Raw genomic sequence first — 57,671 nt, 5'->3', positions numbered from 1 at the left:
GCCGCCGATGGATGACGACACGCTGCTGGAATGGGCAAAGGCCATGACCAAGCGCGAAGGCGACAAGGTCACACGCTCGGGCATCATGATGACGGGTTCCGGCGTTCAGCCGACCGTCACCTGGGGCATCGTCGCGGAACAGATGGGTTTTCAGCGCGCCAGCGACGATCTGAAGACCGCTTGCGTGAACCCCGAGGCCGGCAAGGCGGCGATGCAATGGGTGCTCGACCTTTTCGACAAGCACAAGGTTTCGACCCGCGACGTCACCGACCGCTACAAGGCGTTCGGCACGGGGCAGGGCTCGATATTCTGGACAGGTCCCTGGACGCTCAACGGCTACGTCGCGCAGAAGCTGCCGTTCAAGACAGTGCTGTTTCCCAAGATCGGCACCAAGCACGTCACTTATTTCGAGATGGGAGGTCTGGAATTCTACAAACAGGCGGACCCGACGCGCCACGAAGCAACGATGGCGGCTGTCAAATGGCTGTCGGACAACAGCTTCCTGTGGACGACGGTTGGTCGTGGCGCTTCTCCGCGCAAATCCATCCTCGAGCGGCCAGATTACAAGACCGCCGGCAATCCGTGGGATATTCGCGGCGCTTTCGTCGACGGAATGAGCATCGCAACCGTCGGCGAGATCCCGGTGGTGAATGGTCCAAACTTCACGATCTATTCGGGCGGAAATTTCCTCGCCAAGACGCTCGAGGGAGTATGGTCGGGACAGACGACGATCGACGCGGCGATGCAGCAGATCCAGACGCAGTGGCAGGCTGATCTCGACGAAGGGTGATCCTGCCGGCTTCCTCCGGCAATAGGAAGTCAGTCCGTCGCGACCTCCACCGCGACGGACCGCCGGACAATTTTGACCACGGACAGATCGCGATGACGATGGCTGCTAACATGGACGCGAGCGGCGCGCTTGGCGCTGAGCGTTACGAGACGGACCGGGCGGGATACCTGCTTGTCGCCTTCTTCGCGATTCCCTTTTTCCTGTTCAATATCCTTCCCGTGTTGTTCGGCGTCTACGTCTCCTTCACACGCTGGAGTATCGTTGGTTCGCCGAAATGGGTGGGGCTTGAGAACTTCTCCAAGGCGTTCAGTGACCAGTGGGTCGCGGTCGCCTTCAGGAACGTCTTCCTCTACGGCCTCGTCATCGTTCCCTGCGTGACGGGGCTCGGCTTGCTGTTCGCGCTTTTCGTGAACAAGCGCTATCCGCTATCGGGCCTGGCGCGCACGCTCTTTTTCGCCCCCACGGTCGTGTCCGCGACGGTAATCGGGCTTGTATGGGTCTGGATGCTCGACACCCAGTATGGGCTCGTCAACTACTACCTGTCCTTTCTCGGTTTCGACGACATCCCCTGGCTCACCTCCACACGTTGGTCGCTGATCGGCGTCAGCGTTGCTTCGGTGTGGTGGGATCTGGGCCTTGCCTTCGTGCTGTTCCTGGCCGCCTTGCAGGATATTCCAGGCGAGATCATCGATGCGGCGCGGGTCGATGGGGCCAACCGCTGGCAGCGCTTCAAGCATGTGATCCTGCCGCATCTGCGACCCGTCATCAGCATGGTGGTAACGCTGCAGCTAATCTCCACGCTGCGCATCTTCAGCCAGGTCTACGTCATGACCAATGGCGGCCCGGCCAGCTCGTCGTCCTCGCCGATCCACTACATCTACAATCTCGCCATCGTCAGGAACCTGTTCGGCTACGCCGCCGCGGTGTCCCTCTTGTTGTTCGTGTTGATCCTGGCGATCACCGTGGTCCAGCGCTTTCTTCTCAGGGAGCGTGCATGATGACCGCCTGGCTGGACCAAAAGCTCGAGGCGCGTGGCCTCGAAAGAGCAGATCTCTTCATCTGGCCACTCGGCATGGCCGTCGCCGTTCTCTGGGCGTTGCCCTTCGTCTGGATGGTGTCGACGTCCTTCAAGTTTCCAGGCGATGTCATGACCAAGGACATCGAATGGCTTCCCCACCGCATCACGCTGAACAACTACATCAAGGTCTTTGACTACCCCGTCATACGCTGGGGCTTCAACAGCGTCGTGCAAGCGACGGTATCGACCTTCCTCTGTGTCCTGTTCGGTGCGATGGCCGGCTATGCGTTGGCGCGCATGCGGTTTCCCGGCCGGGATACGCTGTTCTACATTTTCCTCGCTTCGCTGATGATACCCACCGAGGTTTCGGTGATCCCGCTGCTGCTTGGCTTTGTCAAAATCGGCTGGGCAAGCAGCTACCAGGCCCTCATCCTGCCATCGATCGGCAATGTGTTCAGCGTCTACATCTTCCGCCAGTTCTTCCTGTCGTTTCCCAAGGAACTGGAGGAGGCCGCGAAAATGGACGGTGCGGGACCGTTCAACCTGTTCTTCCGCATTGCGCTGCCGCTCGCCCGGGCGCCGGCAATCGCGGCTTCCGTCATCATCTTCACCCTGAACTGGAACAACTTCCTGTGGCCGCTCCTGGTCACCTTCGACGAGTCGATGAAGACGCTTCCGGTCGGCGTGGCAGCCTTCACGCCAGTGGTCGGAACGCAGACCCAGATCGAGGGCTATAGCGTCGCCATGGCGGCGGTGACCATCCTGAGCATCCCCAGCCTGCTGCTGTTCTGTTTCCTGCAGCGCTATTTCATCCAAGGTCTTTCCCAGGGCAGCGTGAAGCAATGACGGTACGAACCTATTCCCGCACCGATCTCATCGATCCTTTGCCGGGCCAGCATTTCATAGACGGCAAGTGGCGAAAATCCACTGAGGGTCGAACATTCGAAACGATCGATCCCAGCACGGAAGCGGTGTTGGCAGTCGTGGCGCGCGGCGACGCCGGCGATATCGACGCCGCGGTCAGGGCCGCGCACCGCGCGCTGCATGGCGATTGGCGCGGCTTGAGCCCGGCCGAGCGCGGACGGCTGCTCTTCAAGCTCGCGGATTTGCTGGAATCGGACGCTGAACGATTTGCATTGCTCGAAACGCTTGATGTCGGCAAGCCAGTCAAAGAGGCGCTCGGCGACATCAGGGGCGTGTGCGCGACGCTGCGTTACAATGCCGGTGCCGCCGACAAGATGGAGGGGTCGACGATCCCGCTGGGCCGCGACGTCGTCGACTTCACCATGTTGGAGCCGGTCGGCGTGACCGGCCATATCGTGCCCTGGAACTATCCGCTGGGCATGGTCGCGCGCTCGGTGGCGCCGGCACTTGCCGCGGGCTGCACGGTCGTGATCAAGCCTGCCGAGCAATCGCCGCTCACGGCGCTGGCCTTTGCTGAACTCTGCCAGAGGGCGGGATTGCCCGACGCCGTGGTGAATGTCGTGGCGGGCTTTGGCGAAGACGCCGGGGCGGCCCTCGTTTCGCATCCCCTGGTGCGCGGCATCACCTTCACCGGATCGGTCGAAACCGGGCGCAAGATCTATGCTGGCGCCGCACAGGGGCTGAAGCCCGTGGTGCTCGAACTCGGCGGCAAGAACCCCATGGTGGTGTTCGAGGACGCCGATCTGGAAAGGGCAGCCTTCGACGCGCTTGATGGCGCTTTCGGCAACAGCGGCCAGGTCTGCTCCTCGTCGTCGCGGTTCCTGCTGCATCGATCGATCCGCGAGGAATTCCTCGACCGGCTGGCAGAGGGTGCGGCCAGGCTGACCGTCGGCCGGGGCCTCGACAATTGCGATCTCGGGCCGCTGGTCTCGAAGGAGCAACATGCCAAAGTACGATCCTACATCGACGGGGGCCGCGCGTCGGGAGCGACAGTGCGGCTTGGTGGCGGCCGTCCGAAAGGGCTCGAGACTGGCTATTTCGTTGAGCCGACCATTTTCGACGGCGTCGATCCTGCAAGCGCGCTGGCCCGCGAAGAGATCTTCGGTCCCGTTGCCGTGGCGCTGTCCTTCGATACCGTGGACGAGGCGCTCGCCATGACCAATGGCCTCGGCTTCGGGCTCGTCGCCGGCGTCTACAGCCGCGACATCTCGCGCGCCCTGACATTCGCCCGCGACGTCGAGGCCGGCTCAGTCTGGATCAATGGCTGGTTCATCGGCGGAGTCCAGGCGCCGACCGGCGGCATCAAGGACAGCGGGGTCGGCCGCGAGCGCGGATTGCCCGGCATCCGGAACTACCTCAGCATCAAGAACATCGGAATCCGGCTGTAGGCGGTAAGAGCGAAGACATCCCAAAAGAGGAAATCAGGGAATGACTGTTATGAAAGACGTTGAACACTTCATGATCTTCAAGGATCCGGCGCACTGCGTCAACCAGATCGCGACGCGGCTTCTGAAGAACGGCGATATACTCGCCGTGTTCAACGAAGAGCGCTTCCCTTTCCATCACGACAGCGGCCAGACGCTGATGACCCGCTCGAAGGATGGCGGCAAGACCTGGAGCCCGCCAAAGGTCGTGTTGCCGTGGTCCGAAACGCAGGGCAACTGGGACTGTGGCATCTGCGAAATGCAGGATGGCACGCTCATCGTCAATCTGACCATTACCGGTTTCTTCAAGCGCGGCATCAAGCCTGAACAGCCATCGTGGAGTTCGCATCCCAACACCAAGGAATGGGGCGATTGGACCTGGGCCTACAAGACGCAGGCCTGGCTCGGCACCTTCGTCGTCAAGTCGAAGGACGGCGGCGAGACATGGACCCAGCCTATCCCCGTCAATGTCCGCCCGCTCAAGCATGGCGGCTGCCGCCTCGGCTGCTGGGAGTTGCCGAACGGCTCGCTGCTCATGGGCCTCTACGGCCGTATCCATGGCTATGAGGAAGAAGGCGAGGGCGAAAGCACGCGCTCGGCGCTGATGCGCTCGGACGACGGCGGCGACAATTGGGAGTACTTCTCGACGCTAGGCTACGACCCGGCCAGCATTATCGACTACGAGGAGCCCGGCCTGGTCAGGCTCGCGGACGGCAGGCTGGTCTGCTTCATGCGCACCCATGTGAACCCGACCAGTGACGCCAAGAACATGGTCATGACCATCTCCGACGATGACGGCTTCAGCTGGACCCCGCCGAAGTGGACAAACATCTGGGGCTACCCGCCGGAGCTCATCGAGCTTCAGGATGGACGCTATCTGATGGTCTACGGCTATCGCCGGCCGCCCTATGGCGTGCGTGCGATCATTTCGGACGACGGCGTAACCTGGGATGTGAAGAACGAGTTCGTTATTCGCGAAGGCGGCGTGCCCGGCCAGACGGTGACCGAGACCCCAGGTTCGAGCCGCATGACGCCGGCCTCCGGCAAGATCGAGGGCGGTGGTGTCGACTGGAACCATCCGGGCATCTACCAGCACATCGGCTACCCAAGCGTCGTCCAGACGCAGGACGGCGCGATCGTCTGCTCGTACCACGAATGGAGTGACGACCCGAAGCCGCTGCAATATGTCCGTTGCACGCGCTTCCGGATCTGAGCCCGTCAATGACGTCCGGCGCGGCAGCCTTGATACCTCGAATGGATCACCAGACGATCCATTGCGATCCGCATGCATATAGCGCGCATCCGCATCTCGCGGTTGCGGCCAACGACAATTGGCTGCTGGTATTCACGCAGTCGCGCCGCCGTGCCGGGGTTCTGCATCCACCGCAGGACCCACTGTACTGCAACATGCTGATGCGATCGGCGGATGAAGGAAGAAGCTGGTCGGCTCCTTCCATCGTCCCCGACTTCGGCTGGCAAGGCGTGGAATGCGCCGGCCTCACCTCGCTGCGTTCCGGCGTTGTGCTGCTGAACCAGTGGCGGTTCGACTGGCATACGCTCGCCTATGCGCAGGCCCATCTTGCGCCCGGCGCCTATACACGGCCGGAGCAGTTGATGGGCGCCGAGGCCATGGCCGCTGAACTCCAGGACTGGACGCCGCAGAAGTCCACGCTCGCCGAACGCTATCCCTGGGCGCGCGGCGGCGGGCAAACATGGGTTCATCGTTCGGTCGACGGCGCAAACACCTTCACTGCGTCGACGCGCATCGACACAACGCCTTTCAGCGGTGGCTACGGCATGCGTGGCGGCATCGAGGTCGACGGCGAAATCATGCTGCCGCTTTGCGACGTGCCGAACTATGCCGCCGTCTTCACCGTGCGGTCGGGTGATTGCGGCCAAAGCTGGTCCGAGCCGCGTCTTGTTGCGGCGGGCGAGGGGCATGCCTTCGAGGAACCAGCGCCCATCCTGCTGCGCAACGGCCGCATCGTCATGCTCTTGCGCGACAATGTCTCGCGCATCCTGCATGTCGTCAGTTCCGGGGATAGCGGTGTCTCGTGGAGCGCCCCGTCGCCGACCGGGATCGAAGACTATCCGGCCGATATGGTGGAACTCGACGACGGCCGCATCGCCTGCGTCGCCGGAAGACGGCGCGCGCCCTTTGGCATTGCGCTCTACATCTCCCACGACAAGGGAAAAAGCTGGAATTCGGCCAGTCCCTACATGGTCCGCTCAGGCCTTCCCAATCGGGATCTGGGCTATCCATCGCTGGCGCTGCGCGCCGACGGCAGCCTCTACGTCATCTACTACGCGCAGGATTCCCAAGGCATCACAGGCATCCATGCCAGCGTTCTCGTGCCCCACGCTGACGGCTGGCGCCAGGAAGGACTTGCTTATGGCCAAGGTTGAGCTTTCGGGCGTCTCCAAGAAATTTGGCGAGAAGATCATTATCCCCGGCGTCGACCTGACGATCGAGCATGGTGAATTCCTGGTCTTCATCGGGCCGTCGGGCTGCGGAAAATCGACGTTGCTGCGCATGATCTGCGGCCTGGAGCCGATCAGCGGCGGCACGGTGGCGATCGGCGGCAAGCCGATGCGCGGCGTGCCGCCGGCAAATCGCGGCGTGGCCATGGTGTTCCAGAGCTATGCGCTCTATCCGCACAAGACGGTTGCCGAGAACATGGCCTTCTCCTTGCTGATGCAGGGCATGCCGAAAGCCGAGCGCGACAAGAGGGTCGCTACCGTCGCCGACACGCTTCAGCTCGGCCCGTTGCTGGGCCGGCTTCCCAAGGAGCTTTCCGGAGGACAGCGCCAGCGCGTGGCGATCGGCCGGGCGATCGTGCGCGAACCCGAAGTGTTCCTGTTCGACGAACCGCTGTCGAACCTCGACGCCGAACTGCGTGTCCAGATGCGGCTCGAACTCGCCAAACTGCACAGAAGTCTGGGCGCCACAATGATCTATGTCACGCACGATCAGACCGAGGCGATGACGCTTGCCGACCGGATCGTGGTGTTGCGCGATGGCGTGATCGAGCAGTTCGGCACGCCGGCGCAAATCTACGACGCGCCCTGCAACCGTTTTGTCGCCGGCTTCATGGGTTCGCCCAAGATGAGTTTCCTCGAGGCTTCCGTCGAGAGGCAGGACGGCACGCGCCTGACGCTGCAGATCCCGGGAACGACGGGCGGCAGCGTGGGATTGGACCTGGCGCAGCCTATGGCGCTCTCCGGCAGCGTGATCGTTGGCATCAGGCCGGAGCATTTCAACACGCACCGGACTGCAGGCCCGCGGCTGCAGGCCGATGTCGAGTTCGTGGAACGGCTTGGCGGCGAGAGCTTCCTGCATGCACCCGCGCATCCGGCAGGCGCGTTGATCATGCGTCAAGGTGACGAGGAGGCAAGGAGCGTCGGGCCGGGAAAATGCGAGATCGGCGTGGATTGGCGCAAGGCACATCTGTTTGCCCGGGACGGCAAAACGATACCGCTCAAACGGGAAGTCTAGGGCGGGAAACTGTCCTGGCCGGGTTCAGCTTCGTCAATTCGGACGGGCGTTAGTGACGGTCAACGCGAAACGAACAGAGCGGCGGGCAATACGACTGTGCCAAGCCTGCATGAAGGAGACGACTTTGGACTTTGAAAAATTGAAATTGCGTCTGGCGGGATGCTACGTAACAATACCAACGCCGTTCGAGGACAGCGCTGGCTTTCCGGTCAACCACCAGGCGATCAGGGTCTATGTCCGCTTCCTGATCGACAATGGCCTGAACACCGAATATGCCACACTCCTGGCGGGCGGGGCGGCGGGCGACTTTTCAACGATGTCGTTCGAGGAGCGGACCGGCGTTGGCGAAACCGTTGTCGATGAAGCGCAGGGGCGCGTTCCCCTTGCCTTCGGCGGGCAATCGACCAGCACGCTGGAACTGGTGCGGCTGGCGCAGGCGGCGCAGTCGATGGGGTTCGACTTCCTGCAGGTGTCGTGCCCGTTCTATTTCACTCACACGGAAGCCGATTTCGAGGAGTTCGTCATGGCCGCGGCCAAGGCGGCACCAGACATCGGCATCATCGTCTACAATACGTTCTGGACCTCGACGAGCCTCTCGTTCGGCATGATCGATCGTCTGGCAAAGATCGAGAATGTGGTGGGCCTGAAATGGGCGACGCCGCGAACGGACGCGATGGAGTTTGAGGACGTCACCTCGAATTTTTCCAAACGCTTCACGATCATCGACAACAATCTGTTCTTTCCCTATTCGGCGATGCCGTCGCTGGGTGCGCAGGCGTTCGAGGTGCACCTCTGCAACTACTGGCCGGAATGGGGCATCAAGCTCATCGACGAGGTCAAGGCGGAGAACTACCCCGAGATCGCGCGGATGATGGTGCAAGAGGCCATGCCCTTCTACAAACTGTGGGTCGAGATCGAGAAAGGCTACACGAGCGGTGACGGCTATCTCGACAAATTGTGCATGGAACTGATCGGACTGCCTTCGAGCCGCTGCCGCCCGCCAACACGCGACATTCGTGAAAACTATCGTGCCAAGACGCTTGCCATGATGCGGGCCGCGGGCGTGCCGCGCCTCGTGGCCAAGTAGACAATGCAAGCCGACAATACCGGGAACATAACAAGAAGCGACAAATCAACAGGAGCGACCGCTATGACCAATTTCAGGAATTTGATGCTTGGAGCCGTGGCAACCACCATGCTGCTCGTCGGCGCCGCCAAGGCGGCCGACGATGTGAAGCTGCGCCTCAACTGGATGTACTACGGCTCCCATGCCGGCTTCGCCCTCGGCAAGGTGAAGGGGTTCTACAAGGATGCCGGCATCAACCTCGATATCCGTTCAGGCAACGGTTCGGGCTCGGCGCACCGCCTGGTCGCCAATGGCGACAGCGACTTTTCCTATGGCTCGTGCGGATCGATGGTGAACCTTGCCTCGCAGGGCGCCGCGCTGATCTCGGTGGCGGTGATCGACGCCATGGGAGCGGATGCGGTACTGGTTCGCCCCGACGCGGGCATCACCAAGATTTCCGACCTCAAGGGCAAGAAGCTGCTCACCACATCCAATGCTGGCGTCAACACGTTCTTCCCGATCGTGCTGTCCACGGCCGGCCTTTCGCCTTCCGACATCACACTCACCAATGTCCCCGACGGCGCGCTCGTGTTGAGTTATCTGCAAGGCGCCGGCGACACGGTGGGCATGCTTGGCGGCATCGACGACAAGCCGGCCGAGATCAAGAAGAACGGCGGCGCCGCGCCGGTGATCTTTCCTTATTCGAGCTATGGCGTGAACCAGATCGGATATTGCATCGTGGCTCGCAAGGAGATGGTCGCGAAAAACCCGGATCTCGTGAAACGCTTCGTGCAGGCGACCATCAAGTCCTATAAGGCGGCCGAGGCCAATCCGGATGCCGCGATCGCGGCGATCGGCGACATCGTCGGCGGAACGATGAACGAGGACGAGGGCAAGGCGCAGGCGCGCGCGGTGCTCGATGTGACGCTCAGCCTTCTCTATTCGGCCGCGAACAAGGACAAGACGCTCGGCTTGAACGTGCCGTCGGATTGGGAAAGCATGGTGACCCTGATGAAGAAGTACAATGACCTCGACCCCAAGGTCGCGCCCACGCAATTCTACACCAACGACTTCGTCAAGTAGCTGGCGAACCGGAGCGGCTTGCTGTCGCTCCGGTGCTCGCTTCCAGTCGGACGAGATTGAACCGTCGATGAATCCGCTTATCGAACTTACGGGCGTGCAGAAGGTGTTCGGGGCAGGCCCCGGCGCCCTGCATGCCTTCGGACCGGTCGACATGAAGATCGAGAAGGGCGAGTTCGTCTCGCTGCTCGGTCCGTCGGGCTGCGGAAAGTCGACCCTCATGCTTATGATCGCCGGGTTGCTCGACGCCACAGGGGGCCGAATTGCGATCGACGGGCGCACCGTCGTCGGGCCACAGACCGACATCGGAATCATGTTTCAGGACAATACGCTGGTGCCGTGGCGCACCGTGCGAGGCAATATCGAGCTGCAGCTTGAGCTGCGAGGCCTGTCACCGGCCACCCACCGCGCCAGCGTTGACGAACTGCTCGCGTCGGTCCACCTCGAGGATTTTCAACAACGCTACCCGCACGAACTCTCCGGCGGGATGCAGCAGCGCGCCGCATTCTGCCAGGCTTTGGTGCATCAGCCCGCGACCATGCTGCTCGACGAGCCGCTCGGCAAGCTCGACGCCATGACCCGAGAGGCAATCCGCACCGATCTGCAGGCGCTGTGGATGCAACGCCATCCGACCGTTGTGTTCGTGACCCACTCAATCGAGGAGGCCATTCAGCTCTCCACCCACGTCGCCATCATCACGCCGCGCCCCGGACGCATCGAACGTATCATTTCCGTCGATCTGCCCTATCCGCGCGATTTCGAGGTCAAGAGCAGCCCGCAATTCATCGGCTACGTTCGACAGGCACAGGAGATATTTCGCGGTTATGGCGTCCTCTGATCGACCCTCTCCACCGGAGCGCGCCGTCCGCTGGATTGCGCGGTCATGGATGTCGATCGCCTTCTTCGCGGCGTTCTTCCTGATCTGGGAATATTCCATCGTCTGGTTCGGAATCCCGCGCTACATCCTAACGCCCCCATCGGTGGTCGTCACCAAGGGCTGGGCGGATATCGACCGGCTGCTCTACTACACCTGGATCACGGGCGTGGAGGTGGTGCTGGGTTATGCGGTGGCCGTCATCCTGGCGCTACCGCTCGGCCTAGCCATCGCGTTCTCGTCCATCCTGCGCCGCACGATCTATCCGTTTGTCGTCTGCGTCGAAATGGTGCCCAAGATCGCGTTCGCGCCGCTCTTCATCTCCTGGCTGGGTTTCGGCCTGCTGCCCAAGGTGATCATCGTTTTCCTGGTCTGTTTCTTTCCCATCGTGCTCAACGCCATTCTCGCGTTCAGTTCGCTCAGCGAGGAACTGTCGCGCTTCAGCGTCTCGACCGGCGCGAGTGCATGGCGCACCTTCGTCAAGGTTCGGCTGCCGGCGGCGCTGCCGCAATGCTTCGTCGGCTTCAAATACGCCGCGATCAACGCGACAGTCGGCGCCGCCATCGCGGAGTTCATCGGCTCGGACCAGGGGCTCGGCTTCTACATCCAGATCGTCACCGGCAACATGCGTCCGGACCTTGCCTTTGCGGGTATCTTTTTCCTGACAATCCTCGGCCTTGCCCTGTTCGGCCTGGTCACTCTTGCCGAACGCCTTCTCATTCCCTGGCATATTTCAGTGCGGCGCCAGCCGCACTGACCTCTCAATGCATCCGACGGAGACAAAGACGTGACCCTGACCAAAGACAGCGCCCACGCACTCGCTTCGAAGCTGGCCCCGAACGGCCTCGCCTTCATCGACGGCAAGTTCGCCGCGGCAGCGGAAGGCGCGACTTTCGACACCATCAATCCCGCGACCGGCCAGGTCATCACCGCTGTAGCGCACTGCGGCGGCACCGATGTCGATCGCGCGGTCAAGGCAGCCCGCAGATCCTTCGACGACGGTCTCTGGTCGCGCGCGGCTCCCGAGTTTCGCAAGGAAGCGCTGTTGCGGCTCGCCGAGCTCGTACGGGCCAATGCCGATGAACTCGTCGTTCTCGAAAGCATCGATAGCGGCAAGACCATCACCGACTGCGCCAACGAGATCGGGCGAGAGGTTCCGAACTTCTTTCAGTGGTACGGCGAACTCGCCGACAAGTCTTTCGGCAAGGTCGCGCCGACCGGCGAGAACGCACTGGCCCTCATCGTCAAGGAGCCTGCCGGCGTCGTCGGTCTCGTGCTGCCATGGAATTTCCCGCTGCTGATGGCGGCCTGGAAGATGGCGCCCGCGCTCGCTGCCGGCTGCTCCGTTCTGGTGAAGCCCGCCGAGCAGACGCCGCTGTCTGTCCTGCGTCTGGCCGAACTCGCGCAGGAAGCCGGCATACCGGACGGCGTGCTCAACGTATTGCCCGGCCTCGGCGAAACCACGGGCCAGGCGATCGGCCGTCATCCCGATATCGACATCGTTTCCTTTACCGGATCGACCGAGGTCGGCGGTTATTTCCTGCGCTACGCCGGCGAGAGCAATCTCAAGGTGATTGGCCTGGAGATGGGCGGCAAAAGCCCGTTCATCGTGCTGGATGATGCCGATCTCACGGACGATCTGATCGAGCATGCCGCAATGTCCGCCTTCTGGAATGGCGGCCAGAACTGTTCGGCGAACATGCGGCAGCTTGTCGACCGCAGTCTGGCCGAGGAGTTCGCTCATCGCGTCACCGTCCGCGCCAAGGCATTTCGTGTCGGCGATCCACTCGATCCGGCGACCAATATTGGCGCCATGGTCACCGCCGAACACCAGACCCGCGTGATGGGCTATATCGAGCGCGGATCGGCCGAAGGTGCCCGCTTGCTGACCGGCGGCGGCTCGACGGGGCCGGGCTACTTCATCGAGCCCGCTGTCTTTGCCGATATGACGCCCACGATGAGCATCGCTCGCGAGGAGATATTTGGCCCTGTCCTCGGCATCCTGCCGGTCGCTGGAATGGAGATGGCGCTGCAGATCGCACGCGATACCGACTACGGCTTGCACGCGACCGTGTTTACCAAGGATATCGACCGCGCCATTTACATGGCGCGGCGGCTGCCTTGCGGGACGGTCTCCGTCAACGGCTTTTCGGAAGGCGACGTCAAGACGCCCTTTGGCGGCTACAAGCGCTCCGGCTCGCTTGCCCGCGACAACGGCACCGAGGCCATGGATCAGTATCTGCAGACCAAGACGATCTGGATCAGTACCGCGCAGCCCTCGGTGTCCCTATGATGGATATTGCGGTCTGCGGCGCATTTGCTGACGAGCAGGTAGCGCGGCTCAGGGAAGGCGCGGGTGATATTCCGGTTAGGTTGATGGAGGCCGAATCCGACTGCGACAGCGCCATCGTTTTCGGCAATCCTGAGCCTGGCAAGGTTGCGGCAAACCCGAACCTGCGCTGGCTGCAACTGGAATCGGTGGGGTTCGGAGAATATGCGGGCCTCGACTGGAAACGCGGCCACGGTGAAACGCTGATTACCAACCTTGCCGGCTTCTTTGCCGACCCGGTAGCTGAATCGGCGCTTGCCGGCATTCTCGCGCTCTATCGGGGTATCGACCGTCTGGTGCTTCTCCAGGCGGGCAAACAGTGGCTTGGCGATCCCTTGCGCACGCACTTGCGCGTGTTGCGCGGAGCGCGCGTCGTCCTGTTCGGCTATGGCGCGATCAACCGGCGGCTAGCTGAACTGCTGGCGCCATTCGGCTGCGCGATCACGCCGATCACGCGAGACGGTATCGCGGGGCTCGACAAGGCGCTTGCCGAGGCCGATCTGGTTGTGTGCACCGCACCTGCCACCCCCGCCACGTCGGGTCTTTTCGACGCCGTCCGACTGGCCAACTTGCCTCCAGGAGCGATCTTCTGCAATTTCGGACGTGGCTCGATCTTGGAAGAGGACGCGCTTGCCGACGCACTTGAGCGAGGCCGGCTTGGCGGCGCCGTGATCGACGTGACCCGCGATGAACCCTTGCCTGCTGGGCACAGGTTCTGGACCTGCCCAAACATCATCCTAACGCAGCACTCCGGCGGCGGCACGACGGATGAGCTCGATCGCAAGATAGGTGTCTTCCTGGCCAACCTGGCGTGCTTTCGCGCCGGCACGCCACTCGAGGGCATCGTCGATTTTTCACGAGGATACTAATGGCCAAGATCACCAACATCCGCTGCGTCCTGTTATCGTCGGCCTACGCCGATGCGGACGATCCGGAAATCAAGGAATGCTTCCCCAATGGGCCCAAACGCACCATTGGCATGGTGGAGGTCACGCTGGACAATGGCGTGACCGGACTGGGCGAAGGTTACCTCGCCGTCTTCGCACCGCTGGTGTTCCAGGCGATCGTTGACCTTTGCCGTCCGCAGGTGATCGGCCGCGATGGCTTCGACATCGACCGCCGGGTCAAGGATCTTCGCAGCCTTTGCGATTACTGGTCGCTTCAAGGGGCCGCGCGCCACGTCATCGCGGCCTTCGAGATTGCGTTACAGGATGCCAAGGCCAAGAGCCTCGGTGTGCCCGTCTACACGCTTCTCGGTGGGGCGCAGGCCCAATCGATCCAGATCTACGGCTCGGGCGGCTGTTGCGATGCCAAGGAACAGTTCCTGCGTGAACTGGATATGCTGGGTTCGCTCGGTATCGAGATCTACAAGATCCGTTCGGTCAAGCGCGATATCCTGCGCACGGCCTGGGTGCTTGAAGAAGCCGGGCGACGCGGCATCAAGGTTGGCGTCGATATGTGCCAAAACCTTGCCGATCCGCCGCAAGCGGTAGGCGATGTGGTGGCCTTCGTAGCGGCCGTCCACGCCATCACCGACCGGCGCATGGTGTTTGTCGAGGAAGCGCTTGGCCCTGACCAGCCTGATGCTTTTCGTGAACTGCGCGGACGTATCGATGTGCCGGTCTGCGGCGGCGAGATTGTCACCACGCCCAAGGAGATGATCGAGCGCATCAACGCCGACGTCTATGACTTCGTCCAGCCCGACGCGTCGGTGATGGGCGGAATTTCGGCGGTCATGGACGTGTTCGAGGCGGCCAGGGCCAGGGGCACCGACGTTGTGGTGCATGCGTGGGGCGGTGCCGCCGCGATCATGGCCAGCTATCACGCGGCCTTCGCCGCGGGCGGAAAGCTGGTCGAATATCCGATGCTGTATTTTCCACTCGGCGCCGAGATGATCGGCGACCAGGGGCGCATCGAGGGTGGCCGCCTGATCCGCCCGAGCGCGCCTGGACTCGGTCTGACGCTCACCCCCGAGATGGAAGCGCGCTATCCTTTCGATGAAATGGCTGTCTATTCCTGCGTCCTGACCGACTGGGGCCCGCCACCGGACAGCTATTGGCGAGATTGACCCATTAGCCTCGTTATAAAATCCCAGCCACCTCGCTCAAGACAAGCGGAGGATCGGAGACTGGAGGGCCGCTCCTGTTTGCTGCCAGCAGTACGGACCCAAGATGCGAGCACAGTGGCGAGCGAGTGCCCGGCGGCGCTGGCGGCATTCAGTGCAGCCGCCAGCTTTTGGCGGAGGGGGCCGGGAACATTATTTCTCGCGAACGCGTTTATGATCTCGAAAGGGACGGTTTTCCTCTGGAGGCTGAACATGCACAGCTTCGAAATGATTGATCTGCTTTGCGTGGTCGAGGCCTGCAAATGCGATCGCGCGGTCGGGAATTTCGTGTCGATGGCTGAGGGCGTGGAAGAGTTGAGGGTGCTGACCGGCGATTTCATGTCATCGGACGACGTGGTGGCGAACGCCGTCTCGACGGTAGCTCTTGCGCGAGGCTGCTCGGTTTTGTTCGACGAACGGTGCTGAAATCCTTTCCTCACCAATCGTAGCGGCCCGACAGCCAGGGGGCTTGGCGGGCGGGCTGGCGGGCCTAACCGGCGAGGTTGGGGAAGTACACGCCGGCTAGAAGCAAACATCCGCCCTACCTGACGAAGCAGCATCATTCGAACTGTGGGGCGTTTCCCTGCGGTCGCGATTGGCTAAAATAGCGGAACCATCGAGAAGGCGTTTGAGTGTGGCTGCGTCACCGGTCTTCGCGGCCACTACAACTGGAGGCGGACCCTCGTCTGCGCGAGCCGGCCGGCTTGAAGACCCGAGAAAGCAGGCCACGCACAGAATGGCCAGTAGCAAAGACCTGGTTTTGCCGGCCGACCTGAACATGCGCCCTTGACTCTCAGCGGAAGGAACGGTAGCGCCCGTCATCGAGCCTCACCCTTCGCCTCCGGAGCGTAACTTGCGAAGTCGTGGAGAGGAAGGTAAGTTTCTACAGCGTGGCCGCGATTGGCGCCGTCCTACCCGCATCGGTTTGCTTGGATGGTACCGAGTTGGCGAAGGGCGACATGACACGCTACGTGGCCTGCTGACTTAAGTGGGCCACAGCCCTTAAGGTCGTGGCTTTCAGCCATACTGATTAAGCGGTCAAGCGCTGTCGGCACCTGGCTGTGGGAAGCATTTCAGGCTATTTGCTGATCGGCGGCAGATCGACGCCTGAATTGGTGCAGAATTTTACAAGATCGTCGGTTTCTGATTGATTTTCAGGCATTGTGATAATGTCGAAGGCTGGGAGATATTTTGTCTCGCTGTCGGCGCTATCGAACTGGCCCCTATAGGCAGTCTCGCCGGAATACCCGGCAAAGCCGCTCTTTGCATTGTACCTGCCGCAAACCATGATTGATCCGGTTGAAGTCGTAATGGCACCGGGTTTACCGAATGATACGTTCGTTTGGTCTTTCAGCAGGGATTTTACGGTCTGCTCGACGACTCCGATTTGATCGGCGGTCAGTTGAATCGGCTTTGCCTCGGTAGCAACAATGCCAAGTGCCAGAAAACCTATCGTCAAGATGCTGAAGTGCAACGGTTTCATTCCCAATCTAACCGTCTTTTCCCAATAGTCACAAGCCTATCTGACAACGAGAACAGCGAAGTGGCGGGGAAGAAGGCCGGTGTGATTGCATGGTCGCGTGATGCGAACCCGTCGCTTGGAGAATACCGCGAGCCGACGACGTCTTTGTGGTGGCGATGTGCCGGACGTGGATACCGGACTGCACGACCGGATGGTCATCGACAAGAAACACGCGGCGAGGGGGCCATTGGGTCATCGTACGCTCACCCCGGCTCGCTGGGACGCCGCGGCCTAAGTCGCCAAGTCCACGATATCGAGCGGCCATCTTTCTGAATGAGGCGTACGATGATCCGTGACGATTCGACAGTAAGGGAGGAACAAAATGCCAATCGGAGCAGCAGTGGAGTACCTGCATAAGTTGCGCAGAGAGGCGATCCATGCGGAAGCGGGCAATGTAAAAGGGCTCACGCGTCATTTGCAGATGAACATTGGGAAGTCGCGGGATCTTTTGGAAACGACGGAGGCCACGGATGCCGCTCTGGCTCACCTTCTGGGGACGGGGAACGCGCTTATTTGGGAGCTTGCGCCTATTTCAAAACAGACCGCTGAGCTAAGGAAAGACAAGATTGCTGATTTAAGGCACGCCTTTGAAACGGCGTTAAACATCGCTGTTGAGGAGGTTAGAAAGGCGAAGCCAAAAGCCTAGGCCGCGCTCTGCTTCCAAAGCTCACACTGGCCGGAGTTCAAACCTGGGTCGGCCAACCAACATCGATGTCAATTGCGACCAGGCCGTCTTCGTCTGTGCTGCCGTAATCTGGGTGGGGTGCTCATTCGGAGGCCTTGTCTGGTTTGCCACTGAATACGAGAACATACGAAGGATATGGCTGGGCGAACCGTCCGCTAACTGATTGTTTTTGTTGAAAAGACCACGTCTCTCCGGGCCCACCACGGCTAAGCCGCGTCGCGATGGCTGTCTCTACACATCATCAAGACAAAACTTGTGAACTCAAGGCTACTTCTGAGTAGGGCGCTCCGTTGATTTCATTGTGATATTCCGCCAGAGGGCGCTACCATCGAGGGGATATTTAGTATACTTTTCAGTGAGTTAACCAGAATTTGGTAGCGGGAGAGCGCTACCGCCTTTCCCCCCACTCATCAGATCGGCAGTTCCTGCTCCGTTGTCTTGGATGAGGATCCATTAGGCACCTCTACTCAAGATAGGTATCTTAACTCAAAGGCAGGTGCCGGCTGTTCGCGCTTACAACCGACACCGGGACTTAAACGCCCCGGCAGTATGAAACAGAAACCGTACATGGTTTCCGCGAAAACTCGATATGCAGCACCGGGTCGGGAGCGGCATCTACAAAAGTGAAAAGTGAGAGCCGAGGAAGACGAGGAACTGACCGGTGGTCAGGGGGATTCTCAGGATGGGCCCGTCCTCGCCCCGGTCTTGGATCGGCAAGCCTATCACGCAAGGATGGCCGTTTAGCACGTTCTTCCAAATCGTCGGGAAATCCGCGCCCTTGGTCCTCTCCGCATTGCACGCCTGGAGGAGATCCGTAACGACTCGGTCATGGGATGCGAATCTACATGCATCGACGGGAATGAATTTGATCGAGATCAATTTGAGACAAACGCGCGCTGGCGGGCTCTCTTAGGTTCAGGAGGAGTGGCCGATCCCCGACGTTCTCCTCGATCCGCAAAAAGCCCGCGCCATGGAGGGACCAATGACGCGGGCCGGCTGGGGTTTGACCCACCAGCCTGCGCCGGATGCCAGTGACAACATCCGAGCGGGAACTCAACTATTCGAAACAGCTAATGTTCCGTCCGGGCGGTTCCGGAATTTTGTCGCCGGATTACAGTGGGCTTTTCATTTCGGGAACCATTTAAGCGCAAGCTAATTGAATCGTCGTGTTGCGGGTGGGTTCATGAGTTTGTGGTTTATAGAGCCGTTGATGCCGACCCTTGTGGAGAGCCTCCAGAGGGCGACGGTTGGATTCACGAGGTGAAGTTCGACGGCTACCGCTCCCAGATCGTCAGGGATGCCGAGAGTGTTCGGATCTTCACGCGACGAGGCCTCGATTGGACCGCTAAATTCCGCGATATCACTGAGGCTGCCAAAGGTCTGAACGCTCAGTGCGCCATCATTGACGGCGAGGTGATCGTCACCAATGAGGCTGGACTGTCCGACTTCTAGGCGCTGCGCGGAGCCATCACGCGGCGTCAGCATGGCCGTCCTCGACCTCGATGAAGCGGGGTTGGTGGAAGAATCAGCCGAGCTTCGCTCAGAGGCTTTCTGGCCAACCTCGGGGCTATTCGTCGAGTTCGATCGGCATTTTCTCGACTTAGACAATGAGCAAGATGCCATTGCGATTGCGAACTGGGTTGTCAGCAACGGGGTCGCGACTATCGCGATTGATGATTTGTCGAAGAGCTTTCCGGATTGGGCCCCGAGACGCTTGAATAGCGCGCTAAATTTTCTCGAGGGAGGTGCGTTGATCGATGCTCGGCACTTTATCAATCAGAAGTCGTGGGTGATGCATTCCCTGACGGTGACCGATCGCACGCGGCGTTTCGTGCGAGATCATGGATAGGGAGTAGAAGACCTATCTAGCAGAATCCGAAACTTGGAGTGCGTAGTGCGTGTGCCTACGCTCCCCGGTTTTTGTTAGCGCACCTTTGGCAACCAGATCCTGCAAGTCCCTTGTCGCTGTCGCGCGTGATGCCTGTGTGATAGCGATGTAATTCTCAGCACTGAGACCGCCCTTGAATCCGTCGATGCCTTCGCGGAACATTCGGGCGATAACCTTTTCCTGACGCTCGTTGAACTGATTCCGGTAGCGTTCGTAAAACTTGGCCTTGGCAACAGAGAATTCGACGCGGGCGAGCGTTACGCGCTGCGCTTCAAGGATTGTTTTGGCGAAGTAGAGCAGCCAACCCGTAACCGCGTTGCTCTTATTGCTGGCCTCCAGGCTGTCGTAATAGGCTTTGCGGTGGCGTTCGATTGTGTACGCCAAAGCGATGAGGCTCGGCTCACCCAGGTTTTGTGCCAACGCCTTTTCGCAAAGGGCACGCCCAATGCGGCCGTTGCCATCCTCGAACGGGTGAATGCTCTCGAAATAAAGATGCGCGATACCAGCACGCGTCAACGCCGGGAGCGGCGTCTTGCCTTTGGGCGAAGTATCGTTGAACCAGACGGCGAAGGCGTCCATTTCGGTTTTCACGCGCGCTGAAGGTGGCGCTTCGAAATGCACTTTGGGCTTATCCAGCCGATTGGAAACGATTTGCATGGCATCGGCATGCTGGCGATAGCTGCCGATGGTTTCGATACGCCGCTCACCCGACATCACCATCTTGTGCCAAGTGTAGAGGCTGCGATGCGAGAGCGCATCGGCAAAATGCAAATACACATCGACCATCATTTCAGCAATGCCGCGCTCGGCAGGGGGAATGCGCCTGGTCTCGCTGCCCAGACCAAGCTGCTGGCGCAGAGATGATTGTAGACTCTCGCGGTTCAGGTATTCCCCTTCGATCGCGGATGTCTTCAAGGCCTCTTCGCTGATAAGATCGATGCGGATTTGGTCGCCATCGTCGGAACCGACATGACGAAAGACGCCCAGGAACTCGCCCGATCGCAACAGGAACTCGCTTTCCAGCGGTTCCAATACCTTCTTATCGTAGGTAAAATGCTGCCAGTCAGCCTGCTCCCAATTCCATAGCATGAGTTATAGGGCACCTTTCTATAACTCATGGTGGCATAAATAATGAGCTATAGCAATCTTCGCTATGCCTCAGAGTCCTGTCGGATACGCAACCAATTCGCAAAAATGTCAGCGGGTTCGAGTCGGAAGAGCGCTACCGCCTTCCCCACACCAATTCGACTGCCGTTTCCGCCTGCGTTGTCTTGGATGAGGTCTCATTTTGAACTGGCACTTAGGCGTTCATAGCGATTGGGGTGCGGGGAAGTCCAGTATCCTCGAAATGATCGAGAGCGGCCTCGCGGACCAGGATGGTATCTCGGCGCCAATCGCAGACTTCGCTGATCTTTCCAACTGGCCGATCAAATGACCTCGACACGATCGAGATAGCTGGACAATTCGCTTACCCATTTCCGCGACGCTTCGGCGTCGGCGATTTCCGCCGCTTGTTCAAGGCCTGCGCCAATGTCTGTAATGGCTTGGAATCCGAACGCGCCACCGGATCCCCTCATATTGTGCCCCAGGATCAAGACCGCCTCGAAGTCAAACCGATCCAGAGCTTCAACCATCGCAATGGCGCCCTCCCGACAATTCCTGAGATAGGCGGGTGTGCGTTCCTTCAATCTTCGGTCCGCCCTTGAGGTCGTGCGCAGTGGCTCGCCATCCTTTTCCGACGACGCTGCCACCACGGAATAGTCCTTTATCGCTTGCAGCAGCACGTGCTGTTTGATGGGTTTGCTTAGATAGGCCGTGCACCCCGCCGCGAGACATGTCTCCCGATCGCCTTTCAGAGCGGAGGCCGTCAGGGCGATGATCGGTGTTGGCGCCCGATCATTCTCCTTTTCCCAGGCTCGAATGGTTCGCGTTGCGGTCAAACCGTCCATGAGCGGCATCTGTCGGTCCATCAGGACAAGATCGTAATGGCCCGCCATGAACATCTGGCAGGCCACTGCTCCCGTCTCGGCCACGTCGATCCGGTAGGGAGTGTCCTCGAGATAGGCGAGAGCAATCGTGCAATTGTCGGGTGAGTCCTCGGCGAGAAGGATCCGCAGGGCGGGCAGTGGTGCCTCTGACCCCATGCCGGCGGGCGTGGCCGCCGGCCGGTTGGCCTCAGCCCAAACCTCGAATGGGAGAGCAAAGCCGAACACGCTTCCCTTCCCGACTTCGCTTTCCACCCAGATGCGTCCACCCATCAACTCAACCAGGCGTTTCGAAATCGTGAGACCCAGCCCCGATCCACCGAATCTGCGGGTCGTCGATGAGTCGGCCTGCGTGAACCGTTCAAACACCTGCCCCAATTTCTCTGCTGCAATGCCTATACCGGTATCCGAAACGGTGAACCGCAATGCAGTTGGAACCAAGCGATCCCCACCCGGCTCAACCTTTAAAAATACCCGCCCCGCTTTGGTGAACTTGATCGCATTGCCAAGCAGGTTGAGGAGCACTTGCCGCAGCCGCGTCGGATCGCCGACCAGGCCATTGCTGACACTGGTTTCAATTTCGCACGCCAGCACTAGTCCTTTCTCATGGGCACGAGGCGCCACCATCTCGATCACCTTTTCCAGGTGGTCGCTCAACGAAAAGCCTGTTTGTTCCAGATCGAGTTGAGAGGCTTCAACCTTCGAGAGGTCCAGGATGTCGTTGATGAGGTTCAGCAAGTTGTCGCCGGAACGGCGGAAGATCTGCACGTACTTGTCTTGTTCGGGTGAAAGTGGGGTCTTTGCGAGGAGGTCGGCGATGCCCATGATTGCATTCATGGGCGTGCGGATCTCATGGCTCATGCTGGCAAGAAAATCTGATTTGGTTCTGCTCGCGCTTTCAGCTGCCGCCTTAGCTTGCTGCAGTTCCACTTCCACGCGCTTTCGTTCCGTGACGTCGCGCGCTGCGGCGAAGACGCCCTGCAACGTGCGGCCCCGATCGTAAAAGGTCGTGGCGTTATAGGACACGACGGTCTGTTTGCCGTCTCGGGCGCGAGCCGTAAGCTCGTAGTCGGTCACAGACTTTTCACTGAGCACACGTTTGATGCCCGCTTCCGCCCGCTCCGGATCCGTGAAGCAGTCCTTGAACGGCGCCCCGATCAATTCGTCACGGGTGCAGCCAGTGAGCGCCTCCGTCTGTTTGTTGACGTCCGTAATGATACCGGCCGGGTCGATCGTCATCAGGGCGTCGATGTTCGATTCGATCAGCGAGCGCGTATAGAATTGCTGATCGCGCAAACGCTGGTCGGACTTCTTTTGCTCTTCTTCGACCAGTTTGCGCGCGGTATTGTCGGTGCCGATCAGGAGGTATCCGATGATCCCGTTCTGTGCGTCGCGTAGCGCTGTGACTGACACCACTGCGGGGAAGCGCGTTCCATCCTTGCGGATGTAGGTCAGTTCGTAGATGTCCTCTATTCCGCGCGAGGCCTTGAACACCAGGGCCTCAAACCCCGGCTCGATCGTGGTCGCGAGTTCGATGCTCAAGGTCCGAGCGCGCAAGATTAGCTCCTGCGGATCGGAGATGTCGGCCGGCGTGATCGTGTTCATCATCTCGGCCGACGTGTAACCAAGCATCCGCTCGGCGCCTACATTGAAGATCTGAATCACACCTTTGGCGTCGGTGGCGATGCTGGAGAAGTTGGCGCTGTTGAAGATCGCGCTCTGCAACGCGCCTGCCTGGAGGAGCGCCTCTTCAGCCTCCTTGCGCGCGGTATTGTCGGTGCCGATCAAGAGGTATCCGATGATGCCGTCCTGCGCGTCGCGTAGCGCTGTGACTGACACCACTGCCGGAAACCGGCTTCCGTCTTTGCGAATATAGGTCAACTCATAGATGTCCTCGATTCCACGCGAGGCCTTGAACACCAGGGCCTCGAAGCCTGGCGTGATCGAAGTCGAAAGCTCCGCGCTCAAGGCTTGAGCGCGCGCAATCAACTCCTGCGGATCGGAGATGTCGGCCGGGGTGATCGTGTTCATCACTTCGGCAGCCGTGTAGCCAAGCATCCGCTCGGCGCCGACGTTGAAGATCTGAATCACACCTTTGGCGTCGGTGGCGATGCTGGAAAAGTTCGCACTGTTAAAGATCGCGCTCTGCAGGGCGCCCGCTTTAACAATGGACTCGTCCGTCTGATGATGTGCTGCGTTGTCAGGGGACAGGGCAAGTAGGTTCTCGATGTCCTTCTCCGTGGGTAAATTCGAGATCAGGTTTCCTAAAATTTTCGACCGCGACTCGTTCAAATGCTGAAAGCCACGAAGCCATGTTAGTGAAGAAGTTCTTCGACGGAATATTCAAGTTGAGCGGGAGAATAGGGCTTCTGAAGGAATTGCCCCCCGCCGACGAACATCTCTGTCATATCGGCGGTGAGAGGGCTGCCGGACGTGTATAGCACCCGCAATCCCGGCTGAAGCTTGATGGCCTGGTTCGCAACGTCGTATCCGCCGAGGGCCAAAGCACTGAGGCGGATATCGACAAATAGCGCGTCAATTTGTTGAGACGTCGACAGGTGCAAGAGTGCGGCGGCCAGATCGCCGGCCAGGAGGACGGTGTGACCCAGATCGCCAATTGTCCACTCGGCGGTTTGGCGAATAAATACCTCGTCTTCGACGATGAGGATAACGGCCATCAATGGGCCATGAGCGGCAAAATCGACATGTTTCCGGATATCCCCTGACTGCGGAGTACACAGCCAACACGAAACTCGCGCCTCGGGAAAAGGTTCCATGAGGTGTCGTATTATTGTTCGTGAGCGAAGGCTGCCGCCAAGCTTCGGTGCAAGAAAAGCGGGATCATGCCGCCGGCACGAAGAGTGTCTAATGCCATGGAGGTATCAACCGCAGCGATGTGCGAATGTGAGGGGATACGGGTGGGGCGCGAACGGCTTCGCCAGGGATCGGAAGGCCCTACGCGAGTATATTAGAATTCGGCGAACAACGACCTTATGTTAACGATCGGTCCTTGCCGATACATCCGTCCACCTGCTACCCTGGGATGGGGCTTGCTGAAGGCGAAATGCTAAACCGGACCGTAGCTTCCACCACACCTAACTCGCGGTACTTTAACTTTCTTATTTCTGACGACGTCATCGACGCCGTGCAGGGGTACGTCGGTTGCTGTGCTCCCGGACGCATCATTTCAACCTTTTCAGCAGTGCAGTCTGTGCGAGACAAAGTCCCCGACTGCGAGCTGTCTGACGACCAGATTGAGCGTTACGCCGTATTGTGCGCAGTCGACCAAGCACTCGCGGTCCATTTCGATCGGAGAGGAAGTCCACGGGATCCTTACTCAAGCCTAAGTAGGAGCCACTGGCATCTCGTCCCGATCTGGAAAACCAAGGTGCGGACGACATGGGGCACTTGCTGCGGTCGCGCGACGTCCATGTTAACCGCGCCTTCAAAATCCAATAAACCTTAAATAGGAATTTCCGAGGCGTGGAGGATCGTCGCGCTACATCGCCGGTGAGATATTATGATTGACCCGGAAGAGGTTCTACGGGTCGTGTTTCCGCTTCAGGGTGGCGAGCCGCGGAAAGTTATCACCGAACGTCGCCTTAAGGCGCGCTTCGCCCTCGTCGTCCATCATGAAATTGGGGTAGGCGCCTGCGAGATTGTAAGGATGCACGCCCGTCCAGTAGTCACGCGTCCACTGCTTGAGCGCCGGCGCCTGCGCGGCATCGGAGCCCACGCGGACGATCACCATCGACCAGAGGGCATCGCGCATATTCCAGGCTTGGGCGTCCGTCTTGCGGCGGTTCACCGCACCGTCGATCGGATAGAGATGCATCGCTGATATTACGCCGGCGAAGGGAGCGGCCGGCTTGACGACAATCGTCCCGGCGGACGCGACCCGAACTAGCGGGTCGACCAGATAGCTGAACCTGGAGGAGAAGTTGGCGCGATAGGCGAGGCTGGCGGTGCTGTTGGGACCGCCCGTGTCGAAAATGGAGAAGGCCTTGAGCTTTTCGGAGACCTGCTCGACCGCGTCGGCCAGCGGATTCTTCGCGTTGCTGACGCGGCCGGCCGACCGTGCGCCGCCGATGATATGCGGCTCGATGCCGAAATGTCCACGCGCATAGGAAAGCGCGTGAACGCCCGTCATGCTTGCGGCCGAGCCGATGATGTTGACATATGCGACGACTGGCCCGAGCATCCCGAGAACGGGCGCGGTGATCATCCCCAGATGGGCTCCATAGTTGGCGAGCCATGCGCCGGATGCGCGTTCCCACCGCAATCAGGTAGGCCGTCGACCAGACAATGAGCAGAAATCCGCTCACTCCCTCCAGTGCCGCCAGCACGCGCCATTGCGTGGACGGGTACGACGTCGCCATAGCCGATCGTCGAAAAGGTAATGGTCGAAAAGTACGGTGCGGTCTCGAAGTTGGCGAAGATATCAAGCAGCCGGTACAGTCCCGCCCAGTGCAAGATCTCGGTTGTCATGACGGCGAAGGGCCCTATCACCATGCTGATCATTGCGAGCGTGCGGCTGTAACGCCCGCGCATGCGAAACCGCGCCACAAGATATCCCATCGCATGCGTAACGGTGATCAGGCCAAACGTATGGACCAGGACCGTCTGCCGGCGAGCTTGCCGTGGCGGGCTTGAAGGACGCTGCTCGATTAGCCAACGGGGATACAGGACGAGATCGTCCGCGCCGGTGGTCTGGCGCGGACGCTCAGAAGGAAAACGCTTTTTGGTAGCGCAGTTCCACTCGCCATGGGCCTCGTCAGGCAAAGGTGGCCGAGAGGCGCGGCCACCTGACTCAGGCATATGCGGCTTCGGTCTTCCTCGCGCTCGTCTCTATCGGCGCGGTGAGGTCCAGAACCACGCGGCCTTCGATCTTACCCGCCTTGAGCCGCGCGAGGATCGCGTTGATGTCGCTCAACGGCGCCTTGGTGATTTCAGCGTGCACCTTGCCCTCGGCCGCGAAGGCAATGGCCTCGTCGAGATCGCGTCGTGTACCGACGATGGATCCGCGCAGGGTGATGCGCTTCAGTACGACGTCAAAGATCGGGGTCGGGAATTCTCCTGCCGGAAGACCGACCAGGACGACTGTACCCTTGCGGCGCACCATGTGTACCGCCTGGGAGAAGGCCGGTGGCGAGACGGCCGTCACCAGGATGCCGTGGGCGCCGCCGCCCGTCGCCTTGAGGACATCGGCCACTGCGTTTGGCGAGCGGGCGTCGATGGCCACGTCCGCTCCGGTCGCGCGCGCCAGAGCGAGCTTGTCCGGTGTCACGTCGAGCGCCACGACCTTGAAACCCATCGCCTTGGCATACTGGATCGCCACATGGCCGAGACCGCCGATGCCTGAAATCGCTACCCATTCGCCCGGACGTGCCTCGGTCTCCTTCAACCCCTTGTAGGTCGTGACGCCAGCGCACAGGATTGGCGCCATCTGGGCGAAATCGACACCGGCTGGGAGTCGCGCAGTGAAGGCCGCAGAAGCGATGACATATTCGGCGAAGCCGCCATCGCAGCTATAGCCGGTATCGTGCTGATGCTCGCACAGCGTCTCCCAACCGGTCTCGCAATATTCGCAACTCAGGCAGGCGTCGTGCAGCCAGGCTACGCCGACCGGATCGCCCTCCTTGAAATCGGTCACACCCGGCCCGAGCGCGGCCACGATGCCCGCTACCTCGTGGCCGGGGATGAAGGGCAGCACAGGCTTGACCGGCCAGTCACCGGAGGCGGCATGCAGGTCCGTATGGCACACACCGCAGGCGATAACCTTGACCAGGAGTTCACCTGGCCCCGGCACGGGGACCGGCACATCCTCGATCGTAAGCGGCTTGCCGAATGCCCGTACGACGGCGGCCTTCATCGTCTTGACCATGGGTCCAACTCCTTTGTCGATGAAGGCAAACTAGGCACTGGGGCGGAAGGTGCTTTGACCGAAATCAATGTGCGTCTTGGGGCAGGGCATAAAGCTGGGGTTTCCGTGGCCTTGGAATGTTCCCGGGCATCAAGACAAGGAAATTGCCATGTCCCAGCACGCCCTCGAACTCGTCCGCTCCAAGGGAAATATTCCAGCCCGCTATGGCAACTTCATCGGTGGAAAATGGGTCGCGCCTTTGGACGGGCAGTATTTCACAGACTACAGCCCAATCAACGGCCAACGCCTCGTCGAGGTGGCGAAGTCGACGCCTGCGGACGTGGAAGCGGCGCTCGATGCAGCCTACAAGGCCAAGGACGGATGGGCGCGCCTGTCGCCGGCCGAGCGGTCGCGGCTGCTCAACAAGGTCGCCGATCGGATGGAGGAGAATCTCGAGCTGCTGGCGATGGCCGAAACGCTGGACAACGGCAAGCCGATCCGCGAGACGCGGGGTGCCGACGTGCCGCTTGCTATCGATCATTTCCGGTACTTCGCTGGTTGTATTCGTGCCGATGAAGGCTCCATTTCCACAATTGATGACGACACTGTCGCCTATCACTTCAAGGAGCCGCTGGGTGTCGTCGGCCAGATCATTCCCTGGAACTTCCCGCTGCTGATGGCGGCCTGGAAGATTGCCCCGGCGCTTGCCGCCGGCAATTGCACGGTGATCAAGCCGGCCTCCAACACGCCGCTGACGCTGTTGATCCTCGCCAATCTTACCGCGGATATCCTGCCGCCCGGCGTGCTCAACGTCATCATTGGTCCGGGTGCGTCGGTCGGGCGGGCGATCGCCGCCAATCCGCGCATTTCAAAAGTGTCGTTCACCGGCGAGACGACGACTGGAAGGCAGATCATGGGGTATGCGGCCGAGCACCTGATTCCGCAGACCATGGAATTGGGCGGCAAGTCGCCAAACATCTTCATGGCTGACGTGATGGATGCCGACGACGAATTCCTCGACAAGGCGCTTGAAGGCTTCGCGCTTTTTGCTTTCAACAAGGGCGAGGTCTGCACCTGCCCTTCGCGGGCGCTCGTCCAGGAATCGATCTTCGACAAATTCATGGAGCGCGCGGTGGCCCGCGTCGCAAAGATCAAGGTCGGCGATCCGCTCGATGCCGCGACGCAGATGGGTGCGCAAGCCTCCGAGGATCAGTTGACCAAGATCCTGGACTATATCGAGATCGGCAAGCAGGAGGGCGCCAAATGCCTGACTGGCGGCGAGCGCGCCCATCTCGGTGGCGACCTGGACAAGGGCTACTTCCTGAAGCCGACCGTGTTCACCGGCGACAACAGCATGCGGATATTTCAAGAGGAGATTTTCGGTCCGGTCCTGTCGGTCACGACGTTCAAGACCGTCGAAGATGCGATCCGCATCGGCAATGATACCGTTTACGGTCTGGGCGCCGGCGTCTGGTCGCGCAATGGTAACGACGCCTACAGGGTAGGGCGCGGCATCCAGGCCGGGCGGGTGTGGACCAATTGCTATCACGCCTATCCCGCCCATGCCGCCTTCGGGGGCTACAAGGCTTCCGGTTTCGGGCGGGAAAACCACAAGATGATGCTCGACCACTATCAGCAGACAAAGAATCTACTGGTCAGCTACTCGACCAAAGCGCTGGGGTTTTTCTGAGCCTTGGCTTTTGGGAGATGGCGCTGGGATGCGCCATCGTCTCTCCGCAGGACCATAGGCGCAGCGCACGCGTTCATGGGATCGGCTTCTCTGGTGTCGAAATCACCTCCCACCAATTGATGCCGCTCAAGGCAAGGGTCAACCGGCTTTCGTGTGCACCCCGTGTGCAGTGAGCGGCGTGATATGCTAAATGGCCTTCAGTTTGCGTCGGCATAATCGTAAATTCGGTTACGTTCGGCTGCGCGCTTTTTTCCAAATTGCTCAGTCAATCCAACGAGGTATTGGACGGACTGAGGCATAAAAAAGATAATGAAATTAGTATGTTAGGACACAAAGTTGCCATTGCACCTATGATGGATGGGGCAGATACCTAAATATAATCAGTTAGTTACGAGATGCTGTGTGCAAAAATCGCACACGAAAGTTCTGCTTCTCTTCTTTTTTCGTTCCCACGACGGAGCCACCGACAGCCCTTCTCGGACGCTCTTCTGCCGAAGATATTGACCGCTCCAATGCGGATGTTCGCTGGGATATCCGTGAGCCTCATTGTCCGCTGCGGCGTCCAGTTTGCCTGGGGTTCCTGGAAGCTTTTCGAACTTTCTGGGTCGTGCCTCCGCCCGAATTGCGTTTGCTTATGAGACAAATAGGGACATTGGATCCGGTTTGAGGAAAAATTTGAAGAGGCATCGAATTTCTGGCGCGCGTGCCCTCCCTTGTTGTGAACGTCAGCACGAGCCCTACGCTGGAGGTTACTATTTGACCTTGATGGCGACCTTGCCCTTGACGCGTCCTGTCTCAAGTTCGACCTCTTCCGGTCTGACTATTCCCCAGGGTCGAATTGACCTTTGAACAAGATTTTCTCCACCGGTCCGACCGGATTTGTGATCCGCCTCTCGAGCACTTCGACGAGCATACGTCCGACCCCGGTCATGTCGACGGAATGAACGTCAATTCTCGCCGGCAGAAAGCGTGCCAGCCGCGTGCTGTCACGACTGACAATGTGGACGTCGCTCCCCGGCACAAGACCTCTTTTGCCAAGAACGTGCAATGCCCCGAGAAGGCCCAGTTCGTTGGCGCACGCCAAGCCAGTTGGCGGATCTGACGACCCCAGCAGGCGATCGAACCAGTCCGCGCTGGATTCCATCGTGAATGTGCCGTGGCCGATCAGCGATTGGTCGACTGGAATGCCTGCTTCGGCCATGGCCTTTCCATAGCCTGAAAGGCGCATGGCGCTCGCCTGATCCTTCGGCACGAGGAGTTGCAGGGCAACGCGTCGGCATCCTTTGTCTAGAAGCCGCCGGGCGGCATCGTAGGCGATCTGCTCATTGTCGATGTCGACATAGGGATAGGCGATGTCCAGATCGGTTCTTCCAAACGCGACGAACGGTATGCCTCGATCGAGCAGCAGCTTGACGCGAGGATCGCCCGAGACCATGCGCGTGATGATCAGGCCGTCTGCACTGCGCGCCAGGAGCAGTTGCTCTACACTTGCGACGGGATCGTCGTCGGGCGTGGTGGAATAGATCGACAGACTATAACCCGCTTGCCGCGCCGCCAGCGTCATGCCTTCGATCAGAGGAAGCTTTGCCAGATCGGACAGGTGTTCGATTGTCTCCATCGGGAGCACTGCCGTCAGCGTCAGGGTCCGTCCGGTTCTGAGCGCGCGGCCGTGATGATCCGGTACATAGCCGACCCGCGCCGCCACCTCCTTGACGCGCGCGATGGTCAAGGGATGCACTTCCGGGCCATCTTTCAGTGCGCGCGACACGGTGGTCACCGAAAGGGAAAGTTCCGCCGCGATCTGTTTCAGATTGGCCATGTCGCCCGACTTTGTTTGCGAAAACGCCGGCTGATTTGCTTGGCATCGTAACGTTACCGGATTCGACCCAGCGGTCAAATCCGGACTCACGGCAAACCAAAACCTGCTCGAATACCACTTGACTCTTAACTCTTTCGAGGCAATCGTAACGTTACGATTGCAAAAAAGATCGACATAAATAACATCGCACGACCCTGAGAGGAGAACACATGTCCTGGCTACCACGCGTTTTTCTGACGGCAATCGCAGTCTCGGCTGCAATGCCCGCCTCTGCCCAAACAGTCACCATCACGACGGCAGGCGGGGACTATGGCAACGCCATTAAGGAGGCTATGTGGGCACCCGCTGCAAAAGAGCTGGGTTATGAGGTCCGCGAGGAGACACAGAGCGACGGCCTGGCCGCTCTGAAGATGCAGGTTACCGCAGGTGCGGTCACCACGGACATCATCCACCTCGGCTCGCCGGAAGGCGCGCAGGCTGCCGCGCAGTCGCTGCTGGAGCCGCTCGACTACAAGATCATCGATCCCAAATCCGTGCCGGCCGGCGCAAAGTCCGACTACTGCTATCCATTCGACTCCTATGGCACCGTGATGTCATGGAGCACCAAGACCTATGGCGAAAACCCGCCGAAGACCTGGGCGGAATTCTGGGACGCCGCCAAATTCCCGGGCCGGCGAGCGCTGCGCGCCAATGCGCAGGACTTGATCGAAATCGCGCTGCTCTCCGATGGCGTGGCGCCGGCGGACGTCTATCCCACGCTCAGCACGCCGGACGGCCTGGAGCGCGCCATCAAGCGGCTCGAAGCGATCAAGCCGAATGTCTCGGTCTGGTGGACCTCGGGAGCCCAATCCGCGCAATTGCTGAAGGACGGCGAGGCTGATCTGGTCGTCACATGGAACGGACGAGCGCAGACGGTGAAAGCAGATGGCGGCGCGGCCGACTACACGTTCAAGGGTTCCGTCGTCGGCACGGACTGCCTTGGGGTGCCGAAGGGAGCGCCGAACAAGGAAGCGGCCATGAAGCTCATCGCCGCCATGACTCAGCCCGCGCGCGTGGCGAAGCTGACCGATTTCATTGCATACGGCCCGGTCAACCCCGCCGCGTATGAGGGGGGCCTCATCCCGAAAGACCGCCTGAAGACCCTGGCGACCGCGCCTGAAAACGCTGGCACGTCGGTGTACTCGAATGCCGACTGGTGGCTCAAGAACGGCGAGGTCGCTCAAAAGGCCTTCGATGAAATGATGAACCGCTAAGGCCCGATTCGTCAGCCTGGAGCATGATCCCGAAAAGTGAATTCGGTCTCGCTGGAGTCTGTGATGAAGTCGTTCCCGATCACCATCGACAGCGTGCGCAAGGCCTACGGGTCCTTCGTCGCGCTGGACGATGTCTCGCTCGACATTCGCGCTGGCGAGTTCCTCACCCTTTTGGGGCCTTCCGGATCGGGCAAGACCACGATGCTCATGGCCCTGGCTGGTTTTGTCCGGCCCGATCGAGGTAAACTCCTGCTGGGGGATCGGGACATCACCCGCCTGGCCCCCAACAAGCGCGACATCGGCATAGTGTTCCAGAACTATGCGCTGTTTCCCCATATGAACGTCCTGGCCAATGTCGAGTATCCGTTGGCGCTGCGCAAGACACCGAAAGCCGAAGCCCGTCAGCGGGCCCTCGGCGCCTTGGCTCGCGTGAAACTGGAAGGTCTGTCTGAGCGCAACATTGCCGCCCTGTCCGGTGGCCAGCGCCAGAGGGTGGCGCTGGCGCGGGCCATTGTCTTCGAACCGCGCGTGATGTTGATGGACGAGCCGCTGTCGGCGCTCGACAAGAATCTGCGCGAGACCATGCAGCATGAGATCCGGCGGCTTCACGATGATCTGGGGGTCACCACGATCTATGTAACGCACGACCAGCGCGAAGCGTTGACCATGTCCGACCGGGTCGCGGTGATGAATTCCGGCCGCATCGAGCAAATCGACCCGCCGCAGCGAATTTACGATCGTCCATCGACCCGCTTCGTCGCGGAATTCATGGGCGAGGCCAACATCATGGCGCCGGGTGCAGTGCGCAAAATCGGCGGCGCTGACGCGTCACGCGAGACCCTGGTGATCCGCGCGGAAAGCTTCCATATGGATGCGAAGCTGGTCGGGCAAGACGGCGTGGCGCTCGAGGGAACGTTGCGCGCCAAGGCATTTCGCGGCGAAAACTGGCTTCTCACTCTGGCGCTTGACGGTGGTCAAGAGGTTCTTGCCAGTATTCCGGCAACGCTGGCCGCCGGCTGCGCCGAACTTGTCACCGGCCAGCGGGTGACCGCGTATGCGCCAGCGGAGAAGGTACATGCGCTACCGGGAGCAGGAGCGTGACCGTGACCGTTACCATGGATCCCGGGCTCGCGGCGGACGCGCGGCGTGAGCGCCGGTTCTTCCTCTCGCTTTCGCTGCCGGCGCTGTTCATCGTTGGGCTGGCGGCGATACTGCCCATCGTCTGGATCATCCGCCAATCCTTCCTGACCACGGGGGGCGAGTATACCGTCGGCAATTACGAGAAGGTGCTTTCGAGTGGACTGACATGGTCGGCACTCCTCACAACCCTTGAGCTTTCGTTTGGCACACTGGCGATCTGCATTCTTCTTGGTATCCCCCTGGCGCTTGCTCTGGCCAGCGCCAGACCAAGGGTGGCCAACGTGCTGATGGCCTTCGTCATGCTGCCATTGTGGACCTCTATCCTGGTGCGTACGTATGGCTGGCTGGTGCTCCTGCGCCGCGATGGCTTGATCAACGCGGCGTTGACGGGTTCAGGCCTCACGGCGGAGCCATTGCCGCTTGTCTACAATTTCACCGGAACGCTCATCGGCATGGCTCACTATATGCTGCCGCTGTTCTTGCTGCCTGTTTATGCCGCCATGCGCGATATCGACGCAAATCTCGTTCGTGCTTCGGCGAGCATGGGGGCCACCCTCGGACAGGTGATCCGCACTGTGGTTCTGCCCCTTTCGGCCGGCGGCATCTTCTCGGGTTCGCTCATCGTCTTCATCTACACCATAGGTTTTTTCATCACGCCGGCGGTGCTTGGCGGCGGCAAGGTAAATCCTCTTTCCACCCGGATCGAGCGCACGCTGTCGACCTTTCAGGATTGGGGCTCGGCGAGCGTTCTGGGCATTCTGCTTCTCGTTCTTATGTGCCTGATCGGCGTGATGTTCCTGACGGCAAGGCGACTGTTGATGCGCAACAAGGTCGGCACACCCCATGCTTGAAGCTTATCCGGACAACAGGTTGGCCCGCATCCTCCTGTGGAGCTTTTCCGCGCTCGTCTTGGCGTTCTTGATGCTGCCGACGCTGGTGGTCGTGCCACTCTCGTTTTCGGCCTCCAATCTTCTCGAGTTTCCGCCGCGCGCATACTCGTTTCGCTGGTACGAGAATTTCTTTGGTTCGGCGACGTGGATGGCCGCGCTCAGGGTGAGCCTGATCCTCGGGACACTGACAGCGCTGATCGCGGTACCCCTGGGGCTGTTGGCCTGCATCTCGATGAACAGGCTCGGCGGAAAGGCCGCCGTAGCCATTCAGGGCGTTCTGCTCACCCCGTCCATTGTGCCGGGCATACTGCTGGCGATCGGTCTGTTCTTTGTTCTGGCGGCGCAACGTCTGGTTGGAACGCTGTTCGGCGTGCTGGTCGGGCATGTGGTGCTGGCCATTCCGGTGGCGTGCATTGTGTTGTTGCCCGCTCTCGCCCGCTTTGACTGGAACCAGGTCCAGGCGGCGCGTAGCCTCGGTGCAAACTGGGCGCGAGCCATTGGCGGCATAATCGTTCCGCAACTTTGGATCAGTTTGTTGACGGCCACATTGATGGCCTTCCTGACTTCGCTCGACGAGTCTGTCATTTCGATCTTCATCGCAAGTGGCCAAAACAGCACCCTGCCGAAGCTCATGTTCCTGTCGCTGCGCGATCAGATCGATCCGACCATTGCGGCGATCTCGACAGTGTGGACCGCCATCGTCGTGGCCGCTGTCCTGATCGTGACCCTTCGCCAAAAACCCTGATCGAGACTGGAAAACATGCCTATCAATCATCATCTAGCCGACGATCTGGCGGATCACTCAACAGGCATACCCCAGGTGGGATTGGCGATCATTACCGGGTCCGCAAATTGGGGGCTCGCCTTTCCGGAGGATGTCGAAGTCGATGGCGTGCGCACCTTGCGGCGAGACATGAGCTTTGAGACGCCTTTCGGCCGCAGCGACAACTGGAAGCTGCTTGAGTTCGATGCATCAATCACCGCCGAAGGCAAACCGAAACGCGCCTTGTGCATGTATTCGCACGGCAATCCGCGCGACCATATCGACCATTCCTGCCATCGCCGGGCGTTCTGGGTCTTGATGAACGCGGGTGTAAGGCAAGTCCTCTCCTGCTCGACCATTGGCGCCGTCAACAAGGCGATCAAGCCCGGCGACATGGTGGTGAACGCCGATATCATCGAACTGACGCAGACCCCGTTTTCACTGCTTCCCGGCCGCCAGAGCTTCGACTGCTCGGGCAAGCAGATCGTATGTCCAAGATGTGCGGCGGTTCTGGTCGAAACGGCCCGCCGTCACTGGCCAGCCGAATTCCGCGTGCATGGCATCGAACAGCAGTTGGTGGCTGCCCACTGTTACGGGCCGCGACTGACCACTCCGGCCGAAGCCTTGGCGTTTCGAAGCATGGGAGCGGATGTGCTCAATCATTCGATCGCCCCTGAGGCGACCCTGTCGCGCGAGATCGGCGCGTGTTTTGTGCCTCTTGCGTTCGTGACGGCAGGTTTCAACGACTATATGGACCGCAATCGCCAGCAATTGCTGCAGGAGGACGTATTGCCGAGCCTCTCCATGACCGCCTCGAGGGTGGCGCTGGAGACCGCGGCACGATTTCCAGCTAACCCTGAATGCTCTTGCCAGGGCTTGAAGTCGCCTCAGCCGGCAGAGCGTTCTACTCGGTTCTGAAGCAGCGATGGAGTCTGGATTTGTCACTCACCACGAAGCTCGCGTCGAACTGAGAGTTCGCATTTGAACGCCCTTGCTCGAAGCGTCCGGTCCGCTTCCGTCAGACCACGAGTCATGCTCCATATCGCACATAGATCAGCCTCAGGCCTTGAGGCTGATCGGGTGCCGGCAGTCACCTCTATTGGCGGTGCTGCATTTCCTTGATGACGATGTCTCCATCTACGACGATCGGCTCGTCATCCAGGAAAAGACTGCAGCCACGCATCGGAATGTCGAGGTGGCAGGCGGTGTCGTTGGGACCGCCGAGTTCGTTGTTCGGGCCCGTCGAGAACATCACGTTGCCATAGAAGGAGCGCAGCTCCATACCCATGCCGCCCGGAAACTGCGTCAGGCCGTGCCACTGCGCGCGGTGGTCTAGCCCCCAGCCGACATGGCTCATGCCCATGCCGCGCGGGTCCTTGAACTCGCCCATGTAGGATTTGATCAGTTCCGCCTCGAGGCCGCCGCGGATGTCCTGAACGAAGCCCTTTTCGATCGTGTAGATGACAGGCTCGCGGACATAGGTGTTGAATGGCAAAAGCACGTCACCAGGGGCGAGCACGATCTTGCCGTCGACGCCGTCGTCGGCGCCGCCGGTGAAGACGAAGGCCGCTGGCCAGTGGTCCCAGCGCCCGGGCTGGTCGGTGTAGCCGTATTCGCCAACCGTCGGATAGACGCCGAGCTTGTAGACCACGTCGGTGCCATGGCGGGAGGTGATGCGCATGGTCTTCGCCTTCGACAGAAGCGCCTCGCCGACCTCCACGCGCTCGCGCAATTCCTTGGTCGGCAGCAGCCGGGCGAGCAGCGGCGCAGGTTCGACCGCCGTCAAAACGCGCGCGCCCGCCGCCTGGATCGCCATCTGCTCCGGGCTGAACAAAAGGAAGATGAGGTCGACGACCATGTCGGCCTGCTTCAGCGCTTCGACCGCCTCAGGATTGGCCGCCAGGCCGGTCTCGCCGACCGCCCAGGCGCCATTGCCCGGCAGCGGCGCGGGCAGGCGCATATGGTACATGCGTGCACCTAGGCGCTGGCCGGCCGCGAGAAAGGCGTCAGCATAGTCAAGGCGCTCGCTGCCTTGCGACAGCACGATGACCTTTTCCCCTTCATGCACGCCGCTGAGCGTGAGCTGGTGCAGGCAGATTTCAGTCAGAACGTTGCGGTCCATCCAGCGATCTCCTTTGCAATGCGGGCGGCGTCGCGGCCCAGGTTATGAGGTTCGGTCATGCATTCTGCTCGGTCGCCCTTCGCCGGCCGGCGCGCCCGATTTCTTCCAGCGCCTCCTCCAGGCCGACGACGTCGCCATATTTGGCATCGATGTCGAATAGGTTGGCTTCATGCGGCCCGGCGTGCCGGTCGCCAACGCAATCCCTGACCACGATGGTTCGGAAGCCGTGCTGGACCGCGTCCACGGCGCTTGCCCGGATGCAGCCGCTGGTCGAGCAGCCGGCGAGTATGACCGTGTCGATGCCATCGGCGTGCAGCATCGACGCCAGGCTGGTGCCGAAGAAGGCGCTGGCATACTGCTTGGTGATGACCAGTTCGCCAGGCAACGGTTCGATGCCGTCGCAGAATTCGGCCAGCGGACTACCGGGGACCAACGCGGCCATCACCGGCGCCTTCTTCACCCAGATCCCGCCATCGGCGCAGTTCGGCGCCCGGTAGAGGATGTTGGTATGGATCACCGGCACGCCGGCCTGGCGCGCCGCTGCCAGCAGCTCGGGCGTGCGCGCGACGGCCTCCACCACGCCCTGCGCGAACAGTGGTGCGCCGGGTGTCGTATAGGCCTTCATGAAGTCGATCACCAGCAGCGCCGGCCTGCGCCCGAAGCCGATGCGGTGGCCCCAGACGCCGCTGTAGTTGTCGGCCGCCGCCTGCGTTTCGGCCTCTATGGGAATTGCCGGTTGCGTCATGGCGGCCTCCCTCAGTACGCGCCGGAAAGCAGCGCGCCAGCGCCGGGGACAATTGGCTCAAGTCCGAGCGACTTCAGCAGGCCGTAGGTGGTTGCGACCGCCGCCGTCAGCACGGGTTTTCCGGTAAGAGCTTCGACCTTAGCGATGACCGGCAGCGACGGCATCTGCACGCAGGCTGACAGTACGACCACGTCGACGCCTTCGAGGTTCATGCCGGCAACGATGCCGGGCAGGTTTTCCGGATCGTGGCGCGCCACGTCGAGGTTGTCGGGGATCTCAAGCGCGCGCCAGTCGACGACTTCGAAACCCTCCTCGCGGATGTAGTTGACCACGAGTTCAGTCAGCGGCCGCATATAGGGCGCCACGACGGCAATGCGCTTGGCCTGCAGCACCTTGAGCCCATCGATCAGGGCGCCGGCGCTGGTGACGACGGGAATGTCAGTTCCATTCTCCTGTGTTCGGGCGCGCAGCCGCGCCTCCGACTCGCGATGGTAGCCGAGCCCCATCGCCATGATGGCGACCAGACAGGCGTAGCCGAGCACATCGACGCGGGCATCCGAAAGTTCGGCGGCGCAGCGGTCCGACTCACCGTCCATGGCAGCCAACTCGTCTTTGCTCACCGTCTTCATGCGCATGCGGCTCGAATGGAAGGTGAAACGCTCGGGCCGTATGCCTTGGCGCGCCAAAAGCATCGCTGGAATCTCGGTTTCCATGGTCGTATTGGAACTCGGCACGATTTGGCCGATCCGGAACGGTTTCGTGGTCATGCTGCTTTCCTCGCTGCCAGAGCGGTTCCGAGCAGCCGGTCAGCCGCGGCCAGAAACCCTTCGAGATTGTCCCAGGGGATCATGTGTCCGGCATCGGGCACGCGCTCTATGCTGATGCCTGGGTTGAGGGAATGGATTTCCGCCTCGTCGGCAGGTTCGATGACGCCGCCGCGCGTCGCCACCATCAGGCCGGCGGGGACCGGAAGGCCGGGCAGATCGCGATGGATGTCGTCGGTATGAAAGCCTTCGAAGGCCGTCACGATGGCGGGCTCAAAGCAGGTGTGCAGCCATTCTGCCCGCAGCGCGAGTTGCTCACGGCTCCAGGTCGGGCAGAAGGTGCGCATCGCATCGGCGTCCATGCCCCTTTCCGCCTGTCGTATCGAATCCACATACCAGGCAAGCTTCGAAGGGTAGGGGCGCCGGCCCGGACCCGAGACGGGCGGGTCGACCAGCAGCAGCCGTGCCATACCGGCCGGGTTGCGCGTCGCCGCGCGGACCGCGATGCGCGCGCCCATCGAATGGCCGAGCACCGTCACGCCGGAAAGACCAAGCGCTGCGATGAAGCCCGAGAGGTCGTCGGCCATGCTGTCGAGGCGGTAGTCGAGGTCCGGGCCGGATTGCGACAAGCCGCGGCCGCGCACATCGAGGACGTAAACATCGAATTCACGAGCAACCCTTTCGGCGACAAAGCCCCAGGTCACTGCCGGGCTGGTGATGCCCGGCACCAGCACCAACGGCGCTCCCGCGCCGAGATAATGCAGGTAGTGCTGGCGGATGCCGTTGGCTGCGACATTTGCGCCTGTGACCGTTGCCGCGCTCACTGCGCCGCCTCGCTGCTCTGCAGCGGCGTCTCATAGACGTCGTAGCCGAACACCCAGGCCGGGTCTTCCTGGCTGCGCAGCCAGGTGTTGGCGTTGGAAACCGCCTGCACGCGCGAGGCGCGATCCCTGCGGTTTGCCTCGTAGAGGGCGAAGGCCGATGCGTAGTTGCCGGTCCCGGTCTCGCCGAGACATCGCGCCAGCATGGCCGCGTCCTCGATCGCCATGGCCGCACCCTGCGCCATATGCGGCTTCATCGGATGGCAGGCATCGCCGAGCAACACCATCCGCCCCTCGCTCCAGACCGGCAGTGGTTTGCGGTTTAGCAGCGGCCATTTGGTAACCTCGTCGCTCGCGTCGATCAGCGAGTCCACCACCGGATGGCAGCCGGCGAAAGCTTGCCGCATTTCTTCGCGACTGGACGGCACGAACGCTCCATCGAAGTCCCAGGCCGGATGGGGAACGCCGGTGACGTAGTAGTATTCGCTGCGGTCCGCGGTGGTGTGGTAGACCATCATGTGGCGGTCCTCGAACCACCATTTCACGCAATCTTCGAAGTCGAGGCCGTAGCGGCTCAGCTTATCGGACGAAATCACCGCCCGGTGGGCGACCCAGCCGCTGTAGTTCGGCTTCTCCTCGCCGAGCAGAGCTTCACGGACCTTCGAATTGATGCCGTCGGCGCCGATAACGATGTCGGCCGTGACTCGAGTGCCGTCGGCGAAGCTGAGCTCGACGCCGGCGCCATTGTCCGTCACCGCGTCCAGCCGCTTGCCGAAGTGCAGGTTTTCCGGCCGCAGCAGCGAGACTTGAAGCGCGGCCAGATCACCGCGATGGACGGTGACATAAGGAGCGCCATATTCCTTCTCGGCGAACGCGCCGAGCCGGATCCGGGAAAGATAGTCGCCAGAGCGCCCGTCACGGCTGAACCAGAAATCGGGCTTGGAGCCCATGGCGACGACAGCGTCTTCCATCCCGAGTTGGCGGAACACCTTCATGACGTTCGGGCCCATGTGGATGCCCGCACCGATGCGCGCAAAGGCCGGCGCCTGTTCGAAAACGTCGACACGAAGGCCGGCCTGCTGAAGAAGTGCCGCCGCCGCAGCCCCTCCAAGCCCGGCACCTATGACCGCGATCTGCGTCTTTATTGGCATGGACCTGATGACCTCCCAATGGGTTTCGACAGCCAGTTGGTCTTTTTATAGAGTACACACTCTAAATGTCAATGGCCATAACCATGCCGGCAAATCACCAGTTAGCGTACACGAGTTGGCCATATTTCGCACAAATTGGCTAATTTCGGGGCGAGGCAAGCTAAGCTTTGACATGGCATGGAAAACAGATATTATAGAGTATACACTCTTTTTGGTGAACCCCTTCATGTGTTCGAATGCGCGTTGCGCCACACCGCCAAGGGCGAGAAAGGGCCGGTCTCAGACCGCCTTCTGGGGATATCAATCGCAGCCGCTGGTCTGGCGTCAGAAATGCAGGCCCGAAAGCCAGGGACGCTATCTTGCCTTGCGCGATGCCAACGTTTTATGCATGCCTCGGGCGTCAATGTTCCGCGTTGGGACGCAAGATGTCGGGGCGCCAGTCGGACGAAGAGGATCGCATGGAAGGCGCGGATCGCTATGTCTTCTCGGACCAGGTCGGCTACCTGCTCCGGCGCGCCTATCAGCGCCATCTCGCCATCTTCCAGGCGAATGCCGGCGACCCGCAACTAACGGCAGTTCAATTCTCAACGCTCTGCGCGTTGAAGGAGAGCGGACCCCAGTCGCAGAGCGAACTCGTGAAGGCAACAAGTGTCGACCAGGGCACGATCCGCGGAATCGTCGACAGGTTGAAGGATCGCGGCCTGATCGCGTTTTCGAAGGATCCCGCAGATGCGCGCAAGGTGATTGTCTCCATCACCGCGGCCGGCCTGCAATTGCTGGAGCGCACGGTGCCGCATGCGCTGGAGATCACCGAGCTGACAATGAAGCACCTCAACCCGGCCGAGCGCATGGCACTTCTCCACACGCTGCGCCTCCTCGGAGAGGACGCCGACACGAACGAGTGAAGCATACCGATCTTCCGGCATCCCGAGTTTTGCGGAGGCTGGAGTGGATGCTTTGATCGCGCTCCGAGTGAATGGGCGGGATGTTGAACTCTCCCTCCCATCAACAACGACCCTTCTTCAGGTGCTACGCAATGACCTCAGCCTGAACGGTCCGAAATATGGCTGCGGCCTGGCCGAATGCGGTGCCTGCGCCGTTCTCGTCGGCGACACCACCGTCCGGTCGTGCGCGGTTCCGATCGGCGCGGTCGCCGATCGGTCGATCACCACCCTGGAGGGGCTGGGTACCGCGGATCACCCCAATCTCGTGCAGGCCGCGTTCATTGCCAACAATGCCGCCCAATGTGGCTACTGCCTGAACGGCATGATCATTGCCACTGTCGCCTTGCTCAGGCGCGATCCGCGGCCAGACGAGACCGCGATCCGGGCTGCGTTGCGGCATCATTTGTGCCGCTGCGGCACCCATCTGGAAATCCTCGCCGCCGTGCGCGCGGCAGCCAGCGCCACCGCGCAAGTGACCGCTGACGTTACTTCGGAGCAAGTTTGATGAGCAGCCCGCGCGACCGGCCTGCCACCGCCTATCTACGCGACAGCGAGGCGCTCCTGGTTCTGCGACCGAGCCCCGTCGCCGGCCAAGATGGCGAACTCTTCCTCGCGCTCGGCGCGGACGGCTCCGTGACCGCCTTCAACGGCCACGTCGATCTCGGCACCGGCATACGCACGGCCTTGGCCCAAATCGTCGCCGAGGAATTGGACGTTCCGTTCGAAAGCGTACGCATGGTTCTCGGCTCGACGTCTGCGGCCCCGGATCAGGGCGCGACCATCGCCAGCGAAACCATCCAGGTCACCGCCATGCCGCTGCGCGCCGCAGCCGCGACCGCCCGCGCACATCTCCTCAAGCTGGCCGCCGCGCGGCTCGGCATGTCGGCGCCGGAGCTGATCGTCGAGGACGGCGTGATCCGACCGGCGGATACGGAAGAGAATCTTTTCGTCTCCTTTGGCGATCTCATCGCCGGCGCCAACACGCGACTTGCCATCGACCCGCACGCGCCCCTGAAGCCAGCCGCGCAGTACCGTATCGTGGGCCGGCCGCAGGCACGCGCCGACATTCCGGCCAAGGCTACCGGGGTTTTCATCTACGTCCATGACGTGCGCCTACCAGGTATGCTGCATGGCCGCGTCGTCCGGCCGCCCTACGCTGGCTTCGATTCAGGGGGGCATGTAGGCGCGAGCCTGATCGCCGTCGACGAGGCATCGGTGGCCGACGTGCCGGGGTTGGTGACGGTCGTGATAATCGGCGATTTCGTCGGCGTCGTGGCGATGCGCGAAGAGCACGCCATCGAGGCGATGCAGCGGCTCAAGGTGCAATGGCGCGCCGCACCCGTCGTCCCCGACCTCAATGCTCCCGAGGCGGCGCTTCGCAACAATCGCTCGACGACCCGCAAGCTTGCCGACGACGGCGATGTCGAACGCGCGCTCGGCGCGACGGCGACGCCTATGGAACGGACCTATGTATGGCCCTACCAGATGCACGGCTCGATCGGACCTTCCTGCGCGGTTGCCGACTGGCGCGACGACGGCCTGACCGTCTGGTCCGGCACGCAGAACCCATTTCCGATGCGCGCCGACCTGGCAAAACTTCTCGACATGCCGGAAGAGCGGATCGTTGTCGAACGGCTGGAAGCTGCCGGATGCTACGGACGCAACTGCGCCGACGACGTAACTGCTGACGCTGCCCTGTTGTCCCGGGCCGTCGGCCAGCCAGTACGCGTCCAGCTTACCCGGGAGCAGGAACACGCGTGGGAGCCAAAGGGTGCCGCGCAGGTCATCGACGTCCGCGGTGGCTTGGACGAGGAGGGTGGTCCGGCGGCCTATGACTTTGAAACGCGTTACCCGTCCAATCTGGCGCCGACCCTGCCTCTGATCCTGACCGGAAAGGTTTCGCCGGTCGCGGAGGTCGCCCTGATGGGCGATCGCACAGCGGTGCCTCCCTACGCGTTCGGAAACCTGCGGGTTACCGTCCATGATATGCCGACGCTGGCTCGCGCCTCGTGGTTTCGCGGCGTTTCGGCACTGCCAAACAGCTTTGCGCACGAATCCTTTATCGACGAGTTGGCTACAGCGGCCAAGGTCGATCCGGTCGAATATCGGCTGCGTTATCTCACCGATCCGCGGGCGATCGACATGGTACGAGCCGTAGCCGAGCGTGCCGGATGGAAGCCGCATACCCAACCGGGCACGCATGGCCGCGAGGGCGATATTCTGTATGGACGCGGCTTTGCCTACGCCGTTTATGTCCATGGTCCTTTCCCGGGCAAGGCGGCCTCGTGGGCGGCGTGGGTCGCCGACGTGGCGGTGAACAAGGTGACGGGCGAAATCGCGGTGACCAAAGTCATCTGCGGCCAGGATACCGGCGCGGTAATCAACCCCGACGGCGTTCGCCACCAGATTCATGGCAACGTCATCCAGTCGACCAGCCGGGTTCTCAAGGAAGAGGTCAATTTCTCATCCACCGCTGTCGCCAGCCTTGAGTGGGGCGCCTATCCGATCATCGGCTTTCCCGAGGTGCCGGACATCGACGTGCTGATGATTCCACGCCCCGACGAGCCGCCGCTGGGCGCCGGCGAGTCCGCCTCGGTGCCGAGTGCGGCGGCCATTGCCAACGCGGTGTTCGACGCCACCGGCGTGCGCTTTCGCGAACTGCCGTTGACGCCGGAACGGGTGCGCGCTGCTTTGAATCCGCTGCCGACTCCGCTGGTATCGAACGAGAATAGGCGATCCAGGCGGTCGCGCCTGAGATTCTCATGGCCGCTCGCCGGCGCCTTTTCTGGCGCCGTGGCCCTCGGTGCGGGGATTTTTCCGTTCAATGCCGCGATCGCCCCGGTGGCGCGTCCGCAGCCCGACGTCTTTTCATCCGCCACGATCGATCGCGGCCGGCAGGCGGCGGCGGTCGGCGCCTGCAATGTCTGCCATGTCGGCGCCGACGGCACGCCATTTGCTGGGGGCAGGGCGCTCGAAACCCCCTTCGGTACTGTCTATGCCACCAACATCACGCCGGATGAAGCGGCCGGCATCGGCGCCTGGTCCTATCCGGCATTCGCTAGAGCGATGCGCCAGGGTGTTGCGCGCGATGGACATCATCTCTATCCGGCGCATCCCTACACATCCTTTGCCAAGGCGAGCGAGGCGGATCTCCAGGCGCTCTATGCCTATCTCATGGCTCAGCCAGCCGTGACGGCCAAAGCACCGGAAACGCAGCTGCGGTTTCCCTTCGGCATGCGGCCACTGATGGCCGGGTGGAACGCGCTTTTCCTATCGTCATCGCCGGCACCGTCTGATCCGATCCGAAGTGCGGCCTGGAACCGGGGGGCGGAACTGGTGGAAGGCCTTGGCCATTGCAGCGCCTGTCATTCGCCGCGCAATGCCATCGGCGGAGAGGTCAAGGGGTCGATACATCTTGCCGGCGGGTTCGCCGACGGCTGGCACGCACATGCGCTGACGGCAAAATCCTTCGCTCCGATCGCGTGGAGCGAACTGGCATTTTATGACTATCTGCGTACCGGCCATTCCGCCCAGCATGGCGCGGCGGCGGGACCAATGGCCCACGTGGTAGACTCGCTGGCACCGCTTCCCGACGCGGACATCAGGGCGATGGCGGTCTATCTCGCCGGTTTCAACGTCGGTGGCGAAACGTCTCCCGCCGGCTCGTCGGCAGGGAGTTCAATCGCCGCTGCAGATCTAGCCGCGCCCGCTGCGGCAGCCGCATTTCCTCGCGGTGCGCGCATGTTCGCCGGTGCTTGTGAGACCTGTCATTTGGAAGCGTCGTCCATCGCGTCGCTGGCCCTCAACACCAATCTTCATGCCGAAGCGCCGGACAATCTGCTCCACGCCATCCTGGAGGGGGTGGCCGCGCCGGCAATGTCGCCCCTGCGACGCGATGTCGGCGACTTTGGGGTGATGGCGATGCCGGCCTTCGACAAGGCGCTGGACGATCGCGACCTGGTCGACCTCGTCCGCTATCTCCGGGCGCGTTTCGCCCCCGGGAAGCCAGCCTGGGACGCCATCCAGGATTCGCTTGCCGTCGTCCGTGCAAACCACCATTGATCCAAGGCTGGAACCCGCAAATACTCCTCAACACCAACGCCTGGCCGCGAGGTCGTTGGGTGGTGAGCAGCGGGAACGTGACCGACGACATGTGGGCCGAATGCATCAAGAACCAGACGCCGCCAGAGCGCGACGACGACGTCAACGTGAGGTGATTCACGCTAAGTCCGCCGAACGGGGGACCTATGCGGTTGTGCCGGATCGGATTTTTCCACCCACCCACACTGCGGCGATATTGGCGCGCCCGGCGTTCAGCACGATCTTGTCAAACACATCGACCGCACTCTCGAAGGGCCAAAGCGATATGTTCGACGCGGGCGCATCTACGTCGACGACCAGCGCGTCGAATTCGAAGCCGGGCGCGAAGACGCCAACAGGCAGGCCGAGCGTCTCGCCGCCGCCGGAGGTGGCGAGCCAGAAGGCTTCCGCGGTGGTGATACGGGAACCGGGCACGCCGCGCGCCTCACGTGCCGCCGCCGGATCGACACCGCTGTTCAGGGCACGCGCGGCGATCATGGCAAGCCGCGCGCTATCGAAGAGCGAAGGCGAATAGCCGCCCGAAATGTCAGTGCCCAGGCCGACATGAACGCCCTTGTCGAGGGCGGCGCGCAACGGAAAGACCGCATCGGCGAAGTAGAAATTCGAAAGCGGGCAGTGCGCGACGCCGGACCCGGCGGCCTTGATCCTGTCGACATCTTCGGGAGAGACGAAGTTGGAATGGGCAAGGATGGTCTTGTCGGTGAGCAGCCCGAACCGCGCCAGGACTTCCGTATCGGTCTGACCGAAACGGTTTTGGACATGCTCGGTGGCCCAGTCGCTTTCACAGCAATGCGTCTGCACATGGCAGCCTGTCTCATGCGCGACGCGGCCGAGCCCTTCAAGCAGCGCATCCGTGCAGCTTGGCACGAAACGCGGCGTTATCGCTGGATGGACGAGGGTGCGCCCTTCGGATTGCATCTCCGCCAGCAGCCGCATGAAGCGCTTGGTGTCCTCGACCGCCGCCGATGCGCCGCCATCGCGGTAGAAATCCGGGCACTGCGCCGGATCGTCCATGGCGACCTTGCCGACCAGCGCGCGCTGGCCGCGTTTCAGGCAGATTTCGGCGAGCGCGAGGTTCGCCTCGACATGGATGGTGCCGAAATAGACGGCGGTCGTAGTGCCGTTGGCGAGCAGGTTCTCTACCAATGAGCCATAGATCTGCCGAGCAAACGCGGTGTCGGCGTACTTCGCTTCGAGCGGGAAGGTGTATTTCTGGAGCCACTCCTCTAGCGGCGCGTCGAGCGCCTTGCCAAGCTGCGCCCATTGCGGCGCGTGAATATGCAGATCGACCATGCCCGGCAGCAGATACTGATTTTCAGCAAGCGCGATCAGCGTACCATCGTTGTCGGCCGAACGGAGGATCGTCGCGTGATCGGCGCGGTCGCTGCGCACGACATCGAGAATCCGCCCATCATCGCCGACCCTGATCAGGCAGTTTTCCAAGATTTCCAACCGGCCGCGCTGCGGCGTATGGAAGGCGTTGCAGGCGACTGTGAAGCCTTCGTTTGCCATACCGTATCCCAATTGCTGGTGTTGCCGTCGATGCCGTCCGCTCAGGCAGTGCGGGCCGGTCCCGCCGGAAATATGCCTGACATGACGATGAAGCCCGGCACGCGCTTGACGCGGTCTCCCCAGCGGCGGATCGCCGGATAATCCTGCCGTGAGATACCGCCTTCTTCCGAAAGCAGGATGTAGGGAAAGCAGGCGATGTCGGCGACGGTCGGATGATCGGCGGCGCAGATCCAGTCGCGGCCTTCCTGCTCACCGAACCAGAGACGCTCGTCGAAAATCCGGAACAGGCGATGCGCGCCGGCGCGCGACGCCTCGACGTCGAGATCATAGAACAACCCGTCATGCAGGCGCGCCGCCGAGGCGGTGGCGGTGATGTCGTCGGCAAAGGCCAGCCATTGGCCGATCTCGCCCAGCAGCGCCGGATTATCGCGCGGATACCAATTTCCCGACGCATCATACTTGGCGGCGAGATAGACGAGAATGGCCTGCGCGTCACGCAAGATCAGCCCGTCATCGTCGATCACCGGAAGCTGGCCAAGCGGGTTGAGCTTCAGGAAGGCCGCCGATTTGTGCTCGCGGCCGGGATAGAAATCGACCGGAACGATTTTGTATTCGACGCCAAGCATGCTCATCAGCAGGCGCAATTTGTAGCAGTTTCCCGACAGTTCGAAGTCGTAGAGCGTGATCATGCCGAGGCCTTACAGGTCGAGCACGAGGCGCGCCGAACGGGCTCGCGACACGCAGGTCATGATCTTTGTCCCGCTCCGTTTCTCCGCGTCGTTGAGATAGACGTCCTGGTGATCCGGTTCGCCTTCAAGAACCGTGGCGATGCAGGTTCCGCAGGCGCCTTGTTCGCAGGACGACGGCATGTCGATGCCGTTGCCGCGCATCACCTCCAAGATGGTGCTGCCGGCCGGCACGCGCAGGGTGACCGCGGAACGCGCCAGCGCGATCTCGAAGCTCGAACTGTCGTCGATAGTCCTGGTATTCTTGAAATATTCGAAATGCACGGCCGTATCCGGCCAGCCTCTTTCCGAGGCGATGCTGCGCGCCGCCTCCAGCATCGGAGCGGGGCCACAGATATAGACATGCACGTCTGGCTGGTAGGTGGCGAGCAGGTCAGCGAGCTTGGCCGCGGTTGCTTCCGGGGTCAGGCCGAGATGCGGGACAAGCGCATTGCCGAGCGTTGCCAACCGTTCGGGAAAGGCCAGTTGCGCCTGGTTCTGTGCAAAATAGTGCAGTTCGTGCGCCAGCCCCATGGGACCGAGTGCTTGCGCCATGGCGATCAGTGGAGTGATGCCGATACCGCCGGCAATGAACAGCGTTTTTACGGCGTCGCGCCGCAACGGAAAGTTGTTGCGCGGCTCCGAGATCGCCAGCAGATCGCCTTCGCGCACCGTGTCATGCAGGCACGATGAACCGCCCTTCGAGTCTCGCTCCCGCTTCACGCCGATCGTGTAGGTGCCTGACTCGCCCGGCGCATTGGTGATCGAATATTGCCGGATCTGGCCATTCGGCAGGTGCACATCGATATGGGCGCCGGGCTGGAAGGTCGGCAGATGCCCCCGGAGGGGCCGTAGTTCGAAGCCGGCAATGTCGTTGGCGGTCATCCATTTGCGCGCCACCTGAACGGTGATCGACGCCCGACGTCCCGAGGCTGAAAGCGACGGCATTTCCACCAGTTCCGGCGCCACGCTTTCATAGACCGGCACGATCGGCGGGGCGGCCGGGACCATCGCCGCCTCCCGCTCGACGCGGTCGCGCAACGCCGAGAGACGTTCGTTGTGATGACGCAGAATGGCGATCCGCAGCATCCCTTCGGCATTGCGGTCGAGCACACCGCGGATCACGGAGCGGCTGGAATCGACTGGTTGCACGAAGAACACCGCGAGCGTCGCTTCGGACCCTGAACGGGCGCGCAGGGCGATCGAGAAACCCTCCGCTGCCTCGATTGAAACCACGGCTTCGTCCCCGTCGATGGCATCGTTCGGTTGGAACCGGTAGCTGGCGAGATGCGCGAGCGCCAGTTCGACCGGCGCGTTGAGCGGCATGCCGCGCAGGACGAGAAGGTTTTCTGCTTCCAGGGCGGCGATCCGCGGCGCCGGCGTTTCGGGTTCGAGCGAAGACCAGACCAGCCCATAACGTTCCGCGGCCGGAAAGGTGCGGTTGGTGATGGTGCGGGCCGGCGCGTCGGCGGGATGCGCCGGAATATAGGTGCAGCCGGCGGTACGGTTCGAGTAGCGCCAGCCGTGATACTGGCATTTCAGCTCGCGGCCATCGCTGACGCCGATCGACAGCCGCACGCCGCGATGCAGACAGCGGTTTTCCCAGATGTTGATATAGCCATCATCGGCTCGCCATATTGCGAACTCGCGCCCGAGCAACTGGCCGTGGAAGACGTGGCGGAACGGCAGGTCATGCGACGCAGCGATCGGATGCCATGGATGACTGGACACAATACCGTCTCCGGGTTCGAAGTCAGGCGGCAACCGGAATGACGCCGTAGGTGATGCCCTTCTGGCTGAGCCAGCGGCGATAGGCGATGGCCGACTTGTCGGCTCGGATCGGCGTTTCCGCGCGCGGATCGAGTGGTAGGCGCTTGGGGAACTGGTTTTCCAAGATAGGCTTGTCCTGGGCGAAGATCATCAACTGGAAGCGCCGGATGAAGGTGTCGTCGTTCTGGTCGTCGAGAACGCTGAGCATCATGTGCGCCCGGATATGCTCCTGGTCCATCGGCTGCAGGAAGATGGCGATGACGTCCATGCGCTTCTCGTCGAGCGGGCTCGATTTGTAGAGCACCGAGCAGAACGGGTGCGGCACGCGGTAGATGTATTCCACATCGGCGCCGCCCTGTGCGACGGTCGAGGCCATGGGCTGGAAGAAACGGCAGCGTGTGGCGAGGATCTCGTCGCCATCGACCGAAATATCGACGTCGTATTCCTTCACCTCGGTGTGTGGCTCGATGCCGAGAATGCCGGTATGGACGTAAGGGAAATGGCCCATGTCGAGGAAATTCTCGATCGCGCGGGGTGCCGATACGTTCACCCCGATCGAGGCGGCGGCGATGTTGCGCCGGTCAGGCTCGGCATATTGCGGTATCGGAAAGATGTCGGTGGCCGGGGTGCCGAGCGAGGTCCAGAGGTAGCCGTATGCGGTCTTGACGGGCAAGCCACCGGTCATGCTGGAAGCATCAACGGTGTCGCCGGCTCGAAGGTCCGGCCGCGCCTCCCAGGCAGCCGCTTGCCCGGACGCGTCGACGGCAAAGCCGATCGGCTGTTCGAGAAGCATGGTGGCGCCGACGACACAGGGCTTCGTGTCGCCAATAGCGACGATCGGATACCAGAGGTTCAGCGTCACCGGATCGATGGACGTCATCTCTCGCATGATGTCGGCGCTTTCATCTCGACCGTCCATATCGTCGCCATTCTCGATACCCGAACGACCGACGCGCTACGTTTGCAGAAACCATTTTGGATATCAATATCTTCTTTTTGTATCTTCAAATTTTTCAGATCGGTTGACAATTCAAGCGGTTTGGTTCCAGTTTCACCTATCGTATCCGACGCCCCTACTGGAACTCCGGAACCGAAGCCAAAAACGTAGAACGGCCACTTGCCACGGGCAATCGTCAATGAGCAATCGATCACGCGCGATCGCCGATATCGTGACCAAGGCAATCCTTGAGCATCGGCTGGTTCCCGGCGCCAAGCTTGGCGAGCGCGAGCTTTCCGAGATTTTCAAGGTCAGCCGCATCGTTGTGCGCCAGGCGCTTATCCGGCTCGCCGACGACGGGCTTGTCTCGATCGTTCGCAACCGTGGCGCCTTCGTCGCCAAGCCCAGCATGCAGGAGGCCTACGAGCTCTATGATGCGCTGACGCTGATCGAACAGGGTGTTGCCTCGCAATTGGCCGAGCGGATGGGTCCGCGCGACTGGGCGGCCTTGCATCGGCAGATAGAGCAGACGCGACAGGCCATGGATTGCGGCAACCATGCGCTCGCCGATGCGCTCGGCCCGGATTTCCATACCCAGCTCATCCGCGCCAGCCGCAACAAGGTCGTGCAGGACATCCACGCGCAGATCGTGCGCCGCACGATGCTGCTGCGCTCGCTCTATTTCAACCATTTCGATTATTGCAGCCTGCTCGACGATCACTCGAAGCTTCTCGACCTGCTCGAAAAGAAGCGCGTCAAACAGGCAATGGATCTGATCGACGCGCATTACCGGTCGATCGTTCGCGGCTTTGTCATGGACGATTCGGTGTTTCCCGAAGCCAGCCCCGTCGAGGCACTGGCACCATACCTGGCCAGCGCAAAAGTCGGCGCGGTACCGAACGGGCCGGCGTCACGCAATGTGGAGGAAGATGGTGCGGCGGCCCTGACGGCGCATCGCCATCTCGAAGAAGAGACCCGGCAGTGAACCCGGGCGCAAATGGAACCAAATCACAATCAGAGGGTAACGAACATGACCAAGACCACCAGACGACAATTCCTCAGATATGGCGGGGCCATCGGAGCAGCCCTTGGTACCACCGGTTTCCCGTCGATCCTGCGGGCAGCCGAACCGCTCAAGATCGGCCAGGTGAACGCGTCGCCTGCCGCTGAAATCGGCTGGGCCAAGCAGCATGCGCTGGGCATCGACGCCATCAAGGCGGAGTTCGGTGATAAGGTTGCCGTCACCGTCATCGACAACATCTTCATGCCGCAGGACGCGGAGCGGGTATTCCGCGAGCTTGCGTCGGCCGGCAATAGACTGATCTTCGGCACCAGTTTTTCGCTGGGCACGCCGATGCAGAAAGTGGCACCGCGCTTCCCCAAGGTCGCCTTCGAACATTGCTCCGGCATCGTCCATTTGCCCAATCTCGGCACGTTCGAGGCAAAATATTATGAGGGCGCCTATGTGGCCGGCGCAGCAGCAGGCTACATGTCGAAGGCGGGCAAGATCGGCTTCGTCGGCGGCTTCCCGATCCCCGACATCGTCGGCCCGGCCAACGCCATCCTTCTCGGTGCGCAGAGCGTTAACCCGAAGGCCACCTGCAGCGTCGTCTTCCTCAATTCCTGGTATGATCCGGGCAAGGAAAAGGAAGCCGCTCTTGCCCTGCTGTCGCAAGGCTGCGACGTGGTCTGCGGCATGACCGACACTGGCACATGCGTGCAGGTGGCGGGCGAAAAGGGAGCGTGGTCGATCGGCTATGCCAGCGACCTTGCCAAATTCGCGCCGGAATTCCATCTCACCGCTTTCATGATGGACTGGTCGAGCGACTATGTGCGCGCGGCCAAAGGCGTCGCCGACGGCACATGGAAATCGGAAGAACGCTGGGATGGGCTCAAGGCCGGCGTGGTGAAGCTGGCGCCTTTCAACAAGAAGATCCCGGCCGAGGCGCAGGCCAAGCTGGTGCAGCTCGAGGCCGACATCGGCTCAGGCAAGGTCCACCCCTATGCCGGTGAGATCAAGGACCAGGACGGCAAGGTACACGTGCCGGCCGGATCGGTGCTTTCCGACAAGGACATCCGCGCCACTGATTGGCTGGTCGCCGGCATGAGCGGCAAGCTCGCCTGATCGCCCGGCCTCTGCCTAAAAACCGTTGCGCGCTGGACAGGCTCCGGCGCGCACCGGTAGCGTTGTGGCGCCTGCCCGACTCTCCCTGAAACCACAGGTCCAGCGATGATCCCGCGCCTCGAACTGCGCAACATCTCCAAACACTATCCCGGCGTCGTCGCCAACGACGACGTTTCGTTGTCGATCCTGCCGGGTGAAATCCATGCCGTGCTGGGCGAGAACGGCGCCGGAAAATCGACGCTGATGAAGATCATCTACGGTGCCGTACAGGCCGACAGCGGCGAGATTCTTTGCGATGGCAGCCCGATCCATTCGCACAATCCCGCCGTTTCGCGAGCGCTTGGCATCGAGATGGTCTACCAGCATTTCGCGCTGTTCGAATCCGTCTCCGTCGTCGAAAACATCGCGCTTTCCGTCAGCACGCCGTTCGACCTTCCCGGCCTTTCGCGCAAGGTCCTGGATCTCTCGCAACGCTACGGTATGCCGGTCGATCCGGCGCGGCTGGTGCACAATCTGTCGGTGGGCGAAAGGCAGCGCGTCGAAATCCTGCGCTGCCTCTTGCAGAACCCCAAGCTGCTGATCCTCGACGAACCGACCTCGGTGCTGACGCCGCAAGCCGTGCTGCGGCTGTTCGAAACGCTCCGGCAACTGGCGGTCGAAGGCTGCAGCATTCTCTACATCAGTCACAAGCTGGACGAGGTCCAGACGCTTTGCGATACCGCGACCGTACTGCGCAATGGCCGGGTAACCGGCACGGCAACGCCCAAGCAGACGACAGCAACAGACCTGGCGCGGATGATGGTCGGCTCGAAACTGCCCGAGATGCATGTCAGCCCTTCCATCCCGGCCGAGAAACCCATGCTTGAGATTCGCGGGCTGTCCGCGCCGGCGACAGACATTTACGGCGTCGACCTCGCCGACATTTCCTTCAACGTGTTCGGCGGCGAGATCGTCGGCATCGCCGGCGTGTCGGGCAACGGGCAGGCCGAACTTGTCTCCCTGCTCAGCGGCGAGCGGCTGCATCACCAAAGCGACGCGATCCGCATTGGCGGCATTGCCTCCGGTCATCTCGACGCAGACCGTCGCCGTCGAGCAGGCTTCGCCTTCGTCCCGGAAGAGCGGCTTGGCCGCGGCGCAGTGCCGGCGCATTCGCTGATCGAGAACGGTTTGCTCACCGGCCACCGCCTCGGCCCCGTGCGCGGCGGCCTCATCGACCGCAAGCGTGCCGCGAACTTCTCGCGCGCCATTGTCGAAATATTCAAGGTGAAGACCAACGGCGTTGGCGCCAAGGCGCAGAGCCTGTCGGGCGGCAATCTGCAGAAGTTCATCGTCGGCCGCGAAATCGCGCTGCAGCCGAAGCTGCTGCTTGTCTCACAACCGACCTGGGGCGTCGATGTCGGCGCGGCCGCCTTCATCCGCCAGACGCTGGTTGATCTCAGCCGTGCTGGTGCTGCCGTGCTGATCGTCTCGGAGGAACTCGACGAGCTTTTCGAGATCTGCGACCGGCTGCTGGTGATTTGCAACGGCCGGCTGACGAAGTCGCTCATCCGCACGCAGACGGACCGCGAGGAGGTGGGTCTGCTGATGACAGGACTGGACGGCAGTGTTGCTGCAAACGGCGGGGACAGCCTTGCGTTTCAGGATTGAACAGCGGCCCGAGCCCTCGGCTCTCATGCGCGTCATGGCTCCCATCGCTGCGACGACGTTGACCCTTGTCGTCGGCGCCGTTCTGTTCGCAGCACTTGGTCACAACCCCGTCGCCATGCTCGACGCGTTCTTCGTCGCGCCGCTCAATTCGCTGAACGGCCTCTCGGAATTGTTGCTGAAGGCGTCGCCGCTGATCCTCATCGCCTGTGGCCTTGCGGTCGGCTTTCGCGCCAATGTCTGGAACATCGGCGCCGAGGGTCAACTCGTCATGGGAGCGATTGCGGCGACGGGTGTCGGGCTGTTTTATCCAAATCCGGAAAGCGTGCTGCTTTTGCCGCTGATGTTTTTGGCGGGCATGGCCGCCGGCATGGCCTGGGCCGCGATACCGGCATTTCTGCGGGCACGCATGAACACCAGCGAAATCCTTGTCACGCTGATGCTGACCTATGTTGCGACCCTGTTTTTGTCGTGGTTGGTCCATGGTCCGTGGCGAAACCCGGCTTCAACTATCCGCAGACCGCGCTGCTGCCGCCGGCTGCGCTGTTTGCATCGTTCGACGATGCCTACCGCGTCAACCATTCGATTTTCATCACGGCGCTCGTCGTCATAGTCATGTGGATTTTCACCGACCGCAGTTTCCTCGGCTACAAGATGACGGTGGGGGGTGCCGCACCGCTGGCCGCCCGCTATGCCGGCTTTCGCGAGTCGGCTGCCATATGGATTGGACTCTTGGCAGGCGGTGCCGCCGCCGGTGTCGCCGGCATGGCTGAGGCAGCGGGACCGCTTGGCCAGCTTTCGCCGAACGTCTCGCCGGGTTACGGCTTCGCCGCAATCATCGTCGCCTTTGTCGGGCGGTTGAACGCTTTCGGCATCGTGCTTGCAGGCCTGCTGATGTCGCTGCTCTTCCTCGGTGGCGAAACAGTCCAGGTCTCGCTCGGCCTTCCCTCGGCGCTGACTCGCGTGTTCCAAGGCGTCCTGCTGTTCTTCCTGCTCGCAGCCGACTTCTTCATCTTCTACCGCATTCGCCGGGTAGGGGGGCGGAACTGATGGATCTGTTCATCGCCATCTTCACCGGCACGATCGTCGCCGCCACGCCTCTGGTGCTGGCCGCGCTCGGCGAACTGGTGGTGGAAAAATCCGGCGTGCTCAATCTCGGCATCGAAGGCATGATGCTTACTGGTGCGGCCCTTGCCTTCGGCGTCGCCCTTGCGGGCTTGCCGTTGCCGCTGGCCATCATGGCCGGCATTGCCGGCGGCGCTGCATCGTCGATGCTGTTCGGCGTGCTGGCGCTGACCTTCCTGACCAACCAGTACGCAGCTGGCCTGGCTCTGGCGATCTTCGGTTCCGGCCTGTCGGCGATGATCGGTAACGGCTTTGGCAACACGCCGATCGCGGCTCTCGGCGCGCTTCATATTCCGGTCCTTTCGGATATTCCGGTCATTGGGCCGCTCATCTTCCGCTTCGACATACTGGTCTATTTCAGCCTGTTGATGGTTGTCCTCACCGGCTGGTTTCTCTACCGGACCAAGGCAGGCCTGGTGCTGCGCACGATCGGGGAATCGCCGCAATCCGCACATGCGATCGGTTATCCGGTTATCCGGATCCGCTATCTTGCGGTGTTGTTCGGCGGCGCCATGGCGGGATTGGCAGGAGCCTATCTGTCGGTGGCCTATACGCCGCTGTGGGTGGAGAACATGACCGCCGGCCGAGGTTGGATCGCGCTCGCGCTGGTGGTCTTTTCCACCTGGCGCCCCTATCGTGTCCTGTTCGGAGCCTGGCTGTTCGGCGGTATGACGATCCTGCAACTCCAGGGGCAGGTGCTCGGCATTCCCCTGCCGTCGGAGCTGCTCTCCGCGCTGCCCTATCTGGCGACGATCGTGGTGTTGGTGATCATCTCGCGCAATCGCCAGATGCTCGCCTTGAATTTCCCAGCATCCCTGGCAAAGCCATTCAGGCCCGCTGGCTAGCTAGAAACCATCCGCTCCCTTGAAGCGTGGCTTCAGGAATGAGTGCTGTTGACACACTGGACAGTAGGCGGTCTTCGGAAGCGTGCGCACTACGTTTGTAGTCAGAAGTGCAATAAAGCTTAATGGCTTTCAGTTGTGGCGGAACAATCGTAAATTAGGTTACGTTTGGATGGGTGTTTCAGGCCAAATTGCTCAGTCGTTCCAGCGGGGCATTGGACGGACTGAGACATAAAAAGATAATTAAATGAATATGTTACATCATAAACTTGCCATCGCCCCGATGATGGATAGGACGAACATGTGAGCAAAATCAGATAGTTATTGGGGGCCGTGTGCAAAAAAACTGCACACGAAAGTTCCGCTTCTTTTCCATTTTCGTTCCTGCGATGGAGTAGCCGACGGATCCCTTGGGACGCCGTTGAACAAGGGCGTCGACCTATCCTGCGAGGACCGTCGCCGGTGTATCCGCGATCTGCCCCCCCCGTCAGATAGCCGACGTCGTATAGGTAGTTCCCTCAAGCTGCTGGCTGCATGGCCGCCCTCAGCAGCATGCCAAATAGATCGCGCGGCTCGTCGGGATCAGCGAGCAGATCGAGTTCCTCGTATAGGCCGGTAGCTTGTAGCTGGTCGCGCACATATCGTAGCGCCGAAAAATCCTCGATGGCGAAGCCGACTGAATCGAATAGCGTGATCTGCTTGGCGTCGCGGCGGCCTTGAACCTTGGCGGCGATCACTTGCCAGAGCTCGGTCACTGGATGGCTGGGATCCAACTGCTGGATCTCGCCCTCGATGCGTGTCTGTGGCGGGAACTCGACGAAAATGTCGGAGCGCAGCAGGATGTCCTTGTGCAGTTCGGTCTTACCGGGGCAATCACCGCCGACGGCGTTGATGTGGACGCCGGAGCCGACCATGTTGTCGGTGAGAATCGTGGCGCACTGCTTGTCTGCGGTAACGGTCGTGATGATCCCGGCACCTTCAACCGCTTCCTGCCCGGTTGCGCAGATTGTGATGTCGAATCCCATGCCAGCCAGGTTCTTCGCGCATTTCAGCGAGGCGGACCGGTCGATATCGTAGAGCCTGAGCCGGTCGACGCCGGTCAGCGCCTTGAAGGCGATCGCCTGGAATTCCGATTGGGCGCCATTGCCGATGATGGCCATGGTGCGCGCGCCGCTCGGTGCCAGATACTTGGCCGCGACAGCGGACGTAGCGGCCGTGCGCAACGCAGTCAGGATGGTCATTTCGGTGAGCAGCATAGGGTAGCCGCTGCCAACATCGGCGAGCACGCCGAACGCGGTGACCGTCTGCAAACCCTGGCGCATGTTTTTCGGATGGCCGTTGACATATTTGAAGCCATAGAGGCGCCCATCGCTGGTCGGCATCAGTTCGATGACGCCATCGTGGCTATGCGAGGCGATACGTGGCGTCTTGTCGAAAAGTTCCCAGCGACGGAAGTCTTCCTCGATGTAGCTGGCGAGCTCGGTCAGGAAGCGCTCGACGCCGATGGCGATCACCAGCTTCATCATGCGATCGACGCTGACGAAGGGGACGATGTTCAGCTTTGCCGTGGTCATAATCAAAAGCTCCCGGAATGGCTGCGAGTCGGGCGGTCCATGATGCGGCGGCCCATCAGGCTCGCCGTCAGGTCGACCATCAGCGTCGCGGTGCGGCCACGCTCGTCAAGAAAAGGGTTCAACTCGACCAGGTCCAGGCTGGAGACGAGGCCGCTGTCGGACAGCA

The 57,671-nt window shown here is 61.3% G+C and carries 50 protein-coding genes and 1 pseudogene (2 of these 51 only partly in view); 32 read left to right on the top strand and 19 right to left on the bottom strand.

All coding sequences use genetic code 11. The features are described from left to right. From ACFFNA_RS14305 to ACFFNA_RS14235, 15 genes are all read left to right on the top strand, one after another. A protein-coding gene (locus ACFFNA_RS14305) for an extracellular solute-binding protein (protein WP_378919146.1) crosses the window boundary here: on the top strand, positions 1-790 show its 3' portion. Its footprint begins 551 nt before the window's first position; only the last 790 of its 1,341 coding nucleotides appear in the window; the start codon falls outside the window, past its left edge; its stop codon occupies positions 788-790. Positions 791-882: 92 nt separating this feature from the next. Next, entirely contained in the window at positions 883-1,788 is a 906-nt protein-coding gene (locus ACFFNA_RS14300; protein WP_378919144.1) for a carbohydrate ABC transporter permease, read from the top strand. Further along, positions 1,788-2,654, top strand: a complete 867-nt coding sequence (locus ACFFNA_RS14295; protein WP_258585558.1) for a carbohydrate ABC transporter permease — start codon at positions 1,788-1,790, stop codon at positions 2,652-2,654. The genes ACFFNA_RS14300 and ACFFNA_RS14295 overlap by 1 nt, the downstream gene beginning before the upstream one ends. Then, positions 2,651-4,120, top strand: coding sequence for an aldehyde dehydrogenase family protein (locus ACFFNA_RS14290; RefSeq protein ID WP_378919142.1), 1,470 nt, complete (start codon positions 2,651-2,653; stop codon positions 4,118-4,120). The genes ACFFNA_RS14295 and ACFFNA_RS14290 overlap by 4 nt, the downstream gene beginning before the upstream one ends. 40 nt (positions 4,121-4,160) lie before the next feature. Further along, the gene (locus ACFFNA_RS14285; protein WP_378919140.1) at positions 4,161-5,369 is read left to right on the top strand and encodes a sialidase family protein; all 1,209 of its coding nucleotides are present in this window, start codon (positions 4,161-4,163) and stop codon (positions 5,367-5,369) included. Positions 5,370-5,410: 41 nt separating this feature from the next. Continuing rightward, the gene (locus ACFFNA_RS14280; protein WP_378919139.1) at positions 5,411-6,562 is read left to right on the top strand and encodes a sialidase family protein; all 1,152 of its coding nucleotides are present in this window, start codon (positions 5,411-5,413) and stop codon (positions 6,560-6,562) included. Next, positions 6,549-7,652 (top strand): ABC transporter ATP-binding protein, encoded by a 1,104-nt coding sequence (locus tag ACFFNA_RS14275; RefSeq protein WP_378919138.1) that lies wholly within the window; start codon positions 6,549-6,551, stop codon positions 7,650-7,652. The genes ACFFNA_RS14280 and ACFFNA_RS14275 overlap by 14 nt, the downstream gene beginning before the upstream one ends. Before the next feature lie 124 nt (positions 7,653-7,776). Beyond that, positions 7,777-8,739, top strand: coding sequence for a dihydrodipicolinate synthase family protein (locus ACFFNA_RS14270; RefSeq protein WP_378919136.1), 963 nt, complete (start codon positions 7,777-7,779; stop codon positions 8,737-8,739). 63 nt (positions 8,740-8,802) lie between these two features. Continuing rightward, entirely contained in the window at positions 8,803-9,801 is a 999-nt protein-coding gene (locus tag ACFFNA_RS14265) for an ABC transporter substrate-binding protein (RefSeq protein WP_378919134.1), read from the top strand. A 67-nt stretch (positions 9,802-9,868) separates the two neighbouring features. Next, a complete protein-coding gene (locus ACFFNA_RS14260) occupies positions 9,869-10,636 on the top strand; it encodes an ABC transporter ATP-binding protein (protein WP_378919132.1) in 768 nt (255 codons plus the stop codon). Then, positions 10,623-11,429 carry an ABC transporter permease gene (locus tag ACFFNA_RS14255; protein ID WP_378919130.1) on the top strand — a complete coding sequence of 269 codons (807 nt, stop codon included), beginning with the start codon at positions 10,623-10,625 and terminating at the stop codon, positions 11,427-11,429. The genes ACFFNA_RS14260 and ACFFNA_RS14255 overlap by 14 nt, the downstream gene beginning before the upstream one ends. Positions 11,430-11,459: 30 nt before the next feature. After that, the gene (locus ACFFNA_RS14250) at positions 11,460-12,965 is read left to right on the top strand and encodes an aldehyde dehydrogenase (protein ID WP_378919128.1); all 1,506 of its coding nucleotides are present in this window, start codon (positions 11,460-11,462) and stop codon (positions 12,963-12,965) included. Next, complete coding sequence (locus ACFFNA_RS14245; RefSeq protein WP_378919126.1) at positions 12,962-13,870, top strand: D-2-hydroxyacid dehydrogenase; 909 nt, start codon at positions 12,962-12,964, stop codon at positions 13,868-13,870. Before ACFFNA_RS14250 ends, ACFFNA_RS14245 begins: the two co-directional genes overlap by 4 nt. After that, a complete protein-coding gene (locus ACFFNA_RS14240) occupies positions 13,870-15,069 on the top strand; it encodes a mandelate racemase/muconate lactonizing enzyme family protein (protein ID WP_378919124.1) in 1,200 nt (399 codons plus the stop codon). The genes ACFFNA_RS14245 and ACFFNA_RS14240 overlap by 1 nt, the downstream gene beginning before the upstream one ends. Before the next feature lie 78 nt (positions 15,070-15,147). Continuing rightward, a complete protein-coding gene (locus ACFFNA_RS14235) occupies positions 15,148-15,531 on the top strand; it encodes a hypothetical protein (protein ID WP_378919122.1) in 384 nt (127 codons plus the stop codon). A gap of 652 nt (positions 15,532-16,183) precedes the next feature. Here ACFFNA_RS14235 and ACFFNA_RS14230 read toward each other — a convergent pair. Further along, the gene (locus ACFFNA_RS14230; protein WP_378919120.1) at positions 16,184-16,579 is read right to left on the bottom strand and encodes a hypothetical protein; all 396 of its coding nucleotides are present in this window, start codon (positions 16,577-16,579) and stop codon (positions 16,184-16,186) included. A gap of 370 nt (positions 16,580-16,949) precedes the next feature. Here ACFFNA_RS14230 and ACFFNA_RS14225 point away from each other — a divergent pair, with 370 nt between their 5' ends. The 3 genes from ACFFNA_RS14225 to ACFFNA_RS14215 all read left to right on the top strand — a co-directional run bounded on the left by ACFFNA_RS14225 (position 16,950) and on the right by ACFFNA_RS14215 (position 19,161). After that, positions 16,950-17,273, top strand: a complete 324-nt coding sequence (locus ACFFNA_RS14225) for a hypothetical protein (protein ID WP_136618680.1) — start codon at positions 16,950-16,952, stop codon at positions 17,271-17,273. 1,155 nt (positions 17,274-18,428) lie between these two features. Next, positions 18,429-18,764, top strand: a complete 336-nt coding sequence (locus ACFFNA_RS14220) for an ATP-dependent DNA ligase (RefSeq protein ID WP_378919118.1) — start codon at positions 18,429-18,431, stop codon at positions 18,762-18,764. Between the two features lie 31 nt (positions 18,765-18,795). Then, complete coding sequence (locus tag ACFFNA_RS14215) at positions 18,796-19,161, top strand: hypothetical protein (RefSeq protein WP_378919116.1); 366 nt, start codon at positions 18,796-18,798, stop codon at positions 19,159-19,161. 12 nt (positions 19,162-19,173) lie between these two features. Here ACFFNA_RS14215 and ACFFNA_RS14210 read toward each other — a convergent pair whose 3' ends face one another. The 6 genes from ACFFNA_RS14210 to adhP all read right to left on the bottom strand — a co-directional run bounded on the left by ACFFNA_RS14210 (position 19,174) and on the right by adhP (position 27,069). After that, positions 19,174-20,289 carry a Fic family protein gene (locus ACFFNA_RS14210; protein ID WP_378919114.1) on the bottom strand — a complete coding sequence of 372 codons (1,116 nt, stop codon included), beginning with the start codon at positions 20,287-20,289 and terminating at the stop codon, positions 19,174-19,176. A 338-nt stretch (positions 20,290-20,627) separates the two neighbouring features. Beyond that, a complete protein-coding gene (locus tag ACFFNA_RS14205; RefSeq protein WP_378919113.1) occupies positions 20,628-23,477 on the bottom strand; it encodes a PAS domain S-box protein in 2,850 nt (949 codons plus the stop codon). A gap of 23 nt (positions 23,478-23,500) precedes the next feature. After that, positions 23,501-23,863, bottom strand: a complete 363-nt coding sequence (locus tag ACFFNA_RS14200) for a response regulator (protein ID WP_378919111.1) — start codon at positions 23,861-23,863, stop codon at positions 23,501-23,503. An 863-nt stretch (positions 23,864-24,726) separates the two neighbouring features. Beyond that, entirely contained in the window at positions 24,727-25,410 is a 684-nt protein-coding gene (locus tag ACFFNA_RS14195; protein WP_378919109.1) for a BBE domain-containing protein, read from the bottom strand. Then, positions 25,407-26,003: a potassium channel family protein gene (locus ACFFNA_RS14190; RefSeq protein WP_378919107.1), complete on the bottom strand. Its 597-nt coding sequence runs from the start codon at positions 26,001-26,003 to the stop codon at positions 25,407-25,409. Before ACFFNA_RS14190 ends, ACFFNA_RS14195 begins: the two co-directional genes overlap by 4 nt. Next, positions 25,996-27,069: an alcohol dehydrogenase AdhP gene (gene adhP / locus ACFFNA_RS14185; RefSeq protein WP_378919105.1), complete on the bottom strand. Its 1,074-nt coding sequence runs from the start codon at positions 27,067-27,069 to the stop codon at positions 25,996-25,998. Before adhP ends, ACFFNA_RS14190 begins: the two co-directional genes overlap by 8 nt. A gap of 148 nt (positions 27,070-27,217) precedes the next feature. On the opposite strand from adhP, the gene ACFFNA_RS14180 reads away from it, so the two are divergent. Further along, entirely contained in the window at positions 27,218-28,738 is a 1,521-nt protein-coding gene (locus ACFFNA_RS14180; RefSeq protein ID WP_378919103.1) for an aldehyde dehydrogenase family protein, read from the top strand. Positions 28,739-29,558: 820 nt separating this feature from the next. Here the strand turns inward: ACFFNA_RS14180 and ACFFNA_RS14175 are convergent. Beyond that, complete coding sequence (locus ACFFNA_RS14175) at positions 29,559-30,557, bottom strand: LacI family DNA-binding transcriptional regulator (RefSeq protein ID WP_378919101.1); 999 nt, start codon at positions 30,555-30,557, stop codon at positions 29,559-29,561. Between the two features lie 209 nt (positions 30,558-30,766). Here ACFFNA_RS14175 and ACFFNA_RS14170 point away from each other — a divergent pair, with 209 nt between their 5' ends. The 5 genes from ACFFNA_RS14170 to ACFFNA_RS14150 all read left to right on the top strand — a co-directional run bounded on the left by ACFFNA_RS14170 (position 30,767) and on the right by ACFFNA_RS14150 (position 35,521). Then, on the top strand, positions 30,767-31,810 hold the full coding sequence (locus ACFFNA_RS14170; protein ID WP_258589851.1) for an ABC transporter substrate-binding protein: 1,044 nt from the start codon (positions 30,767-30,769) through the stop codon (positions 31,808-31,810). Between the two features lie 63 nt (positions 31,811-31,873). Then, positions 31,874-32,911 carry an ABC transporter ATP-binding protein gene (locus ACFFNA_RS14165; RefSeq protein WP_378919099.1) on the top strand — a complete coding sequence of 346 codons (1,038 nt, stop codon included), beginning with the start codon at positions 31,874-31,876 and terminating at the stop codon, positions 32,909-32,911. Between the two features lie 2 nt (positions 32,912-32,913). Beyond that, complete coding sequence (locus ACFFNA_RS14160) at positions 32,914-33,801, top strand: ABC transporter permease (protein WP_378919181.1); 888 nt, start codon at positions 32,914-32,916, stop codon at positions 33,799-33,801. Beyond that, complete coding sequence (locus ACFFNA_RS14155) at positions 33,794-34,585, top strand: ABC transporter permease (RefSeq protein ID WP_258589853.1); 792 nt, start codon at positions 33,794-33,796, stop codon at positions 34,583-34,585. The genes ACFFNA_RS14160 and ACFFNA_RS14155 overlap by 8 nt, the downstream gene beginning before the upstream one ends. A 15-nt stretch (positions 34,586-34,600) precedes the next feature. After that, a complete protein-coding gene (locus tag ACFFNA_RS14150; protein ID WP_378919097.1) occupies positions 34,601-35,521 on the top strand; it encodes a phosphorylase family protein in 921 nt (306 codons plus the stop codon). A 178-nt stretch (positions 35,522-35,699) separates the two neighbouring features. On the opposite strand, the gene ACFFNA_RS14145 is transcribed toward ACFFNA_RS14150, so the two are convergent. Genes ACFFNA_RS14145 through ACFFNA_RS14125 form a run of 5 tightly spaced genes read right to left on the bottom strand, consistent with a single transcriptional unit; the run spans position 35,700 to position 40,206 of the window. Beyond that, the gene (locus ACFFNA_RS14145) at positions 35,700-36,725 is read right to left on the bottom strand and encodes a 2,5-dihydroxypyridine 5,6-dioxygenase NicX family protein (RefSeq protein WP_258589855.1); all 1,026 of its coding nucleotides are present in this window, start codon (positions 36,723-36,725) and stop codon (positions 35,700-35,702) included. A gap of 55 nt (positions 36,726-36,780) precedes the next feature. Continuing rightward, positions 36,781-37,470 carry an N-carbamoylsarcosine amidohydrolase gene (locus ACFFNA_RS14140; protein ID WP_378919095.1) on the bottom strand — a complete coding sequence of 230 codons (690 nt, stop codon included), beginning with the start codon at positions 37,468-37,470 and terminating at the stop codon, positions 36,781-36,783. Positions 37,471-37,481: 11 nt separating this feature from the next. Further along, positions 37,482-38,237: a maleate cis-trans isomerase family protein gene (locus ACFFNA_RS14135; protein ID WP_378919093.1), complete on the bottom strand. Its 756-nt coding sequence runs from the start codon at positions 38,235-38,237 to the stop codon at positions 37,482-37,484. After that, positions 38,234-39,058, bottom strand: a complete 825-nt coding sequence (locus tag ACFFNA_RS14130; RefSeq protein ID WP_258589857.1) for an alpha/beta fold hydrolase — start codon at positions 39,056-39,058, stop codon at positions 38,234-38,236. Before ACFFNA_RS14130 ends, ACFFNA_RS14135 begins: the two co-directional genes overlap by 4 nt. Beyond that, the gene (locus ACFFNA_RS14125) at positions 39,055-40,206 is read right to left on the bottom strand and encodes an FAD-dependent monooxygenase (RefSeq protein WP_258589858.1); all 1,152 of its coding nucleotides are present in this window, start codon (positions 40,204-40,206) and stop codon (positions 39,055-39,057) included. Before ACFFNA_RS14125 ends, ACFFNA_RS14130 begins: the two co-directional genes overlap by 4 nt. Before the next feature lie 425 nt (positions 40,207-40,631). Between ACFFNA_RS14125 and ACFFNA_RS14120 the strand changes: the two genes are divergently transcribed. Genes ACFFNA_RS14120 through ACFFNA_RS14110 form a run of 3 tightly spaced genes read left to right on the top strand, consistent with a single transcriptional unit; the run spans position 40,632 to position 45,212 of the window. After that, positions 40,632-41,111 carry a MarR family winged helix-turn-helix transcriptional regulator gene (locus ACFFNA_RS14120; protein ID WP_378919090.1) on the top strand — a complete coding sequence of 160 codons (480 nt, stop codon included), beginning with the start codon at positions 40,632-40,634 and terminating at the stop codon, positions 41,109-41,111. 43 nt (positions 41,112-41,154) lie between these two features. Next, entirely contained in the window at positions 41,155-41,655 is a 501-nt protein-coding gene (locus ACFFNA_RS14115) for a (2Fe-2S)-binding protein (protein ID WP_378919088.1), read from the top strand. Beyond that, entirely contained in the window at positions 41,655-45,212 is a 3,558-nt protein-coding gene (locus tag ACFFNA_RS14110) for a molybdopterin cofactor-binding domain-containing protein (RefSeq protein WP_378919086.1), read from the top strand. Before ACFFNA_RS14115 ends, ACFFNA_RS14110 begins: the two co-directional genes overlap by 1 nt. Before the next feature lie 183 nt (positions 45,213-45,395). On the opposite strand, the gene guaD is transcribed toward ACFFNA_RS14110, so the two are convergent. Genes guaD through ACFFNA_RS14090 form a run of 4 tightly spaced genes read right to left on the bottom strand, consistent with a single transcriptional unit; the run spans position 45,396 to position 50,177 of the window. After that, the gene (guaD, locus tag ACFFNA_RS14105) at positions 45,396-46,763 is read right to left on the bottom strand and encodes a guanine deaminase (protein ID WP_378919084.1); all 1,368 of its coding nucleotides are present in this window, start codon (positions 46,761-46,763) and stop codon (positions 45,396-45,398) included. Positions 46,764-46,804: 41 nt separating this feature from the next. Further along, positions 46,805-47,452, bottom strand: a complete 648-nt coding sequence (locus ACFFNA_RS14100) for a glutathione S-transferase family protein (RefSeq protein WP_258589862.1) — start codon at positions 47,450-47,452, stop codon at positions 46,805-46,807. 9 nt (positions 47,453-47,461) lie between these two features. After that, complete coding sequence (locus ACFFNA_RS14095) at positions 47,462-49,219, bottom strand: Rieske 2Fe-2S domain-containing protein (RefSeq protein WP_378919082.1); 1,758 nt, start codon at positions 49,217-49,219, stop codon at positions 47,462-47,464. A 22-nt stretch (positions 49,220-49,241) separates the two neighbouring features. Then, complete coding sequence (locus ACFFNA_RS14090; protein WP_378919080.1) at positions 49,242-50,177, bottom strand: aromatic ring-hydroxylating dioxygenase subunit alpha; 936 nt, start codon at positions 50,175-50,177, stop codon at positions 49,242-49,244. Positions 50,178-50,394: 217 nt separating this feature from the next. On the opposite strand from ACFFNA_RS14090, the gene ACFFNA_RS14085 reads away from it, so the two are divergent. From ACFFNA_RS14085 to ACFFNA_RS14065, 5 genes and pseudogenes are all read left to right on the top strand, one after another. Further along, entirely contained in the window at positions 50,395-51,180 is a 786-nt protein-coding gene (locus tag ACFFNA_RS14085) for a GntR family transcriptional regulator (RefSeq protein WP_258589863.1), read from the top strand. A 45-nt stretch (positions 51,181-51,225) separates the two neighbouring features. After that, complete coding sequence (locus ACFFNA_RS14080) at positions 51,226-52,320, top strand: BMP family ABC transporter substrate-binding protein (protein ID WP_258589864.1); 1,095 nt, start codon at positions 51,226-51,228, stop codon at positions 52,318-52,320. A 105-nt stretch (positions 52,321-52,425) separates the two neighbouring features. Then, complete coding sequence (locus ACFFNA_RS14075) at positions 52,426-53,967, top strand: ABC transporter ATP-binding protein (RefSeq protein ID WP_378919077.1); 1,542 nt, start codon at positions 52,426-52,428, stop codon at positions 53,965-53,967. After that, positions 53,951-55,014: pseudogene (locus ACFFNA_RS14070) on the top strand (ABC transporter permease). Before ACFFNA_RS14075 ends, ACFFNA_RS14070 begins: the two are co-directional and overlap by 17 nt. Continuing rightward, a complete protein-coding gene (locus tag ACFFNA_RS14065) occupies positions 55,014-55,934 on the top strand; it encodes an ABC transporter permease (protein WP_258589867.1) in 921 nt (306 codons plus the stop codon). The pseudogene ACFFNA_RS14070 and the gene ACFFNA_RS14065 overlap by 1 nt, the downstream one beginning before the upstream one ends. Before the next feature lie 515 nt (positions 55,935-56,449). On the opposite strand, the gene ocd is transcribed toward ACFFNA_RS14065, so the two are convergent. Then, on the bottom strand, positions 56,450-57,505 hold the full coding sequence (ocd, locus tag ACFFNA_RS14060; protein ID WP_378919075.1) for an ornithine cyclodeaminase: 1,056 nt from the start codon (positions 57,503-57,505) through the stop codon (positions 56,450-56,452). A gap of 2 nt (positions 57,506-57,507) precedes the next feature. Then, positions 57,508-57,671, bottom strand: partial view of an arginase gene (gene rocF, locus ACFFNA_RS14055; protein WP_378919073.1) — the final stretch only. Its footprint extends 769 nt past the window's final position; the window shows 164 of its 933 coding nt (coding positions 770-933); its start codon lies off the right edge, out of view; it ends in the stop codon at positions 57,508-57,510.

The sequence above is a fragment of the Mesorhizobium kowhaii genome (assembly GCF_042431665.1).
Lineage (GTDB): Bacteria > Pseudomonadota > Alphaproteobacteria > Rhizobiales > Rhizobiaceae > Mesorhizobium > Mesorhizobium kowhaii.
This window is presented reverse-complemented; position numbering and strand designations above follow the sequence as displayed.

Excerpts from the sequence above, each read along its gene's own strand:
- ACFFNA_RS14300 (WP_378919144.1), top strand. The coding sequence starts at position 883 with ATGACGATGGCTGCTAACATGGACGCGAGCGGCGCGCTTGGCGCTGAG.
- ACFFNA_RS14295 (WP_258585558.1), top strand. The coding sequence starts at position 1,788 with ATGACCGCCTGGCTGGACCAAAAGCTCGAGGCGCGTGGCCTCGAAAGA.
- ACFFNA_RS14290 (WP_378919142.1), top strand. The coding sequence starts at position 2,651 with ATGACGGTACGAACCTATTCCCGCACCGATCTCATCGATCCTTTGCCG.
- ACFFNA_RS14285 (WP_378919140.1), top strand. The coding sequence starts at position 4,161 with ATGACTGTTATGAAAGACGTTGAACACTTCATGATCTTCAAGGATCCG.
- ACFFNA_RS14280 (WP_378919139.1), top strand. The coding sequence starts at position 5,411 with ATGGATCACCAGACGATCCATTGCGATCCGCATGCATATAGCGCGCAT.
- ACFFNA_RS14275 (WP_378919138.1), top strand. The coding sequence starts at position 6,549 with ATGGCCAAGGTTGAGCTTTCGGGCGTCTCCAAGAAATTTGGCGAGAAG.
- ACFFNA_RS14265 (WP_378919134.1), top strand. The coding sequence starts at position 8,803 with ATGACCAATTTCAGGAATTTGATGCTTGGAGCCGTGGCAACCACCATG.
- ACFFNA_RS14260 (WP_378919132.1), top strand. The coding sequence starts at position 9,869 with ATGAATCCGCTTATCGAACTTACGGGCGTGCAGAAGGTGTTCGGGGCA.
- ACFFNA_RS14255 (WP_378919130.1), top strand. The coding sequence starts at position 10,623 with ATGGCGTCCTCTGATCGACCCTCTCCACCGGAGCGCGCCGTCCGCTGG.
- ACFFNA_RS14245 (WP_378919126.1), top strand. The coding sequence starts at position 12,962 with ATGATGGATATTGCGGTCTGCGGCGCATTTGCTGACGAGCAGGTAGCG.
- ACFFNA_RS14240 (WP_378919124.1), top strand. The coding sequence starts at position 13,870 with ATGGCCAAGATCACCAACATCCGCTGCGTCCTGTTATCGTCGGCCTAC.
- ACFFNA_RS14225 (WP_136618680.1), top strand. The coding sequence starts at position 16,950 with ATGCCAATCGGAGCAGCAGTGGAGTACCTGCATAAGTTGCGCAGAGAG.
- ACFFNA_RS14215 (WP_378919116.1), top strand. The coding sequence starts at position 18,796 with ATGGCCGTCCTCGACCTCGATGAAGCGGGGTTGGTGGAAGAATCAGCC.
- ACFFNA_RS14210 (WP_378919114.1), bottom strand. The coding sequence starts at position 20,289 with ATGCTATGGAATTGGGAGCAGGCTGACTGGCAGCATTTTACCTACGAT.
- ACFFNA_RS14200 (WP_378919111.1), bottom strand. The coding sequence starts at position 23,863 with ATGGCCGTTATCCTCATCGTCGAAGACGAGGTATTTATTCGCCAAACC.
- ACFFNA_RS14195 (WP_378919109.1), bottom strand. The coding sequence starts at position 25,410 with ATGATCACCGCGCCCGTTCTCGGGATGCTCGGGCCAGTCGTCGCATAT.
- ACFFNA_RS14190 (WP_378919107.1), bottom strand. The coding sequence starts at position 26,003 with ATGCCTGAGTCAGGTGGCCGCGCCTCTCGGCCACCTTTGCCTGACGAG.
- adhP (WP_378919105.1), bottom strand. The coding sequence starts at position 27,069 with ATGGTCAAGACGATGAAGGCCGCCGTCGTACGGGCATTCGGCAAGCCG.
- ACFFNA_RS14180 (WP_378919103.1), top strand. The coding sequence starts at position 27,218 with ATGTCCCAGCACGCCCTCGAACTCGTCCGCTCCAAGGGAAATATTCCA.
- ACFFNA_RS14175 (WP_378919101.1), bottom strand. The coding sequence starts at position 30,557 with ATGGCCAATCTGAAACAGATCGCGGCGGAACTTTCCCTTTCGGTGACC.
- ACFFNA_RS14170 (WP_258589851.1), top strand. The coding sequence starts at position 30,767 with ATGTCCTGGCTACCACGCGTTTTTCTGACGGCAATCGCAGTCTCGGCT.
- ACFFNA_RS14165 (WP_378919099.1), top strand. The coding sequence starts at position 31,874 with ATGAAGTCGTTCCCGATCACCATCGACAGCGTGCGCAAGGCCTACGGG.
- ACFFNA_RS14155 (WP_258589853.1), top strand. The coding sequence starts at position 33,794 with ATGCTTGAAGCTTATCCGGACAACAGGTTGGCCCGCATCCTCCTGTGG.
- ACFFNA_RS14150 (WP_378919097.1), top strand. The coding sequence starts at position 34,601 with ATGCCTATCAATCATCATCTAGCCGACGATCTGGCGGATCACTCAACA.
- ACFFNA_RS14145 (WP_258589855.1), bottom strand. The coding sequence starts at position 36,725 with ATGGACCGCAACGTTCTGACTGAAATCTGCCTGCACCAGCTCACGCTC.
- ACFFNA_RS14140 (WP_378919095.1), bottom strand. The coding sequence starts at position 37,470 with ATGACGCAACCGGCAATTCCCATAGAGGCCGAAACGCAGGCGGCGGCC.
- ACFFNA_RS14135 (WP_378919093.1), bottom strand. The coding sequence starts at position 38,237 with ATGACCACGAAACCGTTCCGGATCGGCCAAATCGTGCCGAGTTCCAAT.
- ACFFNA_RS14125 (WP_258589858.1), bottom strand. The coding sequence starts at position 40,206 with ATGCCAATAAAGACGCAGATCGCGGTCATAGGTGCCGGGCTTGGAGGG.
- ACFFNA_RS14120 (WP_378919090.1), top strand. The coding sequence starts at position 40,632 with ATGTCGGGGCGCCAGTCGGACGAAGAGGATCGCATGGAAGGCGCGGAT.
- ACFFNA_RS14110 (WP_378919086.1), top strand. The coding sequence starts at position 41,655 with ATGAGCAGCCCGCGCGACCGGCCTGCCACCGCCTATCTACGCGACAGC.
- guaD (WP_378919084.1), bottom strand. The coding sequence starts at position 46,763 with ATGGCAAACGAAGGCTTCACAGTCGCCTGCAACGCCTTCCATACGCCG.
- ACFFNA_RS14100 (WP_258589862.1), bottom strand. The coding sequence starts at position 47,452 with ATGATCACGCTCTACGACTTCGAACTGTCGGGAAACTGCTACAAATTG.
- ACFFNA_RS14090 (WP_378919080.1), bottom strand. The coding sequence starts at position 50,177 with ATGGACGGTCGAGATGAAAGCGCCGACATCATGCGAGAGATGACGTCC.
- ACFFNA_RS14085 (WP_258589863.1), top strand. The coding sequence starts at position 50,395 with ATGAGCAATCGATCACGCGCGATCGCCGATATCGTGACCAAGGCAATC.
- ACFFNA_RS14080 (WP_258589864.1), top strand. The coding sequence starts at position 51,226 with ATGACCAAGACCACCAGACGACAATTCCTCAGATATGGCGGGGCCATC.
- ACFFNA_RS14075 (WP_378919077.1), top strand. The coding sequence starts at position 52,426 with ATGATCCCGCGCCTCGAACTGCGCAACATCTCCAAACACTATCCCGGC.
- ACFFNA_RS14065 (WP_258589867.1), top strand. The coding sequence starts at position 55,014 with ATGGATCTGTTCATCGCCATCTTCACCGGCACGATCGTCGCCGCCACG.
- ocd (WP_378919075.1), bottom strand. The coding sequence starts at position 57,505 with ATGACCACGGCAAAGCTGAACATCGTCCCCTTCGTCAGCGTCGATCGC.